This is a genomic window from Paenibacillus sp. GCM10027626 (genome assembly GCF_042676285.1).
In the GTDB taxonomy this organism is placed as follows: domain Bacteria; phylum Bacillota; class Bacilli; order Paenibacillales; family Paenibacillaceae; genus Paenibacillus_Z.
Genome location: NZ_JBHTHC010000022.1, coordinates 35,965 through 93,635, shown reverse-complemented (window position 1 = coordinate 93,635; position 57,671 = coordinate 35,965). Strand labels below are relative to the sequence as shown.

At 46.3% G+C, this 57,671-nt stretch carries 39 protein-coding genes and 3 pseudogenes (1 of these 42 running past the window's edge); 37 read left to right on the top strand and 5 right to left on the bottom strand.

The window, feature by feature from the left end:
• The 14 genes from ACFQ0N_RS30520 to ACFQ0N_RS30455 form a co-directional block, all read left to right on the top strand.
• Positions 1–819, top strand: the 3' portion of a protein-coding gene (locus ACFQ0N_RS30520; protein WP_379333617.1) for a carbohydrate ABC transporter permease. Its footprint begins 96 nt before the window's first position; only the last 819 of its 915 coding nucleotides appear in the window; its start codon lies beyond the left edge, outside the window; it ends in the stop codon at positions 817–819.
• 2 nt (positions 820–821) lie between these two features.
• Positions 822–1,682, top strand: a complete 861-nt coding sequence (locus tag ACFQ0N_RS30515) for a carbohydrate ABC transporter permease (RefSeq protein WP_379333615.1) — start codon at positions 822–824, stop codon at positions 1,680–1,682.
• Positions 1,679–3,760, top strand: coding sequence for a YIP1 family protein (locus ACFQ0N_RS30510; RefSeq protein WP_379333613.1), 2,082 nt, complete (start codon positions 1,679–1,681; stop codon positions 3,758–3,760). Before ACFQ0N_RS30515 ends, ACFQ0N_RS30510 begins: the two co-directional genes overlap by 4 nt.
• On the top strand, positions 3,747–5,972 hold the full coding sequence (locus ACFQ0N_RS30505; protein WP_379333611.1) for a DUF5696 domain-containing protein: 2,226 nt from the start codon (positions 3,747–3,749) through the stop codon (positions 5,970–5,972). Before ACFQ0N_RS30510 ends, ACFQ0N_RS30505 begins: the two co-directional genes overlap by 14 nt.
• A complete protein-coding gene (locus ACFQ0N_RS30500; RefSeq protein ID WP_379333609.1) occupies positions 5,969–6,862 on the top strand; it encodes a carbohydrate ABC transporter permease in 894 nt (297 codons plus the stop codon). The genes ACFQ0N_RS30505 and ACFQ0N_RS30500 overlap by 4 nt, the downstream gene beginning before the upstream one ends.
• 2 nt (positions 6,863–6,864) lie before the next feature.
• Positions 6,865–7,836: a carbohydrate ABC transporter permease gene (locus tag ACFQ0N_RS30495; protein ID WP_379333607.1), complete on the top strand. Its 972-nt coding sequence runs from the start codon at positions 6,865–6,867 to the stop codon at positions 7,834–7,836.
• Positions 7,837–7,884: 48 nt separating this feature from the next.
• Complete coding sequence (locus ACFQ0N_RS30490) at positions 7,885–10,617, top strand: glucosidase family protein (protein ID WP_379333605.1); 2,733 nt, start codon at positions 7,885–7,887, stop codon at positions 10,615–10,617.
• Between the two features lie 99 nt (positions 10,618–10,716).
• Positions 10,717–12,267, top strand: a complete 1,551-nt coding sequence (locus ACFQ0N_RS30485) for a glycosyl hydrolase family 28-related protein (protein ID WP_379333603.1) — start codon at positions 10,717–10,719, stop codon at positions 12,265–12,267.
• A gap of 393 nt (positions 12,268–12,660) precedes the next feature.
• The gene (locus ACFQ0N_RS30480) at positions 12,661–13,590 is read left to right on the top strand and encodes a carbohydrate ABC transporter permease (protein ID WP_379333601.1); all 930 of its coding nucleotides are present in this window, start codon (positions 12,661–12,663) and stop codon (positions 13,588–13,590) included.
• 42 nt (positions 13,591–13,632) lie between these two features.
• Entirely contained in the window at positions 13,633–14,460 is an 828-nt protein-coding gene (locus ACFQ0N_RS30475) for a carbohydrate ABC transporter permease (RefSeq protein ID WP_379333599.1), read from the top strand.
• Positions 14,461–14,528: 68 nt separating this feature from the next.
• Positions 14,529–16,313: a histidine kinase gene (locus tag ACFQ0N_RS30470; RefSeq protein WP_379333597.1), complete on the top strand. Its 1,785-nt coding sequence runs from the start codon at positions 14,529–14,531 to the stop codon at positions 16,311–16,313.
• Positions 16,310–17,914, top strand: coding sequence for a response regulator (locus tag ACFQ0N_RS30465; protein WP_379333595.1), 1,605 nt, complete (start codon positions 16,310–16,312; stop codon positions 17,912–17,914). Before ACFQ0N_RS30470 ends, ACFQ0N_RS30465 begins: the two co-directional genes overlap by 4 nt.
• A 121-nt stretch (positions 17,915–18,035) precedes the next feature.
• Positions 18,036–19,418, top strand: a complete 1,383-nt coding sequence (locus ACFQ0N_RS30460; protein ID WP_379333593.1) for an ABC transporter substrate-binding protein — start codon at positions 18,036–18,038, stop codon at positions 19,416–19,418.
• A gap of 81 nt (positions 19,419–19,499) precedes the next feature.
• Positions 19,500–20,522, top strand: a complete 1,023-nt coding sequence (locus tag ACFQ0N_RS30455; protein WP_379333591.1) for a Gfo/Idh/MocA family protein — start codon at positions 19,500–19,502, stop codon at positions 20,520–20,522.
• Positions 20,523–20,637: 115 nt separating this feature from the next.
• Here ACFQ0N_RS30455 and ACFQ0N_RS30450 read toward each other — a convergent pair whose 3' ends face one another.
• A complete protein-coding gene (locus tag ACFQ0N_RS30450) occupies positions 20,638–21,180 on the bottom strand; it encodes a hypothetical protein (protein ID WP_379333589.1) in 543 nt (180 codons plus the stop codon).
• A 530-nt stretch (positions 21,181–21,710) separates the two neighbouring features.
• Between ACFQ0N_RS30450 and ACFQ0N_RS30445 the strand changes: the two genes are divergently transcribed.
• From ACFQ0N_RS30445 to ACFQ0N_RS30395, 11 genes and pseudogenes are all read left to right on the top strand, one after another.
• Complete coding sequence (locus tag ACFQ0N_RS30445; RefSeq protein WP_379333587.1) at positions 21,711–22,409, top strand: uracil-DNA glycosylase family protein; 699 nt, start codon at positions 21,711–21,713, stop codon at positions 22,407–22,409.
• A 406-nt stretch (positions 22,410–22,815) separates the two neighbouring features.
• Positions 22,816–23,064: a DUF554 family protein gene (locus ACFQ0N_RS30440; RefSeq protein ID WP_379333698.1), complete on the top strand. Its 249-nt coding sequence runs from the start codon at positions 22,816–22,818 to the stop codon at positions 23,062–23,064.
• 1,087 nt (positions 23,065–24,151) lie between these two features.
• On the top strand, positions 24,152–25,783 hold the full coding sequence (locus ACFQ0N_RS30435) for a site-specific DNA-methyltransferase (protein WP_379333585.1): 1,632 nt from the start codon (positions 24,152–24,154) through the stop codon (positions 25,781–25,783).
• Between the two features lie 5 nt (positions 25,784–25,788).
• A pseudogene (locus ACFQ0N_RS30430) lies at positions 25,789–26,289 on the top strand (DEAD/DEAH box helicase family protein); the annotation flags it as partial.
• Positions 26,290–27,989: 1,700 nt separating this feature from the next.
• Positions 27,990–28,679: a hypothetical protein gene (locus ACFQ0N_RS30425; RefSeq protein ID WP_379333583.1), complete on the top strand. Its 690-nt coding sequence runs from the start codon at positions 27,990–27,992 to the stop codon at positions 28,677–28,679.
• Entirely contained in the window at positions 28,676–31,018 is a 2,343-nt protein-coding gene (locus ACFQ0N_RS30420; RefSeq protein ID WP_379333581.1) for a DEAD/DEAH box helicase, read from the top strand. The genes ACFQ0N_RS30425 and ACFQ0N_RS30420 overlap by 4 nt, the downstream gene beginning before the upstream one ends.
• A 1,720-nt stretch (positions 31,019–32,738) precedes the next feature.
• Positions 32,739–33,083: a hypothetical protein gene (locus ACFQ0N_RS30415; protein ID WP_379333579.1), complete on the top strand. Its 345-nt coding sequence runs from the start codon at positions 32,739–32,741 to the stop codon at positions 33,081–33,083.
• A gap of 264 nt (positions 33,084–33,347) precedes the next feature.
• A complete protein-coding gene (locus ACFQ0N_RS30410) occupies positions 33,348–36,500 on the top strand; it encodes a DUF3427 domain-containing protein (RefSeq protein ID WP_379333577.1) in 3,153 nt (1,050 codons plus the stop codon).
• Between the two features lie 3 nt (positions 36,501–36,503).
• Positions 36,504–36,902 carry a (deoxy)nucleoside triphosphate pyrophosphohydrolase gene (locus ACFQ0N_RS30405; RefSeq protein WP_379333575.1) on the top strand — a complete coding sequence of 133 codons (399 nt, stop codon included), beginning with the start codon at positions 36,504–36,506 and terminating at the stop codon, positions 36,900–36,902.
• Positions 36,903–37,410: 508 nt separating this feature from the next.
• Positions 37,411–39,480 carry a HelD family protein gene (locus ACFQ0N_RS30400; protein WP_379333573.1) on the top strand — a complete coding sequence of 690 codons (2,070 nt, stop codon included), beginning with the start codon at positions 37,411–37,413 and terminating at the stop codon, positions 39,478–39,480.
• Between the two features lie 4 nt (positions 39,481–39,484).
• Entirely contained in the window at positions 39,485–40,891 is a 1,407-nt protein-coding gene (locus ACFQ0N_RS30395; RefSeq protein ID WP_379333571.1) for an MDR family MFS transporter, read from the top strand.
• Between the two features lie 1,217 nt (positions 40,892–42,108).
• On the opposite strand, the gene ACFQ0N_RS30390 is transcribed toward ACFQ0N_RS30395, so the two are convergent.
• Both ACFQ0N_RS30390 and ACFQ0N_RS30385 read right to left on the bottom strand, forming a co-directional pair.
• Positions 42,109–43,662, bottom strand: a complete 1,554-nt coding sequence (locus tag ACFQ0N_RS30390; protein WP_379333569.1) for a recombinase family protein — start codon at positions 43,660–43,662, stop codon at positions 42,109–42,111.
• A gap of 1 nt (position 43,663) precedes the next feature.
• The gene (locus tag ACFQ0N_RS30385; RefSeq protein ID WP_379333567.1) at positions 43,664–43,819 is read right to left on the bottom strand and encodes a hypothetical protein; all 156 of its coding nucleotides are present in this window, start codon (positions 43,817–43,819) and stop codon (positions 43,664–43,666) included.
• A 346-nt stretch (positions 43,820–44,165) separates the two neighbouring features.
• On the opposite strand from ACFQ0N_RS30385, the gene ACFQ0N_RS30380 reads away from it, so the two are divergent.
• The 6 genes from ACFQ0N_RS30380 (at position 44,166) to ACFQ0N_RS30355 (ending at position 48,667) form a co-directional block, all read left to right on the top strand.
• A complete protein-coding gene (locus ACFQ0N_RS30380) occupies positions 44,166–44,342 on the top strand; it encodes a helix-turn-helix domain-containing protein (protein WP_379333565.1) in 177 nt (58 codons plus the stop codon).
• 1 nt (position 44,343) lies between these two features.
• Entirely contained in the window at positions 44,344–44,547 is a 204-nt protein-coding gene (locus ACFQ0N_RS30375; protein WP_379333563.1) for a helix-turn-helix domain-containing protein, read from the top strand.
• Between the two features lie 439 nt (positions 44,548–44,986).
• Entirely contained in the window at positions 44,987–45,169 is a 183-nt protein-coding gene (locus ACFQ0N_RS30370) for a helix-turn-helix domain-containing protein (RefSeq protein ID WP_379333561.1), read from the top strand.
• Positions 45,169–45,876, top strand: a complete 708-nt coding sequence (locus ACFQ0N_RS30365) for a hypothetical protein (RefSeq protein WP_379333559.1) — start codon at positions 45,169–45,171, stop codon at positions 45,874–45,876. Before ACFQ0N_RS30370 ends, ACFQ0N_RS30365 begins: the two co-directional genes overlap by 1 nt.
• 531 nt (positions 45,877–46,407) lie before the next feature.
• Complete coding sequence (locus ACFQ0N_RS30360; protein ID WP_379333557.1) at positions 46,408–46,989, top strand: recombinase family protein; 582 nt, start codon at positions 46,408–46,410, stop codon at positions 46,987–46,989.
• A gap of 301 nt (positions 46,990–47,290) precedes the next feature.
• Positions 47,291–48,667: a UDP-N-acetylmuramoyl-tripeptide--D-alanyl-D-alanine ligase gene (locus ACFQ0N_RS30355; protein WP_379333555.1), complete on the top strand. Its 1,377-nt coding sequence runs from the start codon at positions 47,291–47,293 to the stop codon at positions 48,665–48,667.
• Between the two features lie 194 nt (positions 48,668–48,861).
• On the opposite strand, the gene ACFQ0N_RS30350 is transcribed toward ACFQ0N_RS30355, so the two are convergent.
• A complete protein-coding gene (locus tag ACFQ0N_RS30350; RefSeq protein WP_379333553.1) occupies positions 48,862–49,437 on the bottom strand; it encodes a transposase in 576 nt (191 codons plus the stop codon).
• 558 nt (positions 49,438–49,995) lie between these two features.
• On the opposite strand from ACFQ0N_RS30350, the gene ACFQ0N_RS30345 reads away from it, so the two are divergent.
• Positions 49,996–50,190 carry a tautomerase family protein gene (locus ACFQ0N_RS30345; RefSeq protein WP_007430441.1) on the top strand — a complete coding sequence of 65 codons (195 nt, stop codon included), beginning with the start codon at positions 49,996–49,998 and terminating at the stop codon, positions 50,188–50,190.
• Positions 50,191–50,444: 254 nt separating this feature from the next.
• On the opposite strand, the pseudogene ACFQ0N_RS30340 reads toward ACFQ0N_RS30345, so the two are convergent.
• A pseudogene (locus tag ACFQ0N_RS30340) lies at positions 50,445–50,841 on the bottom strand (transposase); the annotation flags it as partial.
• A gap of 416 nt (positions 50,842–51,257) precedes the next feature.
• Between ACFQ0N_RS30340 and ACFQ0N_RS30335 the strand changes: the two are divergent.
• The 5 genes and pseudogenes from ACFQ0N_RS30335 to ACFQ0N_RS30315 all read left to right on the top strand — a co-directional run.
• Positions 51,258–52,037: a helix-turn-helix transcriptional regulator gene (locus ACFQ0N_RS30335; protein WP_379333550.1), complete on the top strand. Its 780-nt coding sequence runs from the start codon at positions 51,258–51,260 to the stop codon at positions 52,035–52,037.
• Between the two features lie 820 nt (positions 52,038–52,857).
• Positions 52,858–53,337, top strand: coding sequence for a DUF1579 family protein (locus tag ACFQ0N_RS30330; protein WP_379333548.1), 480 nt, complete (start codon positions 52,858–52,860; stop codon positions 53,335–53,337).
• 349 nt (positions 53,338–53,686) lie between these two features.
• Positions 53,687–54,432 (top strand): annotated as a pseudogene (locus ACFQ0N_RS30325) (DUF3427 domain-containing protein); the annotation flags it as partial.
• 3 nt (positions 54,433–54,435) lie between these two features.
• Complete coding sequence (locus tag ACFQ0N_RS30320; RefSeq protein ID WP_379333546.1) at positions 54,436–54,834, top strand: (deoxy)nucleoside triphosphate pyrophosphohydrolase; 399 nt, start codon at positions 54,436–54,438, stop codon at positions 54,832–54,834.
• Positions 54,835–55,816: 982 nt separating this feature from the next.
• The coding region (locus tag ACFQ0N_RS30315; protein ID WP_379333544.1) for an RCC1 domain-containing protein at positions 55,817–57,671 on the top strand (1,855 nt) is incomplete at its 3' end.

Genomic DNA, 57,671 nt, shown 5'->3' with positions numbered 1-57,671 from the left:
CTGTTTCCTGTCGTCATGGCCGTCTTTTTAAGCGTAACCTCTTATGACGGATTTACGTTTCCGCGCTTTGTCGGGCTGCGCAATTTCATTGCGCTGTTTACGCAGGATCTCGTGTTTATACAGCATGCGCTGCCCAATACGTTCCGGTTCGCGCTGATCGTAGGTCCCGGCGGCTACGTGCTGACGTTCCTGGTGGCGTGGCTGATCCATCAAATCCCGTCCCGAATCAGAGACTGGTTCACGCTTGCGTTCTACGCGCCTGCGATGGCCGGACCGGTCGCCTTGAACGTCGTGTGGATGGTCGCTTTCAGCGGCGACCGCGTCGGTTACGTGAACGATGCGCTGATCCGTCTCGGGATTATCCGGACGCCGCAGCTCTGGCTGCAGGATCCGAAATATTTGCTTATGATCCTGATTGCCGTTTCCATCTGGATGAGCTTCGGGGTAGGCTTCCTGGCCATGCTGGCCGGGCTCCAGACCGTCAATCCCGAATTGTACGAAGCCGGCCGGATCGACGGGATACGAGGCAGGTTGCAGGAGGTGTTCTACATTACCGTTCCGTCGATGAAACCGCAAATGCTGTTCAGCGCGGTGATGGCGATCGTCGGCACGCTTCGGGCAGGCCAGCTGTCCGTGCAGTTGACCGGGCAGCTCATAACGCCGCAATATTCGGCTCATTTAATTATCAATCATGTCGACGATTTCGCTTATGCCCGATATGAGCTCGGTTACGCCTCGGCCGTATCGGTCGTCCTCCTGCTTATTTCCTACGGGATGATGCGCTTAAGCTACCGGTTGTTCGCGCCGAAGGAGGAGTAATTTTGATTCGATATTGGAAGCGATTTTCATGGTCGAATGCCGCCTTCACAGCAGCGATGAGCGGATTTGCCTTGTTCATGCTGCTGCCGATCGTGTTCATTCTGAATCATGCTTTCAAGCCGTTGAACGAGCTATTCCAGTTTCCGCCTTCTTTTGTGGTGAAAACGCCGACCTTCATGAATTTTCAAAACCTGTTTATGGCGACGTCGGGGGACATCGTGCCGTTCACACGATACTTGTTCAACAGCGTCGTCGTTACGGGGCTGACGCTCCTGTCCGTCATTCTCGCAAGCTCGATGGCCGGTTATGCGCTGGCGAAGCACCGGTTCCGGTTCAAAACGACGATCCTGGCATTCATTATGCTCGCCCTGATGTTTGCGCCGGAAACGGTCGCGATTCCGCGCTACTTGGCCGTAAGCGGCTTGGGAATAACCGACACTTACCTGGGGCATATCCTGCCCTTCATCGCCAATCCGGTTGCGGTGTTTCTGATGATCCAATTCATCGGCCAAATTCCGGAGGCGCTCATCGAAGCGGCCAAGCTGGAAGGGGCTTCAGAACTTCGCTTGTTCGTCAGCGTCATCCTGCCCTTGGCCGCGCCCGCCGTGGCAACCGTGGCAATTCTTACCTTCCAGGCCGTGTGGATGGATATTGAAGGCTCAACATTTTACATGCAGGATGAAACGATGAAAACGCTGGCTTATTACGTAACGACGCTGACCGGAGGGGTACAGAATCAAGTGGCGGGGCAAGGGATCGCGGCTGCTGCCGGACTGCTCGTTTTTCTGCCAAATCTGCTCATGTTTCTGGCGTTTCAGAAATATGTGATCCAAACGATGGTCCATTCGGGGGTTAAAGGATGAGACATAATGCGAAACGGAGCATGGCGGCGCGGATCAAAAGAACCGGCATGGCGATGCTGCTCCTGGGGCTTGTGCTTGCAGCTCCCATTCAAGCGCATGCCCGGGCCGTGAACGATAACGTGCCGCTAAAGACGATGTACCACGATCCGTATACGAACGACAAGGTGCGAATGCAGAACGTGTACCGCGTCAGCCGGGTCGTGACCGGCCAGGAGACGACGGGCATCGCCTTCAACCGGCCCAACGACCTCTTTGTCGGGGAGAACGATCAACTGTTCATAGCGGATACGGGCAACAATCGGATCGTGGAACTGGACGCATCAGGCCAGTGGGTTCGCACGTACGGAGCAGATGAGGGGGACGGGAAGCTGAATGCCCCCGAAGGGGTGTTCGCCGATAGCCAAGGCACCGTATATGTTGCCGATACGGGCAACAAACGAGTCGCGGTATTCGGACCGAACGGCCATTTCCTGAGAGCCTACGGCAAGCCGGAATCGGAGCTGCTGCCGGAGCGTTATTACTTCGTGCCGAAAAAGCTGGTCGTCGATGCGCGCGGAGGACTGTATGTCGTCATCGAAAACTCGTACCAGGGGTTGCTGCGCATGGACCGGGAAGGCCGGTTCAAAGGCTTCTTCGGCGCGAACAAGGCGGAGCTGGATTTGATGTCCGGACTGAAGCAGAAATTTTATACGCAGGAGCAGCTCGACAAGGAGACGGCCAACCGGCCTCCGGCGGCGACGAATCTGGCGATGGATGCCTCAGGTTTTTTCGTGACGATTACCGGCGGGGGAGCGACAAGCCGTTTGAAACTGCTCGATGCTGCGGGGATCGACAGGCTGGGGGGCAAGGAACTGGATGCCGAGCTGGTCGACGCCGCCGTCGACCGAAACGATTTTTTGTATGCGCTGGACCGCAGGAAAGGCAATATTACCGTCTATGATCCCGAAGGCCGCGATCTGGTTGACTTCGCCCAATTGACCCAGGATACCTGGCAGAGAGGAATGCTGCGCTATCCGACAAGCCTTGCGGTGAACGCCAAAGCGGAACTATGGGTGGCGGACAGCCAAATGAACGTCATTCAGCTGTTTACGCGCACCGAATTCGGTGAAAACTTCTTTGCCGGAATTTCACACTATGTAAGCGGCGATTACGAGAAGAGCAAGCCGAACTGGGAGGCGGTGAAACAATCGAACGACATGATCCATATTTCTTACCAGGCGCTCGGGAAAATCGCCTTGTCCGAAGGGCGCTATGCCGACGCCATGCGCGATTATCGGCTGGCCTATGACGCCAAAGGGTATTCGGAAGGGTTCTGGAACGTCCGGCAGGACTGGATTCAATCTCGCATGCCCGCTGTGGCCGGCGTGCTGGCCGTTGTTCTCGTGGCGTTCCGTCTCACCCGGTCATGGAGGGCGGCGGCATGGCGAAAGATTCGCTGGCCGGGGGCCATGCGGCAAACCGGATCGGATCTGCGCGATGCGTTAAGGCTGATGATTCATCCGTACGAAGGCTTTTACCGGTTAAAAGAGCGGCGCGTTCCGCTGCTGTCGCTTGCCGTTCTGGTTGCGGCGGTCGTCGCGGCCAAGCTCGGTTCGCTGTACATGACCGGCTTTATCGCCCGTCCCGCCGACCGCGGCCATATCGACCTCACGCGCGAGCTGCTGCTGTTCCTGCTGCCTTGGCTGACCTGGGTTGTCGCCAACTATTTGGTCAGCACGGTCAAGGATGGCGAAGGGCGGTTTCGCGAAGTGGCGCAGGCAAGCGCGTTCTCCCTCGTCCCCTATGTCGTGTTTACCGTTCCTGTCGTTCTCGCGTCGAACGTGTTGGCCTTGGAAGAACAGGTCTTGCTGAATTGGCTGACAAGCATCATGTGGATTTGGATCGCGGTGCTGTTTTTTGTCATGACGCAAGTGATTCATCAATTCGATTTCATGGAATCGGCCAAGAACGCCATGACGACGGTGGTCACCATTGCGCTCATCTGGGTTTTCGGGGCGGTGATGTCCGGGCTGGCCTTTAATCTGTATAACTTCTTTTATCAAATCTACCGGGAGGTGCTGTTCCGTGGCTGGATCTAGCAGGCGCTTGATCCGATTGGGGTCGTGGTTCACCGCTGCCGCGCTGATCGCGGCTGCCGCGATAATTGCCGTCTCGAGCCGGGACTCCGCGCCGGATGATGCGGATCGGCAGGTGAAGCAGTCCGTCCCGGCGTTTCAGCGTGTGTACGATACAAGCTCGTGGACGCCGAACCCGGGTGCCGCCGATGCAGAAGGATTCGTGCCTGTACTGAAAGAAGGCGGGTTGTCGCTGTCGATTCATCCGGAAACGACGCAAATTACCGTACGGGACCAGTCAAACGGCTACGTATGGCGCAGCAACCCCGCTGCGGAGGCCGTAGCGCGGGAAACGGTAAAAGGGGCGCCGCTGGCCAACCTGCAGTCTCCTTTCATTCTGGAGTATGCCGAAGCGGACAAAACGCAGAGGCAAATTGCCAACGCGTTAAGGCCGAAGATACGCAAGAGCTTCGTCCGTTACGATCAAGGGCTGCAAGTGAATTATGAGTTTCCCGATTTGCAGATCGGGTTGTCCGTGCAGTACGAGTTGACAAAAGACGGCATGAAGGTGTCCGTTCCGGCCGACAGTCTTCAAGAAATGGGCGCATTTCGTATTTTGGCTATTGGTCTGCTGCCTTATTTCGGGGCCGCGGACCAGGCGGCGACGGACGGCTATCTGTTCGTTCCGGACGGTCCCGGCGGCATTATCGCCTTTAACGACAAGCGACCGTTTATCGGCGATAGCTACAACTACCCTATCTACGGAAACGACCGGGCCAATTTGCGGGAGGATCTGTCCGACATGCCGCGCGAGCCGATCCGCTACCCAGTGTTCGGATTGAAAGATGGCGGCAGGGGTTTCGTCTCGATCGTCACGGCAGGGGAGGCCGCATGCTGGGTGCGGGCTGTTCCGGCCGGGATGACGACGCTTCAGCATGCGATATACGCCAACTTCGTGTATCGCGTCGAATACGCGCAGCGTCTAAGCAAGCTGGCGGAGCCGGTGAAGGCGTTCCAGAAGCGAATGGCACGGCAGGATCTTGCCGTGGAATACCGCTTCCTGTATGGGCGGGATGCCGGTTATCCCGGCATGGCGCGCGAATATCAGCAATACTTGCTGGACACGAAGCAGCTGGCCGGGCCTTTGGAGCTGGCAGGGAAAATGCCGCTCGACTTGACGCTGTACGCCGGCGATGCATCACGGCGGTACGGCGGCACGTCCTATGTGCCGCTGACAACGTTCGAGCAGGCGGGCAGGATCGTCGACGATTTGGCGCAAAGCGGAATAAGCCATTTGCGGGTGAACGTCGCAGGCTGGCAAAACGGGGGGAGTTATGATCGCTTGAACCGATTTCCGGTCGAAGCCGAGCTGGGCGGCGAGCGGGAGGCAGCTAAATTCATCGACCGGGTGCACCGGCTGGGCGGGAAAGTGCTGTTCGAGGACGATATGGTTTGGGCCGACCAGGAACGGGGCGGAATGACGGAGAAAGGCAGCGGCATTCGGGGCGTGGACGGTACCGTGTATTCGGCCGACGGGGAGTTTGCGCTTTCCCCGATGCTGGCATACAGCTTGGCCAGGGAAACCTTGACCCGATTAAAGGAATTGGGTGTAGACGGCATTGTGCATGAAACTGCGGGCGACGATCTGTTCAGCGACTACAACCCGGAGCGCGAGTTCCGGCGCAATGATACGGCTGCCGTATTTCTCGGCATGCTCGCCGATACGCGTGAACAGCTCGGCATGACCGCAGTATACGGCGGCAATGCGTACGCGCTTCCGGCCGTGGATGCGATTCGCGGGTTGGCGCTGGATACGAATCAAGACTTTCTGGTCGACGAGGCGGTGCCTTTCTACCCGATGGTTCTGCACGGTTATGTATCCTACTCCGGCACTCCGGGCAATTTGCGGATTAACGATGCGGACGACGAGCGGCTGCGGGCGATCGAATACGGCGCCATTCCCTCGTTCGAGCTGACGCATGATTCGCCGCGCAAATTGGAGGAGGTCACCGCCGAATTTTTGTTCAGCAGCCAGTACGATATTTGGAAGAGCCGGATTGTTGAGGAATATCAGGCGTTCGACCGTCTTGCGCCGCTGCAGCACCTCCGAATTGTCGACCATGAGAAAGCGGCAGCGGACGTATTCGTGACGACATACGAAGACGGCACGCAAGTCCGCGTCGATTACAGGACACATACGTTCGAGGTCATTCAGGGGGAGGCGCCCGCATCATGAAGCGAAAAGACCGGAAAGCACGTTGGCTATATATTTGGAAGGAATACGGAACGGGCTATTTGTTCATGCTTCCCTGGCTGCTTGGATTCGCCGTCTTTATGGCGTTTCCGCTAGGCTGGTCGCTTTATTTGAGCTTCAACAAAGTGACGCTGACCGGGGAAGGCTTCCATTACGTCAGAGTCGGGTTCGGCAACTTTGCCGACGCGCTGCTGAAGGACAACGAATACCCGGCGGAGCTGTTCGCCTTCTTCATACAGGTGATCCTGATGATTCCGATCATCGTCATCTTCGCCTTGTTCGTCTCCCTGTTTTTGAACCAGAGGTTTGTCGGACGTTTTCTCTACAGAAGCATCTTTTTCCTGCCGGTCATCTTCGCAACAGGCCAAGTTCTGCTGGAGCTGTTCCGGCAAGGAGCCGGGGAAATGCCGTTCCTGAAGCAATACGGTATCGATCAGCTGCTCTATCCTTACGTCGGCAAGCAGCTTGCCGAGCCGATTCAAAGCGTGCTGGGGTCGATCGTGCTCATTCTCTGGTATTCCGGCGTACAGATTCTGATATTCATCGCGGCGTTCCAGACGGTTCCGCGGTCGGTTTACGAAGCGCTGCACATCGACGGAGCCACGCCTTGGGAGAGCTTCTGGAAAATTACGCTGCCATCCATTATGCCGTTCATCGCACTAAATACCTTGTATACAGTTGTGGACCTGTTCACGTTCCCGTCCAATCCGGTGATGAGGCAGATCTCGGCGAATATGTTCAAAATGGACACGGGCTACGGGTACGCCAGCGCGCTGGCCTGGCTGTATTTCGCCCTCGTCCTGCTGCTGCTCGGCGGCTGTATGCGGTTCATCGGGCGCATGCAATCGAATGCGTTCAAAGGAGGAGGATGAGCATGGCGCTTAAAGTTGCGATCCGCCGCAGCGTCAATGTCGCAAGAAGCTCTCTGCGCGGCAAGACGCCGCAGCTATGGAAGAAACGGATCGTCGGTACGCGGGGCAATGACGGATGGATCGCAAAGCTGTGCATCTATGCCGTTCTGTCATGCATTGCGTTTTTATATTTACAGCCTGTTCTGTATATGATCTCCACGATGCTCAAAAATTTGGTTGATCTGCTCGATCCGACGGTGCAGTGGTTTCCGCGCGTGCTTGAATTCGAAAACGTGCAAAAAGCGTGGAAGGGGCTCCGGTATCCCGAAGCGTTCTTCAACACGCTGGTCATCGCGCTGTTCGGCTCGATCTTTCAGGTGCTCTCCTGCGCCGTAACCGGCTATGCGCTGGCCCGGCTCAAGTTTCCGGGGAAGAAGATTATCTTCGCTCTTGTTATCTTGACGTTTCTAGTGCCGCCGCAAATCATTATCATTCCGCTGTTTATCATTTTCAGCAAGCTTGGCTGGTTGAATACGCCGCTGGTTTTCCTCGTTCCCGCCTTGTTTGGGCAAGGGATCAAAAGCGCGTTGTTCATTCTGATCTTCCGCCAATTTTTCAAATCGCTGCCGGCCGCACTCGAGGAAGCGGCGAAAATCGACGGCGCATCGACGTTCCGCCTGTTCGCGCGGATCATGCTCCCGCTTGCGCGGTCGGGCTGCCTGGTCGTCTTTCTGTTCTCGTTCATCTGGTACTGGAACCAATATTACCAGCCTACCATGTTTCTGACGGACTCGTTCATTCCGTTATCGATTCGGTTGAACGGACTGGAGCAGGAGCTGCTCGGCGTCCGATCCTATTCGGAATCGGCCAAGGCGCTGACGGAAGGCGTGAAGATGGCCGGCGCATTCCTTATCATTCTTCCGCCCTTGCTGCTGTATCTTGTGGCACAGCGCTGGTTTGTCGAAGGGATCGAGAAAACGGGGCTTGTGGAATGATGGTGACGGAACGAGTGTAGGTGGTGAACGAGAGACGGCAGTGAACGAATGAAGGCGGCAGAACGAACGCATGAAGGCGGAGGAGCGCTGGAGGATTATGCATTTATGCACCGCAAAGAAAACGAGAATGGGATTGGAGGAACGAAAGTGAACAAAAAGATTGCAGTGAAATGGAAGACAGGGCCCGTCAAGGGCGAGATCAGCGTAACCAGGGGCCGTTTGGCCGGGGAAGGGACACCTGGGGGAGCGGGTACAGAGGACGGGAAAAGCCTGCAGTTTGCCTTTGAGAACGACAGCGCCTGTCAATGGGAAATCGCAGTCCAAGAAGCCGACGTCCAAAGCGGGAAGGCGGCGATCGTGTTCGTGAACGAGGAGCGGCATCCGTTCAGTTTCATCCTGGACGACGTATCCCGCGATTACCCGATCTATATTCCTTCCTGCGGCGTCGTCGTCACGGAAGGGGACGATACACGGTCCTACGAGCAAATCGAACGCGATATCCGCGGCAGGGGACTTGTGACGAATCTGCAAAAAATGAATCTCGAACCGCAGGAATCGTATGAGGAAGCGGCCAAGCGAACGATAAGCATGCCCAGTCAAACCTGGCTCGGGTTATCCCGGGATATGCGGATTTTCAGTCTTGGTTTTCGCAAGGAGGACCTGACGAACGTCATTTGGGACTGGGTGGACATTCGATTGCACGGTTACGAAGCCGCCCTTCCGGAGAACCAAGACCGGCCGATACGGTATCAATATATGATTGGCCGCGGCATCGGCTGCAAGCATGAAGTGCATCGCAGGCTGGAGGAAGGCTGTCTGCCGATTCTGCACACAGAAATCGTCGATGAGGATATCCGCTATCAGTGCACGTCTTTCGTATCGCTTGAAAGCAGCCCGCTACAGGAGAGCACGGTCAGGGGAACGCATTATTTGGCAGCGGACAATTACGGCCGCGGAAGCATGTTTACGGACGCGCAGCGGGAGGCGCGCGATCAGGTATTGGAAGAGGAACGGGAACGCGAAGAGGAGACCGTACTGTACTTCCGGATCGAAGCGGTCAATACCGCTGCGGTTCCGCGATATGCTTGGTTTAAAAGCATCGAGCCCGGCGACGATTTCGCGGATAAGGCAGGGTGCTCGTTCGATAGCGAAACGGGCTTTGCGGCTTACGGGGCCGACCGGATCTTTTGCATGACGAAGGTGAACGGACGTCCGCTGGCCAATCCGGAGACGGCGGTTCTCATCAAACCGGGAGAGAGCGCGACGATCGAGTTCTATATGCCGCACCAGCCGCTGTCGCGGGCGCGCGCCGAGCAGCTCAGCCAGCAGCGCTTCGACGATCGTCTGGAAGAATGCCGGCAGTATTGGCGGGGGAAACTGGCGCGGGGGGCATCGATCAAGGTGCCGGAGCCGCGCATCGACGAGATGATCCGGGCAGGGCTGCTCCACTTGGATCTGATCTCTTACGGACTGGAGCCAGAGGGAACGATCGTACCGGCGATCGGCGTATATACGGCGATCGGCTCGGAGAGCTCGCCCATCATCCAGTTCATGGACTCGATGGGACGTGAAGACGTGGCCAAACGCTCGCTGATGTTTTTCATGGACAAACAGCATGATGACGGCTTTATCCAAAATTTCGGCGGCTACATGCTCGAGACAGGCGCCGCTCTATGGTCGGTCGGGGAGCACTACCGCTATACGCGGGATGAAGTGTGGCTGGCGGAAGTCAAGTCGAAGCTGCTCAAATCATTTCACTATTTGAAAGCGTGGCGAGAGCGCAATCTGAAGGAAGAATTGCGCGGAATGGGTTATGGCATGCTGGAAGGGAAAACAGCGGACCCGGACGATCCCTTCCGCTCGTTCATGCTGAACGGCTACGCTTATCTCGGCCTTAGCCGGCTGGCAGAGATGCTGGAGACGGGGGAGCCGGCGGCGGCAGAAGAAATAAGGACGTTGGCGGAGGAATTGAAACGGGATATTCGCACCGCTTTTGACGAGGCCGCCGCCCGATCGCCGGTCGTGCCGCTAGGAGACGGGAGCTGGGTTCCCACCTGCCCGCCCTGGGTGGGTCACAAAGGCCCCGTCAGTCTGTACGCAGAAGGAGGAAAGTGGTACACGCACGGCTCCTTTGTCGCGCGCGATTCGATTCTCGGTCCGCTGTATCTCCTCTTTCAGGAAGTGATTCGGCCGGATGATCCGGCTGCGGATTGGCTGTTGAATTATCATGTCGAGCTGATGCATGCGAGCAATGTCGCGTTCAGCCAGCCCTATTACAGCATTCATCCCTGGGTGCATCTCAAGCGCAACGAGGTCAAGGCGTTTTTGAAATCCTATTACAATACCTTCTCCGGCCTGGCTGACCGCGAAACGTACTCGTTCTGGGAGCACTTCTATTACGCCAGTCCGCACAAGACGCACGAGGAGGCATGGTTCCTCATGCAAACCCGCTGGATGCTCTACATGGAGGAGAGGGACACCCTGCGGCTGCTGCCCGGAATTCCGGACAATTGGATGGAGGACGGCAAGAAGATCGAGCTTACGGATGCAGCCAGCTATTTCGGCCCGATCTCACTGGACGTGCGCTCGCGCCTTGAGTCCGGCATCATTACCGCCCGGATCAGCTGCAGTTCGGACAGAAGGCCGAAGCGAATCGAACTGCGAATCCCTCATCCTTCGGGAAGGATTCCCGCGGAAATCGAGGGCGGAGCTTTGTCGGGCCATGAGACGGTAATCATCGAACCGTTCCAAGGAGAAGCGGCGGTTACTCTGCGTTATTAAGGAGGTGGTGAGGAAGGAGAAGTCGTTCGTACTACAAGCAATTGTCTTCAGGTCGCTGCAAGGAAAGTCCGCAAGGCAATCAAAAGGAGGCGAGTGAACATGAACGAGAGCAATAGAGACGATATGAACGGCAAGGAAGGCGAAAACGAAAAGGTGATCAGCAGAAGGGCGCTACTCGGTACGATCGGGACCCTGGGGGTTGCGGCGGCAATGGGCGGCATGATTTTCAATACGAGATTTCCTAGCCATACCGCCAGCGCCAGCGGCGCCACGACCACGACGACCGCAACAACCGATCACGTCTGCACTACTACGGGCGTCATCAACATGGCGGAATACGGCGCCAGCGGGGACGGCTCCGACGTGACGCTGCTGATCCAGAGCGCGATCGACGATCTGGAAAGCGCCGGCGGCGGCGTGATCTATTTCCCTAAGGGTACCTACGGGATCAGCGCCACCCTGGCGATTTCCAAAGCGATCAGTCTGTATGGCGACGGAACGGCCGGCGACAATCTGGACGCGACCGGGGGCGACCCGCTGCATATGCCGGTCAGTGTCATCAAGTGGGTCGGTTCCGCCGGCACACAAAACATGATCAAGTATAGTCCGGGTACGGATTACAGCTCGCCGAACCAAATCAGGGGCGCGCGCATTCAGAACATAGCCTTGGACGGCGATTTCAAGGCAGCCATAGGCTTGTATTTAGAACGCTTTTGCATGGGATCCGTCGACCATATCCGCATCATGCGAACGACCCAAACCAGCCTTCGCCTCTGGACGACATCGACCTTCCCGCACGACAACGTCATGTTCAATCTATTCCAGAACGTCATTCTGGAGCGGTCGCCGAACTGTTTGACGATCGGTTCCGATACGGCGGGCAGCAATGTGTGCCACAATACCTTTATTAACTTCGTAATCGATCATAACGGCTCCGACGGCTTTGTGCTGGGGGAGTCGGACAATAATACCTTTATCAATTTTTATTGCATCAACCGGCAGTACCCTTCGCATTATTCCCTTGTCGTCAAGGGAACAGATGCGCAGCTTGTGCCGACGTCGAACTGGTTTTATCACTTCCAAGGCTCGACATTAGTAAAAGCGGGGAACGAAGGCACCGGGTTCATCGGTTACGACAAATCGAACGGACAGCCCGATCCCGTTATTGAGGCCGGGGCGAAGGTGCTTATGTTTCAAATCGGCACGAATGCGTCCCATCACTTGCTGAACAACGTTCCGATGCGGAGACTCGGGGTGAAGCTCGACGGAACTGCGGTCGTCACCAACAACGGCCTTCCGGAAGAGAGTAATTTCAAGATCGACGCCGATTACGGGCATATGATGTCAATCACGCTGGACAACAGCACGAGAATGGGCGGGTTTCATCATAACCCGGACGGCAGCGGATTCGTCCAATGGGCCCAATTCAATAACCGCGGATTCGACTGGGTGAAGATTGGCAACAAAAAAATCGGGAACGGAGTGGGAGCGCCCGCCAGCGGTTCCTGGGCTCAAGGGGATCGAATCCTGAATACCGCCCCCTCCGAACAGGGAACGGCCGGCTCAAAATACATCATCGACGGCTGGGTGTGCGTCGCGTCAGGAACTCCGGGTACGTGGGTGGAACAACGGACGTTGACGGGTAATTAGTTGAGGAGAAACGGGGATCGGCTTGAAGAATTGAAGAACGATGCCTTGGAAAGGTCCGGATATCCGTTTGCACGTACTCTGTGCGCCTGGTTTTTCGAAGGTAGTGATGATCAGCTCTCCCGCATTCGGGGAGAGCTTTTTGTGCTGCTGGTTTACCGTTCCAGCTGTCCAAGATGCACGCCTGCAGTGTTGAATAGACCGCGGCTTTAGTCATAACGATTATCAAACAAAATTCGGTAAGAATTCAACTTTATTTTTAGCATCTTTTACAGTCAACTTCGTATATATCCGTTACAAATTATAGATTTCTGCTATTTAGCCGAGTCGGCCGGCTGGATAAAATGAACTTATTCGATGAAGGGACATGGACAGAAGAAAGGAAGTGCGTGCGCTATGGCTGTAAAATGGGAGCCGGTTATAAGGCCTAAAGTCAAAGAAGGCCACAAGCTGAGCAAGTATACGGAATCCGTATGGGGATACGTATTTATCTCGCCGTGGCTGATTGGATTGTTCGCCTTGGCGCTTTGGCCAATGCTTCAATCGCTGTATTATTCCTTAAACCACTACAATTTGCTCGAATCGCCCAAATGGGCAGGGCTGGCGAACTACCGCGAAATCTTTATGGAAGATCAAACGTTCGTGCAAGCGATCAAAGTCACTTTTTCCTACGTGGTGCTATCGGTTCCGCTTAAGCTGGTCTTCGCTCTTCTGGTGGCTATGCTCCTTTACAAGGCGATCCGCGGAATGTCTCTGTTCCGGGCGATATTTTACTTGCCGTCTCTTATCGGCGGAAGCGTGGCCATTGCAGCGATCTGGCGGAATTTGTTCGGCATCGACGGCATCGTGAACAAGACTCTCTCGCTGATCGGTATTCCGGCGACGGATTGGATCAATTTGCCCAGTACCTCCTTGTACACGCTCATCATGCTGGCGGTATGGCAGTTCGGTTCTTCCATGGTTATCTTCCTGGCGGGACTTAAGCAAATTCCGAAGGATCTGTACGAATCCGCCTCGGTGGACGGGGCTTCAAGGATACGAACTTTTTTGAAGATTACGCTGCCAATGCTGACGCCGATTATTTTGTTCAATCTCGTCATGCAAACGATCGGAAGCTTCCAAATGTTTACGCAAGCGTTCGTCGTCACTCAAGGCGGACCGATCAACTCGACTCTGGTTTACGCTCTCTACTTGTATCAGAAAGCTTTTGCCTATTTCGATATGGGATATGCCAGCGCGTTGGCGTGGGTGCTGCTCATTATGATCGCATTGTCGACACTGGTCATATTCGGAAGCTCCCGGAGATGGGTTCATTATGAAAATTAACTCGCAACAGTCAGGAAAATAACCGGAAGGAGAGAACCTCCGATGACTTACAAGCTCGTCTCCCGATACGCGGTGCTGATTGCCGGCAGCTTTCTGATGATATACCCCATAATGTGGCTGCTCGGCAGCTCGCTCAAAACGAACGAGGAAATTCCCAAATCGAATTTGATTCCATCTGTACTGCACTGGGAAAATTTTGCTGAGGGGTGGACAGCGATTTCAGGCTTCTCATTCGGCCACTTTTTTTACAATTCGTTTTTTGTCGCATGTCTGTCGGTCATCGGAACGGTGCTATCGAGCGCAGTCGTTGCGTTCGGCTTTGCAAGGCTTAACTTTCCGTTAAAAAACCTATGGTTCGGTATTTTAATGCTGACGCTTATGCTGCCGACACAGGTTACGCTGGTGCCGCAATATGTTCTGTTCAAAAGCTTTGACTGGGTCGGCACGACGCTGCCTCTGATCGTCCCGCATTTTTTGGCGGTCAGCCCGTTTTTCGTCTTTCTGATCATTCAATTTATTCGCGGAATTCCGAAGGATCTGGATGAATCGGCCAAAATCGACGGCTGCTCGATGCTCGGGATCGCATTTCGAATCGTTCTGCCGCTTTGCGTGCCTGCGCTCATAACGACGGCGCTATTCAGCTTCATTTGGACGTGGGACGATTTTCTTGGGCAATTGATATATTTGACAGACACGGCTAAATATACGGTTCCGCTGGCGCTCCGCCTGTTCCTCGATAATTCTTCGGCTGTTACATGGGGGCCGATGTACGCCATGTCGGTGCTGTCCATCGTGCCGAGCTTCCTTCTTTTCCTGGTGTCGCAGAAGTATTTTGTAGAAGGGATTGCTACAACAGGGATAAAAGGATAATTTGCCGCTTGTACAACTTGCAACGGCGGCTTATGCTAAGGTTAATAACAGCCGGGGCAGGTGTCAACATGAGAAATCCTTTTAAGACCATCCCGTTTTCCATTACCTTTTTCACCTCATTTCTGTTCATATCCGCTGTGCTCATTGCGCTTCTTGGCAGTACGGGCTACTATATCACCAACCAAGAGGTCGTTGACAAGACGATCTCTTCGCGTCGTCTGCTCCTGAACGAAATCAACAAGCAGATCGAGCTGCAACTGAACACGGTAGAGAACGACTCCTTAGTCATTTCCAGCAATCCGGTTGTCATTCAATATTTGCAAAAGAGCGAGTCTTCATTTGAGCGGATTGAGCAGAACGCCGAGGTCATTGATCTGCTTAGCCGTCACAGCTATGTGGACGAGGCGGTTCACTCCGTCCAGCTTTATGCCAAAAATACGACTGTCAGCACGCATATCGGAGCCAATGGCGTGTTTGCTTACGACATTCTGAAGAACAGTCCGTCCTACGAAACAATTCGAAATGCCGATTCGGCCTGGTTCGGCGCCCGCCCGCTGGAGGTCGAGGGCTACCTTGCCGGGAAAGAAGGCGTCGTCAGCTTTATGCGCAAGGTGCTCTCGACCAAGGGGGAGGAGATCGGCATTCTCTCCTTCAACCTGAAGTTGTCCTACATCCGGCAGCTTATGTCCGGCCAGACGGCGGACGGGGCAAGGTACGTACTGGATTCGAATATGCGGCTGATGGTGGAGTCCGATCCCGAAGCGGAGTATGCCATTCCACACAGCGAATTGGCCGGCCGGCTTCCGGGAATAATTGACCGGGCTTCAGAAGGGGCCAGTTATGCTGTCGCCGAGCTCGGCAAAAAACGGCTGCTTATCTGGAGCAAGCAGCAGCGTACCGGCTGGATCGCGATGGATATCATTCCGTGGGACCAAATTACGCAGGGCAGCCGGCGAATTCAACAGACGATCGGTCTCGCGGCAGCAATATGCGTCATTCTCGCCGTCACGATGGCGTTTTTTCTTTCAAGGCAGTTCGTTCGGCCGATCCGGCGTCTTATTCAGGCGATGAACCGGATGAAGCAGGGGCATCTTGATTTGAGAGTCGAGAACGATTATGAGAATGAGTTCGGCTACTTGAACAAAAACTTCAATCAAATGACCCAAAACATGGCTCGATTGCTCGAGGAGGTCAACGAGCAGAATCGGCGGAAGCGGGAAGCGGAAATGCGGGTGCTTCAGGAGCAGATCAATCCGCACTTCCTCTACAATACGCTGGATACGATGAATTGGCATGCGATCGAATCAGGCGCGGACGAGATCAGCCGGATGCTGTCGCTTCTTGGAAGAATGCTGCGGATCGGCCTGTCTAGCGGAGCCGCTTTTATTACGGTTGCCAAAGAGCTGGAGCATCTTCAATGTTACGCCGAGCTTCAGAAGATTCGCTACCGCAACCATATCCGTTTTGAATTTGATCTGCCGGATTCGCTGAACGATTATTACATCCCGAAGCTGACGCTGCAGCCGTTCGTCGAGAACGCTCTCATTCACGGCTTTCATTCCGGAAGGCGGGGAATGATTCGCGTGGCAGGCTGGCTGGAGGACAACAAGCTGATCTTTTCGGTGGAGGACGACGGGCACGGAATGGATCCCGCCGCGCTCTCGGTTTCCCGGGAGCATACTGGCTTTAGAAACGTAAGAGAGCGAATCGAGCTTTATTTCGGGTTTGAATACGGGATCAAGGTAGACAGCCGGCCGGGGGCAGGGACCAAGGTCATCGTTTGCTTGCCGAAGCTCGACCAGGAGCCGTCGGAAGCTGCCGGGATATTGGCGGAAGGAGAAGTGGGAGCATGATACGGGCGGTTATTGTCGACGACGATATGACAACGCTTCACGGGCTGCAGAAGTCGGTTCCGTGGGGGGAATTCGGCATCGATCTGGTCGGTGTTGCGATGAATGGGCAGGAAGGCTTGGAGCAGATCGAACTTCATCGTCCCGATCTGATTTTGACGGATGTTTATATGCCGGTTATGAACGGCATTCAAATGCTGGAGTCGATGCGGGAGAGGGGGATTACGGCCGTGGCGGTCATCTTGAGCGGCTATGAAGATTTCAAGGTGGCGCAGGCCGCGCTTCAGCTTCAAGTTTTCAATTTTTTGTCCAAGCCCGCCACGTTGACGGATATTAGCCATGTGCTTCGAGGGGCAGCCGAGCAAATTCGGAGTAGGCGCCGCAGTGAGCAGGAGGACCGGGAGCTGCGCGAGCTGCTTGAAATCCATTTGCCCGAAACGAGAAAACAGTTGTTCAAAGGGTTGCTGGAGCCGAATTTTTGCGAAACGGCTTTTTTCAAGAAGGTGTCTCAGCGGTTAAAGCTTAATTTTGCCCGCCAATATTTTGCCGTCGTGATGCTCGAATATGCCGTTACTTGGGAGCGGGCCGATTATAAGACGAGCGATCTGCCTACATTTGCGTATGGGGTTAAAAATATCGTCGAAGAGATGAACCGGACAAGACCCGGCGTTCAAGCGGCGGACATCCAGTCCCGTGTTATCGTTCTGCTTGTTTCGGTACCTGCGGATGTCCGCAAGGAATTCGTCATGTCCCGGGTCAAGCTGACGGCCCGGGAATATGCCGACAACATCCGGAGCTTCCTTAAGCTGCATGTATGGGCGGCCGTCGGGAAGCCGGTTGATTCGGTGCAGCAAATCCCCGCCTCTTACCAGGAGGCAAGCCGCCTGCTGGCGGAAAAAGATTCCATGGGCGATGCTTGGCTGCTCAGCGAGGATGAGCTGCAGGGCAGAGAAAGCAGGGCGATTCGCCATCCGCTGGAAATTTATCATAAATTAGTTGAAGCGGTTGTGGAGGGGCAGGTCGACCTGATCGCCGGACGCATACGGGAATTGACAGGGCTGCTGCTGGAGCAAGGTGCTCCCGGCATCGGAAAGCTGCGTGATATTGCCATCGAGTTGATGGGAATGCTGGCGATCTCTTTATACGAGAGCGGAATTCAAATGGAGACAATCCATCCCGGTATGCGTTTGTACAAGGACATCGAGCGGCTGACGAGCATTCGGGATTTCGAAGCCTGGCTGAAGGAGATTATGCTGCCGGCCGCCGAGGCCATGAGCAGCCGGGGAACGCACAAGCACCGGAAAACGGTCGATTTTATCAAGCGCTATGTGCAGGAGCATTATGCTGAGGATTTGACGCTCGATGTCATTGCCGACAAGGTGTATTTGACGAGAAATTACTTGAGTCAAATTTTCAAGCAGGTGACGGGAGAAAATTACAACCAATACTTGACGCAAATTCGAATGGAAAAGGCAAAGGAGCTCATGGCGTCCGGCAAGTACAAATTATATGAAATTGCACTATTAGTAGGCTACAAGAACAATGCGTACTTCAGTCAGCAGTTTAAAAGGTATTGGGGCTGCAACCCGTCCGAGTTTGGCTAGAAGCCGGAATTATACTCTGTATATTTACGGTACATTTTATAGATTTCTATTATTTTTATAAAAATAGAGATTCCTATAATGAGGGTAGAGCCAGTCATTCAAACTTAAGGGGTGTTAGCGAATGATGAACAGAAGGACCAAGCTGTCCAAATGGTGTTCCCTCGCTCTGCCGTTGGCCCTGGTGACAGGATTAATAGCCGGGTGCGGGTCGGGAAACAGAGATGCGTCCCCTTCGAACTCGGCCGTCGCGGGAGCGAACGAGAGCAGTTCGAGCGGTGCGGGAGCGGAATCCGGCGGAGAAAAGGTAGAGCTTCGCTTTTCCTGGTGGGGAAGCCAAGGGCGGCATGATCGGACATTGCAAGCGATTGAGCAGTTTGAGAAACTGCATCCGAATATTACGATTAAGCCGGAGTATTCATCTTGGGACGGATATTGGGAGAAGCTGTCCACGCAGGTGGCGGCGAACAACGCACCGGATGTTATGCAAATGAGCGTTTTGTATATTAAAGAATATGCCGAACGCGGCATTCTCGCCGACCTGAAACCGCATGCCGGCAAAGAGCTGGGCGTGGCGGATTTGAACGCCGATATCTTGGCGAATCAAGGCACGGTCGACGGCAAGCTGGCCGGCATCCCGATGGCGGACAACGCTTCCGTTCTGCTTATCAACAAGGGCATCTTCCAGCAAGCGGGGGTAGAGGTGCCGAAGCTCGACTCGACCTGGGAAGAAATTTTCGAATCCGCACGCCAACTGAAGACGAAGCTTGGGGGCAGCGTTTACGGCGTGTTCGATTCGGCTCCCTCATTGGAAGCCTTCATGTACTACTTGTTCGCGGAAGGCGACAAGATGTATGACGGGAACAAGCTCGGCTATCAGGACGACAACTTGAAGAAGTGGCTGCAAATGTGGGAGGACGCCCGCAAGGAAGAGCTTGCTCCTCCCGCTAACCTGACGGCTTCGTTCCTGCCGCTCAGCAACGCGGATCCGAATAAGGATGCCCTGCTTAAAGGCAGTGTAGCCATTATGGGACCGACCTGGATCGCGACTTTGCCCGCTTACGAGAACATCATGAAGAATAACGTGGATATGATCTCTTATCCTCGCGGACAGAAGACGGGCAGCGTGCTGCAAACGGCGATGTTCCTGTCCGCTTCGGCGAAGTCCAAGCATCCGAAGGAAGCGGCTATGTTTATCGACTTTTTAGTGAATACCGAGGAAGCGGCCGATATTCTCGAGACAGAGCGCGGTCTTCCGGAGAACAAGAAAATTCGGGAGTACTTAAATCCGAAGTTTACGGATAGAGACAAGAAAATGATCACAATGCTTGAACACGTCTCCAGCATTGAACCGGCTTGGTATGATCCAGGCCCTAAAGGTGCCGGAGAAGTGACGAAGCTGTTCGAGCAAATCGTGCAGAAGCAGCAATTCGGCCAAGTGACCATTGACCAGGCGGTTTCTGAATTCCGTGTCCAAGCGGATAAAGTGTTTGAGAAAAACAATTAATTTCATAGAGAGGTGCATAGAAGACCGCCGCGAGCGGCTTTCTATGCTGCCGGGGGCCGTTTCCCTGGGAGGAGCCGCGGAATGAACACAACAATGTATGCTATTATCGGCTGTCAGCACGGGCATATTGAAATTTTTATTCAGGAGATGCAGGAGCTCGGCTTCGCGTGCGCGGGCTTATATGAGCGGGAGAACCGCGCGCTCGCCGAGGCGATTGCCGGCAAATACGGCATCACGCTTGTCGATGATTGCGAGCAGTTGCTTGATGATGCGGTCGGCATCATCGGCTGTGCGTCCATTAATAGCGAGAAGATAGACGTTATCGAGTTGTGCGAACGCCATGGCAAGCATGTTATGGTGGACAAGCCGGCGGTCGTCGATGAAGCGGGGCTTGAGCGGCTGAAGCGGGTAGTGGAGAGAGGGCGGATTCAAGTAGGCATGCTGCTGACGGAAAGGTTTCGTCCGTCGATTTATACGGTTAAGAAGCATATCGATCAAGGCAAGCTTGGCGACATTGTCGGAATCAGTACACGCAAGCCGCATCGGTTAAACCCCTCTGCGCGTCCGGACTGGTTTTTTGTCAAAGAACAGTGCGGGGGCATCCTGATCGATTTGCTTGTTCATGATTTCGACCTGCTGCGCTGGCTTACCGGAAAGGAAATTAAGCAGATGGACGGCGTCGTTGGCAAAAATATTTTGCCTCAGTATCCGACCTTCTACAATACGGTTAATTTGCAGGTCGTCATGGAGGATGGAATCGTCATGCAGCTTTATGCCGATTGGCATACGCCGGAGAGAAGCTGGACCTGGGGGGACGGCCGTATTTTTGTGACGGGAACGAAAGGTTTTGCGGAGCTGCGGCTGGAAGGAGATCCGCTGATGGGGAAGGAGCCGCTGCTGCTGGAAGTGACGAACGAAGACGAATGGGCAAAGGTTCCGCTGTCAGCACCTCCATGCACGATCTCAGAAGATTTCGTTCGCAGGATTGCAGGCGAATCGTCGATATTGACGCACGAAAGCATAATCAAGGCCAGCGAGGCCGCCATTGCCGCTGACAGACGGGCCGTGTATACGATCAGCGAAATGAAGGGGGTTAACAGATGAACGCGATAAATCGGGTTCTCATCTACCGATAAAAAAACCGCGTATGTTGCGATTTCACACGCAAAACATACGCGGTTTTTCCCGTTAGAGCCGCAAGGCAACGGGCGATGAAGAATCAATAGCTTGCCGTGATCGGACCGATGAGGTTCGAATCGCTGCTTTCCGCTCCTAGGCTGTCCAGTGCCGTAACGACATAGTAATAGGATTTGCTTTTCAACGCGTAATTGTCGACGAAGGTAGTATCGCCGCTAACCGTTCCGATTGGGGTGAACGGCCCGCCAACCGTTTCCGACCGTTTGACCCTGTACGCGTTCGCGTTGTTTGCGGCCGTCCAGCTTAATCGTACGCTTTGCGATCCCGCCGGTGACGCGGCGGCAAGACCGGATGGGGCGTCCGGTACGGCTCCCGAGAGCCGTACGTTTTTAAAGGAAGAACTGTTATTGAACGTGATAAGGCTGAAGTATCCCGAACTCCAGGCAGAATCCGTGACGGTGATTAGCAAGTTGCCGTTAACGTAACCCCTTAACGTATTTGTGTCCGCGACAACCGTGAGCGTGACGAATTCAGCCTTTGGATTCAGACCGCTGTTCACCGTCGGTCCTACGGCAGCTCCTTGCTTCGTGAATGCCACGTTGCCGCCTGGCGAAATGGTAAACATATACCCGCTGCTCCAAGGTGAATCCGACGCATTCGTTCAATAGGTGTTATACATTTTTTAGCCGCGGCGAGCCTAAACATCATTTACAAAATGTAGTAACAGCAAGGCAGTGCGCATTTAATGATGAAGCACTGGGGCGGGATATAATTCCACCAACACATCTGAAGCGTTTGTCTGTTGAACGCATAATGCCGGTAACGAATCGCTTTCGGATTTTCGTTATTTGCGCCTGATGATTAAGCTTATAACCAAGACAACAAGGGCAATAAAAAGTAGAATGACAACGAGCCCGACAGGGCTAATAAGACCCATTTTACGAATCCCTCCTCAAACCCCAATCTACCACGACCAACCTCTCGTAAATCAGGCAGCCGGTCAAAAATGGCTTCTGGCGATTTACCAGTATGCCAGAATTCGACTGGAAATCCCAATATTTTTATGGATGATTATAGCATATAGTCGAAATATGTCCAGTTGTAACTGTATAATTAGGTTGAGAGTTTAACGAATCATTATTCAGGAGTGAGTACATGGACAGCCAAATGAAACAACTCGCCTACGGGGTCTTGGTCAAGCAACGAAAGGCATGTACCTTATGCGATTCCCAACAGTGCGAGCTTCAAAATCCGAGCATTGCTTTTAGTGGAAAGTACGATACCAACGAAATTGGGCATTGGACCGACTGGCAAGGCAGTCTGAATGCAAAGATAATGGTCATCGGTCAAGACTGGGGGGATATTGGAACACTAGAGAAACAAGGCGGTGAATGCAATGTTGACAACAGTGCAACTAATCGTGCATTAATGAAATTGATTCAAATCGCTGGCGTGGACGTCAACGAGAACAACTTTAGAAATCAACATCCGGATTTATTTTTTACGAATGCTATTCTTTGTATGAAATCCGATGGAGGATTGGCTGGGAAGGTGAAGGGACCGTGGTTTCGAAATTGCGTCAACTCATTTCTAAAGCCACTCTTAGAACTTATACAACCAAAAATTGCAGTTACACTGGGAGAGAAAGCGACCAAATCGTTGCTTCGTGAATATGGCCATAAAGGTATCAGCTTCAGGAACCTGGTTGAACAAGAATCTCCGATTATTGTCGGGGCAAACACAGCCGTTTTTCCGGTTTTCCATTGTGGTAGTTTAGGACAACGAAACCGATCTTTCGAACTACAGAAAGGGGACTGGCTGAGAATTCGTCGCTACTTGGAGCTAGATGACTGAGGGAAGCTTATCTACGAGCAGCGGAATCCCTGAAAAACCATCTAGCATTGGATAATTTGGAGTTTTTTCGTGAGTTTATGGGGGAAGGAACTGGATCATGTTTGGGTGGGGTGAATGGTACCATCATGGGTTCTCAACACGGGGAAAGAATATTTGGCATCGGCTTTGGAAGGCCTCCTGTGTTGGTTCAAGAGTTCGTGCAACTTGCCAATTTCATTGATCATAATGGAGGGAGCCGTTATAATTTTCCGTTAACGACGACTTTGCCCTACTATATATTACCGGATTGATTCTCCATTCGACAGAAAAATATGTAAATCTGTTTTTGAAAATGAGCGTATGGACATAACAAGATGACCAATCGAAAGGGATGCTTCGTCTTTTATCTAGATAATTCCATTTCCTCCTGTTTTTATCTATCAAGCTTGCTCTTATCAGCGTTTCCTGGATTATTACATTACTCAGCCCGTCTCGGCTCAAGGTGATCAGTCTGCATATTACAGCAGTCGGGGGGATGTTAATCTTTGTGATCGGCTGCAATTTGTTGAACATTACGAGCATTCAGGTTGTTAATTTGATGCCCGCTTTGTCTTGGCGGCCGTTGTGGCGGTGTGTGTCTCGTAGGGGATCTAGAGACAAATGGTGCGTTCCGTGATCTTGGGCATGTTAACGATTCACTACCCAGTCATTCTAAACTCGCTGTCGTTCTTCTCAGTTACATCAATCCAAACTAAATTTAATCGTTGCATCAATAATGTACTTACGACGATAATAATAAACCGCGGCAGCAAGGGGTAACTGTAACACGGTGACTCTGGAAACCCACACAAGATAAGTTTTTTGTAAAATCATAGCTTATTGTAAACACAGCGCCGACTATTTTGGTCCAGAGGATCACGATAATTCATTTGGGGGTCGGGTTGGGGACAAAAAAATACCAAACAAACAAAACCAATACTTTATCTGAAAATAGCCTTAAGTTGGACTATCTTTCTCCTTCTGCTGGTGCTTCGTTAGTGGAATGGGGGTCTAATAGAAAAACTTATAAATCAAAGCTTTAGCGTGCCGCGGCGGATAGGAACCGAATAGCCTATGTTCCCACATATTATTATGGATGTTCGCGTGAGCATTGTGCAAATAGCTGTTTTAGTTCTTCTTGACTATACGTGTGCATTTGAATTGCCTCCCTGAATTGGAAATGAAATAGTCGAACACGTGGTGTGTCCAGCTCATCAGAGGGATAATATAGTTTTATAGGAGAGAATAATACTAATAGATAGTGTTAATGATATGCTGTATTGGAATCCATAAAAGGAAAATCGAGGATTATGTCGAATTTAGTTGCTTAGACGCTTGCTAATTAATAATTAGTTATTATATTTGTGTTCATCCTAAACTACGAAAGCTAGTAAAACCAAACACTTTGAACTAAAGAGAAAGGAAATTACAACCATTATGAATATAGTGTTATAGAAAGTGATATAAAAAATTCAGAACAGTAGGCAACAGTTTGAGCAAAAGCATCGTGTAAAGACTAGTATATTGTTGAGCATTAGCAAAAGATGCAGTATGATAAAGTTTAGGAAATTATTCCTAGTTGGATAATGCCCATGAATAAACAAAATGGCCAAAAATTTGACACAATACAGCGCAATTTTTAATATTTGAGAAGCAGCCTCTTGCCGACAGTATCGGAGTAGAACTAATTCAGATATTTGCAGAAATGGATTGGAGAGAACGAAATGAGTACAAATGTATCAAAACAGAATCGAGATGATTTGCTTGGTAAAATCGGGCAAATTCGTACCTTTATCTCCATAGCGCCACAAGATGAGAATACGGGCAATTTGCTCTCCTATCTAACCGAACTAGAAAAGGATGTGCAGGGAAAAAAATACGGGCTGGTATTTGAGGAACACCGCGAAGGTATTGATGCGCTGTTGGCTACCCACTCGCCGGTGTTGACCGAAGAAAAAGATTTGTTTATCAATAATGATGAACAGCCAAACTTCCTTATTGAAGGGGATAATCTGGCAAGCCTTAAAGTGTTGGAGAAAACGCATAAGGAAAAAATTGACCTTATCTACATCGATCCACCATACAACACAAATAACAAAGATTTTGTATATGACGATACATTCATTGATTCAACAGATGGATTTCGTCATAGTAAATGGCTTTCATTCATGAATCAGAGGCTAAGATCAGCAAAAATTTTATTAAAAAACTCTGGTGTGATTTTCATATCGATTGATGATAATGAAGTTGCACAGCTCAGAATGTTATGTGACGAAGTATTTGGGGAAAACAATTTTGTTGGAATGATACTGTGGAAGAAAAAGACAAATGGAAATAATATGGGCTGGCTTCCCCCAGTTCATGATTACATTATTTGTTTCTCTAAATCTATTGATAATATATTTGATTTAGGCTTTGAAATTTCTGAAGAAGATATTTTAAAAAATTACAGTAATCCAGATAATGACCCGCGTGGCCCTTGGAAGACAAGCGATTTATCTGCTAATCACAAGGGGCCTCATTTCCCCATAACAAATCCTACAACAGGTGACACATACTATCCACCGGAAGGTAGATACTGGGTGTTTAACGAACAAGAGGTGTTGAAACGCATTAAAGATGGCAGAATCATATTTGGAAAAAGTGGTAAGGCGCGTCCGGTACAACGAGTTTTTATAAAAGACAGAGTTTTTTCAAAGAGGAAAGCCGAATCGTGGTGGGATAATCATGGTCTAAACGCTGATGCAACACAAGAGTTAAAAGAAGCTTTCGGAATGTCAAAAGTATTTACTCATCCTAAACCAACGAAACTAATTCAGAACATTGTCAATATTTCATGCCCGAAAGATGGAATAATTCTTGATTTTTTTGCTGGATCTGGCACCACAGGTCACGCTGTAATGAATTTAAATGCTATGGATGGTGGGAGACGTCGCTTTGTTCTCTGCACCAATAATGAAAATAACATATGCCGCGATATAACTTATGAGCGCCTTAAGCGTGTTATCGAGAAGAATAAATACACTGCCAGTCTGAAATATTACAAAGTGGACTATATACCAATTTCAGAACGACTGTATTACGAATATGCTGATGAACTGCTCCGTCACATCCGTGAACTGGTAGAGCTAGAGAATGGTGTTAATTTTACGAATAATGCTGAAATTGGTATTGTTCTCACTGAAGAAGAACTGAACGCTTATACTGCAAGTACTGATAATTTATCCAAATGTCGCAAACTGTATATGGGACACGACCTCTTACCCACCTCTGAGCAGGAAGGCTTGTTCAAAGAGCGAAATATTGAAATAAGTATTATCCCTGATTACTACTATCGAGATTTGCAGGAGAGGTGAGTAAAATGGAGTTAAAAAGGTTTCAATTAAAAGCTGTCAAAGATTTATTTGAAGCAATGGAAAAGCCGGTACGGGATATTATTCTGAAAAGCCCAACTGGCAGCGGTAAAACCATCATACTGACTTATTTTATGCACCAATACATACAGTCTTATCCAAACACGGTGTTTGTATGGCTCACTCCAGGTAAGGGATCTCTGGAGGAACAGAGCAAAGCAAAGATGGATAAATATATCCATGCGTCGCAGACCAAACTGCTTGCTGATGTAATGACAGGCGGATTCATGGAAAATGACTCCTGCTTTATTAATTGGGAGAAACTGACGAAAAAAGGGAACAATGCTCTCAAGGACAGCGAGCGAACTAACTTTATTGAGCATATCGAACATGCTCTGAATGATGGCCTTCGTTTTGTAGTCATCGTGGATGAAAGTCATCAGAATAATACCGTCAAGGCGGATGAAATCATCCAATATTTTCAAACAGACAAGATTATCCGGTGCTCCGCTACGCCCAAAGGTATTGCACGCGCAGAAATAATAAATATACCTGAAGAAGACGTTATTGCGGCGGGTCTTATCAAGAAAATGCTCATTATCAATGAAAATTTTGAACAGGTAGTGCAAACAGAAAACCAAACGGAATATTTGCTTGAAAAAGCCTACGATAAGCAAAGGGAAATTCGTTCCACCTTTTTACAGCACAATAAAGATTTCAATCCTCTTCTTGTCGTGCAAATACCCAATAATTCTGAAACTTTACAGGATATAGTTGAGCACTGGTTTGAAAAGAAGGGATTGACCTATGAAAATGGTCAGCTTGCAGTATGGCTTGCCAATCAGCATGAGAATTTAGAGGGGATTGAAGAAATTAATGCACCTTCCTCCGCTATCATCATCAAGCAAGCGGTAGCTACGGGTTGGGACTGCCCACGAGCACAAATTCTTGTTAAGCTCCGTGACAATATGGACGAAACCTTTGAAATACAGACAATCGGACGAATCCGTCGTATGCCAGAAGCGGAACATTACGAAAATCAATTACTGGACAGTTGCTATCTTTATACTTTCGATGAAAAGTTCACCGCAGGTGTCAAGACGAGTATGGGGAGAGGTGCATTAGATGCCTGCACACTGTTTCTCAAAAACGAGTATAAAGATATTTCCCTCACTTCCGAACAGCGGACAATGGTAACAGACAACCGAGACCCTCAAAAAGCATTGCTTGCCATTGCAAAGTATTTTGAACAGACTATAAACACTGGAAACATTAAAACTGAAAATACCACTCGACTTAAAACTGCTGGCTTTAATTTGAGTGAAGACATTTACCGATACACCTATTCAGGGGAGACTGCTACTATAAGCAATGTGGCAATATCAGACATGAATGTTATTGCCGTAACAGAAAAACTTAACACCCACACACATGGTCGAGAGTACCACCAAAAGGTCGGTAGAATCGGCATGGAGATTGGTATGGAATACAGCTATATGAATACAATTATTCGGAAGCTGTTTGACAAAAATTTTAACTACACAAGAAAAATCCTTGCTTTGGAGCCAAGGGTGGTCTATGCCTTTGTTATCAATAATGCGGACAGGCTTCGCCAACTTGTTCGTGAAGCAATGGCAGTGGAAATAGCACAGTTGCAATTTAATATAGACAAGGTGTCCAAGACCTCTTTCCACATTCCGCAAGCCTGTTTGTTCACCTACGACGGATTAGCCAAAACTCAGCTTGAAATGACAAAGAATGTGTATAGTGGCTATCTCTCTTCGGCAGAACCACGGTCATCTGGTGAGCGGAAGTTTGAAAAATTCTGTGAACATTCTGATAGTGTAGAATGGGTATATAAAAATGGCGATAAAGGTAGTGAATATCTTTCTGTTGTGTATCACGATAATTCTGGCAAGCAAAGGAACTTTTTCCCTGATTATATTATCAGCGTGAACGGCGAAATATGGATTATCGAAACCAAAGGCGGTTTTGATCGAAGAGGAAACAGTCAGGATATTGATATTTTTTCACCAAAAAAGTTTGAGGTGTTAAAAGATTACCTGAAGCGTTACAACCTCAAGGGTGGTTTTGTGCGTAATGATGACAAGAGCGATGAACTGTGTATATGCATGGAAAAATATAGCGACGACATTGAGGGCACTGATTGGCAACTTCTTAGCGACGTAATTCCGTGAGGTGGTGTCAGGTGAGAATTGTTGAGATCAAACAAATACCCAATACAGGAAAAGCAAACGTGCAGTTTATACGGATTGACCCAGAGGATTTACAGGTAACTTTGGCGAGTATTTTGCGCACTTTGATGGATATGTCCTGGCTCAAAAAATTTGATGAAGATTTTATGCAGTCGAGTTTTGAACATCGAGCTAACAAGACGATTGAGGATATTCAGAAGAAATTTGAAAACTCAGAGGAAGACAAAATAGCAAGCGACGCCGGAGAATATGTAATTTCAGAACTTGCTAGAGAATCTTTAGTGAGCCAATTAAAATATCTTAACATTCCACTTGCAGAGCTGCTTGGAAAAAAAATCTCTGGCAATCCTGGATTCGACTTTCATAGTCAAAATAGTATTACTGATACCGTAATCTTTGGTGAAGCGAAATATGTAGCTCGACAAAGTGCCTATTCAAGTGCATTATCACAAGTTGTTCAATTCGTTAAGGATGGTAAAGATATAGATGATGTCGGCGATTTAAAACATTTCTGTACACCGAATGCACTACAAAGAGTTATCAAGGGTAATAAAGGATTTGCCGTAGCTTTTTCAGCAAAACAAACAACAACAGATACTTTAATCAAGACCATAACAAAACGCCAGGATTTTCTCGATTTGCTATGTCATGATGAAGTTATTTTAATAGCGGTGAATTTATGAATGATATAATTGAACGTGGTAATTTAATAATAAGAATTCGTAATGGCGAGGATTTAGATGAAATCTCTGCTTATGCAAGAAAATGTCTCTTTGAAGAGGGACCTACTGATACTGTCGTTCTTGAGATTTTGTCGTATCTCAAGCTGTTTCAGTCTAAGTATTTCGGTGCTTTTGAAAATGAAATTATAGAGACAATGGGACTATTTTTCAAGCAACCCGAGCCCGACACATTGCGCGGCGCAATTTTTGACTTGTATAGTCAGTATATAAAAGATCAATTTGGTGAAAGCTACACTCCGATGCAAGCGAATATTATTAAACAAATACGTTCCAAACAATTCTTTAGCTTTTCTGCGCCAACAAGCACAGGAAAGTCATTTGTATTTCGTAACCTGATTAAAAATTCTACTCGTGATGTAGTAGTTATTGTCCCATCACGGGCACTGATCAACGAATACTATGATCGAGTACACGAGATTATCACTACAAAAACGGTGAATATTTTAACCTTTGTAGATAGAATCAATACGAAGCACTCGTCACGGAATGTTTTTATTCTTACGCCAGAGCGTGCGCGTGATTTATTTAAGAATAAAGGCTGGTTGAATATCGAATTTGTTCTTTTTGATGAGGCTCAGCTTAGCGACGAAGAATCTGTTCGAGGGCTATATTTTGATAGCATTGTTCGTCGCGTTTTGAAAACTTTTCCACACGCCAAGTGTATTTTTGCTCACCCGTTTATAACAAATCCCCAAGCACAATTGAAGAAAAATGAAATTGACTTGGATGAGGCATCTTTCGCGCAACAGTACCAGCAAAAGAATGTTGGACAATTATTTTATATTCACGATACAAAAATAAACAAATTTTACCACTTTGGCACAGATAAAGATATTATGGGGAAGCAGAAAGTCGAAGCTGCCTTTGATCCAATTGAACGTGCAATTGAAAGCGGCGGAAGTGTGCTTATCTATGTACCAAAAAAACACATCTATGATAAGACTATTTATACGCAGTTTGAAAAATATATTAAAATGTGCTTACCGCTTCAGGATGTAGGAGCTCTAAAGATGGTAGAAACCTTGCGGAATTACATAGGTGCGTCCAAGGACGATAAACAATTTTATAATTCAGAGATGTTGGAAAAACTTTCTTGCGGCATTGTAACTCATCATGGGTCAATGCCACTAGCTGCACGTCTTATTTTAGAGCATTTTACACAGAATAGATTTTGTCGAATCTGTTTTGCTACTTCAACATTGGAACAAGGCATTAACATGCCGTTTGATGTTGTCTATCTTGACAGATTTGAGGCAAGTGCTTCGCTTTCTGTTAAGAATCTTATAGGACGTGCCGGACGTTCTACCTCTGATAAAGTTTTTGATTATGGTGGCGTTATTGTTCGAAAATCAGCGATGGGTGCATTAAGAAAGACAATAAAAAAGGAAGAACCACTTTCCGAAGTATCACATCTGGATATAATTGAGGATAAATTCGACGAGAAATACAGCGAATTTAAAGAAGCAATAAAAAATGGCAGTTTTTCTGACGATTATAATCTCACAAATGCAGATGTAGATAAACTGAGGTCTGAGGATGTTACCATATTGATTCCTACTCTGCTTGATATGATGTTTCAAAATGACCATATTGCAGACCCACGTGCTGAACACGAGGCAGATTTAAAAGAAGTTTATGCTGATTTTCATAAACTCTATGAATATTATTTAGGGCGCGATTTAGAGATTGGCGAAAAATCCGTACTTAGTAATGCCATTAAAATAATGCTATGGAAAGTATATGGCCGAACATTTAAGAGCATATGTCAGTTCCGTTATGATTATGCTTCCCGTTCAAAAGAGAGGAAGGACTTTTATAAAAAAGGAGATGATAAATCGGCAGAAGAATTGATTGTAAAATATTTGCGAGGCTATCATGACATACCCGACAAAAATCTGAATAACTACCCACTTTTCGACAAAAATCTAAAAGCTAACGATGTTGATTATGATCTCATTGTTTATGATACATACGATTATTTAGATAAACTGATAGGATTTAAGCTAAGTGATATTTATTATGCTATTTTTCATCAATACTATACAGAAAGCCACGACGATCGTGCACTACGTCTTGCTAAATATTTTAAGTATGGGACGGACAATAGTGATGAGATATGGATGCTCCGTTATGGATTGACATTTGAAGATATTGAATGGGCAAAACCATGTATCGACTTTATTGATGAGTCTGAAATCGTATTTAATGATAAAATTAGTGGCTTAGACAAGGAACAACTGAAAAAGCTTGAACAGTTTATCCATACAGATATAGAATAGTGTTATTATCAGTATAAATACAATATCTGAATTAAGTAAGTCAGGATAGATTGAAGAAAGATGATCAGCGGATTAGCTTGCCTGGCAGGTCAAAAATAGTTTCAAAAAAAACGGGGCTGTCCAGAAAGTCAGTGGAAATTGACTACTGGACACCCCGTTTTGTTGAATGTCAAAAATAAGCCAAAAACCCGTCTTTTCCTGTAGAATGAAAGCTACCACACCAACAATCTACAAAAGGACGGTTTTTATACGTAATCAAATGACTTGTATGGAAAAAATCGACGCTTCGCTTCGAGGAGAAACTCAACGAAAAGGTTCAGGCGACCCGCGCGCACCTTCATACGCTCACGCAGCAGCCCCGGACTAGCTACCGAACAGATCGCTCAGGCAAGCGACAGCGAGAAACGGAAGAGTTTACGCAGAGAGGGCAATACTTGGAAGAAGCCGTTGAAACAGATTCGGGAGGATTTTCTTCCTCGCTTGTCTAAGTATGAGCAGCAGAAAGCCTGCTTTGGCGATCGCAACCGTTATTCCAAAACAGCCCCGGACGCCACGTGGAGTAATAAAGATTTAATTGATCGCCAGGGTTATGTTTTTAGAATGTATTTACATTAATTATATTCGAGAATGGAACAAAAGGATACGGCCGCAGCGTAAAGAACCGCTATTATCGTTGCCAATCATGTGCTAAAAACGTTCAGTAACCCTAACAAAGTAACGTGTATGAATCACGGAAACTCTTGCTGCTTACTTCGGGGAAACATGTGGGGGACAAATTCAGGAAAATACAGTAAATGGTTTTAATGGTTCGCGAGACTACCACTTGACCACATTTTCATTGGTAGCAGCATTTCATCAGCACGCAATGAACTCATTTAACTTGATTTCCAGGCGCAAAAGAGCACAACTAGCAAGAATCTGATAAAACTACCTTAATGTTATGGGCGGCATGATGTAAATGCTTAAACAGTGGGGCATGTGTTCTAATTAACGATTGAAATTTCATCAGCAAGTTTTAGGGGACGGATTGGGGACGAAAAGCTGTCATTTTGATCTAGAGGGCATCCAAACAGAACGTGAAAGTGTAGAAGATCCTATTAAACAAAGATTTAGCCCGTTGAGACAGAGGGGAACCAAATGTGGTGTACATTATTGCTAGAATGGTGGATAGACAAAATTGCTACCTGATAAAATCAAACGAAAGCCTTGATAAGCCAAGGAAATGACCATATACAATGTCAGATTATACTGAAAGCTTCACATCCGCAGCCACGGCATCGGAAAAGTAATACATCACTATAAGAGGGCTCATAAAAATTAAAAGCTCTCTTATAATTTACACTTATGCTGACGCAGACAATCAAATAGGAATACACTAAGATTTTAGATCTTGCTATCGAACCACACGAAGAAGCAACTTTTAACAGGGCATAGGCATCCTTATGTTGTTTTTCTATATCTTGATTAAGAGCGGCGGCGAGTGATTTAATTCTGTCCTCATAAGGCTTGATCTAGGCCGAATCTCGTTAATCAGACCGCCCTGTCTCTTATCTGGTCTGCTCAAATCGGGACACTAAAAAAATACCTTTAAAACTATTAAAATAATACGCTTAAAACTCATTAAAGTCAGTTATAAACTCATATACAATAGAAACTAATAATGTTCATTGTGAGGCAATTTTTAGGGGAGAACATATACACTCGCGGAGGAGGTTTAAATATGGAATTCCCGCCATGGTTTCGAGCTTCCATTCAGCGGCGGTTAGATCAAGTTTCGGCTCTGATTGAACGTCATTCCGAACTGCATAAATTTCGTGACGAGGAGAATTTGGCCTTTGATGCCATGTTTCCTGGCATGGATAAAACGCGGTGGTCGGCGTTTATGGACTGGGAGGACAAGCATCATTTCAATCGGGCTCTGGAAAATGAGCGATTGTATCTGCAAGGTATGAGGGATGGCGTTCAGCTTGTATTTTCCTTGCTAGCCGATCCCATTTCGTGCGGTGATGAGGCGGTGGTAAGGTCAAAAACAGAGTCAAATCCAGTTAAACCGAATGATGGCTAAAGGTACAGCATCGCATCGGCCCTCTTATACCCATCAGGTTTCATCAAATACCATCAAGAGTCACGCAGCATCTATTGCTCTCCATATGGGGAGGAAATAGGTGCTTTTATTATTTACGCCGAAGTTATTCTACCTAAACTTGTTCCAGAAGCGGGGAATATGTCAATTGAGCTCGAAATAACAACCCCGCCTACTATATTATGGTATTATAACGGTAATTGAGCTTATTCAAATCGATGGACTTCAAGAAAACAGAGGTGTTCTATGAAGCTCGGACTTTACGAACAAATCATCAATAACCTGACGAGAAAACAATTATCGGATTTAAATCCTTCATTATACGAAATCGGCACAGAATCGCTTGATCCGGAGGAAGGAAGGAAACAGCTTTCCAACTACTTAGCCGCGGTGACGCGAAGGGCCCTCAAGATGATCCGGGAACAAAATAGTGATGATGAGGAAGCACTGCTTTTGCAGGTACGGACGTGTAATGACATTATTGCAACGCTAAAAAATACGTTGGGGCAAGAGGAATTGGAAGAATGGCAGCTCGATGAACAAGGCGAGGTTTTGACTTACGTCTATTCCAAGCTAAATCATATTCGGGGGATTAAAGACGATAAGGTTATTCGTCCTGTAACACCACTTTCTCAAAGCTCGTTATTTACGGGCGCTCATTCGGAGCCCAATATGTTAAGTGAACTGAAGCATGAGATTGTGACTTCGGATCGGGTTGATCTGTTAGTTTCATTTATCAAATGGAGCGGTTTGCGTTTCCTTATGGAGCCATTGCAGCAGTTTACTGCAAATGGCGGGCGTCTACGGGTCATCACGACTACCTATATGGAGGCAACGGATTATAAGGCGGTTGTGGAGCTCGGCAAGCTGGTGAATACGGAAATCAAAATATCGTATGATACCAGTCGAACGCGGCTGCATGCCAAAGCTTATCTTTTCAAAAGGGATACCGGCTTTACGACAGCCTATGTTGGTTCGTCCAATCTGTCGAATCCTGCGCTTACAAGCGGTTTGGAATGGAATTTGAAGGTGACGGAGAAGGATGCCTACGATGTCTTGAAGAAAATTGAGGCTACCTTTGAAAGCTATTGGAATGATCGTGAGTTTAAAAGCTTTTCCTCATCAAATAAGGAGGATCTGCTGCTGCTTAAGCAAGCACTTGGCAAGAAGAAGGATCAAGATCGCAATCTGTTATCTTTTCATTTCAACCTTACTCCTTATGATTACCAGAAGGAAATTCTCGAAAAGCTTGAAGCGCAGCGAGTGATTTTCGGGAGAACGAGAAATTTGTTGGTGGCCGCAACCGGGGTTGGGAAAACGGTTGTTTCGGCCTTCGACTATAAGCGATTTGCGGGGCGGAATGCTCGGGCAAGGCTGCTTTTTGTGGCTCATCGGAAGGAAATCTTGAAGCAAAGCCTGGATACTTTTCGCTTTATTATGAAGGATCTGAATTTTGGCGAACTGCATGTTGGCAATAATCAGGCGGATTCCATTGATCACTTGTTTATTAGCATCCAGAGTTTCAATACGTTAAAGCTTGCCGAAATAACGACCGCGGATTTTTACGATTATATGGTTGTAGACGAGTTTCATCATGCCGCGGCGCCTTCCTATCAAAAGCTTTTGTCCCACTATCAGCCCAAAATCCTGCTAGGATTAACGGCGACTCCAGAACGAATGGATGGAAGGGATATTTTGCACTATTTTGACGATACAATAGCGGCTGAAATCCGTTTAACGGATGCGATCGACCGGAAGCTGCTTTGCCCGTTCCATTATTTTGGGGTGACGGATAGTGTGGATTTGTCGCAAGTCAAATGGTCCAGACGCGGTTACGATCTGAATGAGCTTGAGCATTTGTATACGCATAATAAAGTTCGGGCTAATCAAATTATGAATAGCTTAAAGAAATATGTTACAGATTTGGAAGACGTCAAAGCGCTCGGCTTTTGTGTGAGTGTAGAGCATGCGCTGTATATGGCTAAAGTGTTCAATGAAGCGGGAATTGCCGCAGCGGCCTTGCATGGAAAGTCCAGCTATGAGGAGCGCAGCGGTGCCAAAGGAAGGCTAGTTTCGGGTGAACTAAAGGTTATTTTCGTTGTTGATCTGTATAATGAAGGGGTAGATATCCCGGAGATCAACACGATTTTATTTTTGCGTCCTACGGAGAGTTTGACTGTGTTCTTGCAGCAGTTGGGCCGCGGACTGCGCTTGGCGGAAGGAAAGGAATGCTTAACAGTTTTGGACTTCATTGGACAAGCCCATAAAGAGTATAGTTTTCAGGACAAATTTCGAGCCTTGCTTGGCAAAACGAAGCATTCGGTTCAGCATTATGTTGAGCATGGCTTTTCCAGCTTGCCGAGAGGGAGCTTCATTCAGCTTGAGAAACAGACGAAGGAATACATTCTGAAAAGCTTGAAACAAACGACGATTAACCGCAAAAGCTTGGTCAGCAAGCTAAAATATTTTCAGGAGGATACGGGGTTAAGTCTGACTCTCGAAAATTTCACACGGTATTATGGCATGAGCCTTTATGATTTTTATGGTGGGCGCAATGGGAACCGGACGTTGCGGGGACTGATGGTGGAAGCGGGAATAATGGACCCGTTCGAGTTCGATAATAGTGAGTTTTTAATCAAACGGATTCCGGCGCTATTAAGCATGAACTCCCGGAGGATATTAAGCTTCTTGATCGCTTATCTTGAAGAAGACAAAGCGGTCCAGACGGAAGAAGAGCAACTGATGCTGAATCTGTTTTACTATACGTTTTACCGGGCGGAACCGAAAAAACTTGGCTTTGCAGACATTGGACAGGGCGTCCAGTCTATCGTTGCATGCGAGATGTTCCGGGAGGAGATCATAGAGATATTAAAATATAATTACGCCCATATCGATTTTGTCGATAAGAAGAATGAGTTTCCTTATGCGTGTCCATTAGATCTGCATTGTCATTATTCAACGGATCAGGTGTTGGCGGCGTTTGGGGTTTGGAATGAGGAGAAAGCGCCAAGCTTTCGTGAAGGGGTCAAGTATCTTGAGGATAAGGGGACGGATATTTTCTTTATCACTTTAAACAAATCCGACAAGGATTTTTCCCCGTCTACGCTGTATGAAGATTATGCGATCAATGAGCGGTTGTTTCATTGGCAGACGCAAAGCCGAATTTCGGAAGAAACGGATACCGCGCAGCGATATATTCACCACAAAAAGCTGGGGAACAGAATTGCTTTATTTGTCCGTGAATATAAAAGCGAGAACCAATACACAGCCTCGTTTATTTTTTTAGGTGAAGCGGAGTATGTAAGACATGAAGGAAATAAGCCGATGAGCTTTGTATGGCGGCTGAAGGAAGAAATGCCTGCACAATTTGTGCCTGCAGCAAATAAAGCGATTGGATAGGAGATGATCGATATTATTGAGGTAGCGGCAGCCGTCATCGAAAATAATCTGGGGCAGATTTTAATTGCCAGACGCAAGAAGGGGAAAGCCCAGGAAGGCTTGTGGGAGTTTCCCGGCGGCAAGATCGAGCATGAGGAGACGGTGGAGGAAGGTCTCAGGAGAGAACTGCTGGAAGAAATGAATATTCGAATTCGTCCGTATGCATCGTTTGGCGTCAATGATCACTATTATGGATCAACGCATATTCGCTTGATTGCCCATAAGGCGGCTTTTTTAGGTGGCGAGATTGTCCTAGTCGATCATGATGAATATCGATGGGTGTACCCGCGGGAGCTGGGGGAATATGAGTTTGCTCCAGCTGACATTAAGTTTGTGGAGATGCTGGTGCAAGGGTGCAACTAGGCAGAATCATACTCCAATTGTGAAAACTCTAAAACTCTTAAAAATCAGGGTTTTGGTGCGCCGCGGCGGATGTGAACCCAGTAGCCTATGTTTCCGCATACTGGGCATGTGGAGTCGGTCATATTGATGGTTCGTAAATGAGATGTGGTAGGTACCGCTTAAATGGAGTATTGAAGAAATCTTAGGACAAATAGCTTAAACTTGGAGAGTACATCGCCAGTAATAATGAGGACAGGTTCGTCCACATGCAGGAGGCCAAGGTGGACGAGAACGGCATTGAATTCTACCGCTAAGTAACATGAATAACAAGGTAATACCAGAAAAACCAAGCCCTGATGCTCAGGAACTTGGTTTTTTTATGCAATATCAAGTGTAAAACAATATACTTCGTATGCCGTTTTTTGGACCCACGATAAAAATATAATACTACAAAGAGAAATATAAGTCTATATTTTTTTTCGAATTTCTCTATACTTATGAGTGATCTCAAGGGAAAAGAGGGAAAAAGATGACCATAAATCAAACGGAAGTGGAAGAAAGGAAATATCTCGGCACGATGGTATCAAGGCTGCAAAAAGCGATTCAACTATTGGAAAACAAAATAAGCGCGACACATCATGAAGTCATCGAAGCCAAGAAATACGTCTGGGATAACATGGCCGGGCTCGATCCGGCGGAGAGAGCGGCCAACCGGGTTGAAATCTCGCTCGCCATCGATCATGGGGAAAAGGCTGTCGACAAACATAGAAGACTCCTTAAATTAGTGGAAGCCCCTTATTTCGGCAGAGTGGATTTCGTTCCCAACGGACGTGCGGAGGGAGACGCTTACTATATTGGGGTACACGCATTCAACGAAGAAGACAGCCAGGAGAACCTGATTTATGATTGGCGCGCCCCAATCGCTAGCATGTTTTACGATTATAATGTCGGGGAAGCTTCTTATTCGGCACCCGCAGGAATGATCGAAGGGGAGATCGGTTTAAAGAGACAGTTCAAGATTAAAGACCAGCTTATGGAATACATGATTGAAAGCTCCATGAACATCAATGACGAGGTACTGCAAAAAGAACTGAGCCAAACGTCGGACGAGAAAATGCGAAATATTGTCGCCACCATTCAGAAGGAACAAAACGTCATTATTCGAAACGAACATTCCCACGAGTTGATTATTCAAGGCGTAGCCGGCTCCGGAAAAACCTCGGTCGCGTTGCACCGTATCGCTTTTTTACTGTACAGGTTCAAAGGCACGTTAACGTCTGATAACATTTTGATCATTTCTCCGAACAAAGTTTTTGCCAACTATATTTCCAACGTGCTGCCGGAACTAGGGGAAGAAAACATAGTACAATTCGGCTTTGAGGAGTTGGCTGCCAGGGAACTGGAGGGTGTATTCGAATTCCAGACCTTTAACGAACAGGTGACGGAGCTTACCGATTTGAGTAACGAATTCTTGATTGAGCGCATCAAGTACAAAGCGACCATGGACTTCGTGCATGAATTGGATCGCTTTGTCGCGCATATTCGCGAGAACGATTTTGTACCTGTCGAACTGATGATCGAAGACGTCAGAATTGGCAAAGCGGATATTATAAGAGCATACCAAGCTGCCGGAAACGTGCCGATCAAACAAAAACTGGAGAAAACAGCTACGGCCATTGCAGGAAGCGCAAGGGATGAGAATGGCGAAAGGTTAAGGCCTGCCGCGGTCAATAAAATCAAAACGGCCATTAAAAGGATGTTTAAATCCCTGAATCTGCTTGCGATTTATAAAGATTTTTATCATTTTATTGGCAAACCGGAATTGTTCAAGCTGAAAAAAGCGAGGATGCTGGAGTTTTCCGACGTTTTCCCACTCGTATATCTGAAGATTCTTGTTGAAGGTGCGAAAAGTTTCGATTCCGTAAAACATTTATTGGTGGATGAAATGCAGGACTATACCCCCGTTCAATACGCCGTAATCTCCCGTTTGTTCACCTGCAAGAAGACGGTTTTGGGAGACAGCAACCAATCCGTCAATCCTTACTCCTCATCATCGATAACCGAGATCCAAAAGGTTTTTCCCGAAGCGGATACGGTTGAACTATTAAAGAGCTACCGCTCGACGATTGAAATCATCAACTTTGCCCGGCAAATCAACCCGAACAGCAAGATCGTTCCGATTGAACGCCACGGCTCTCTCCCCCGGATCAACAAATCCGAAAGTTGGGCCGGCGAATTGACGGACGTGAAACAAGCGATAACGGAATTTCTGAGTTCCGATCATCGATCGTTAGGCATCGTTTGCAAAACGCAAGCTCAAGCCGAGCGGTTTTATGAAGAAATCGCGGATATGCATAAGGATGTCTATTTACTCAATTTCAGCAGCGACCAATTTCATGAGGGGATTATGGTAACTTCGTGCCATATGGCAAAAGGCTTGGAGTTCGACCATGTGATCGTGCCGTTTGTTGACGTATCGAATTATAAGACGGATATGGACAGAAGCCTGCTGTATATTGCGTGCACGAGAGCCATGCACGCATTGACGTTAACCTTCCATGGAGAACAATCCTCGTTTATTTCGAATATCGGAGCGTGAAAAAATGTCAATGACTAAACCGAATATAGGCTTGATCTCGACTGGACTGTTAATGGGACTGATTTTATCATCGATTGATCAGACCATCGTTTCTACTGCCATGCCAACGATAACAAAACAATTGCAGGGAATGTCGTTATATAGCTGGGTGTTCTCCATTTATATGTTGACCTCTACAGTGACAATGCCGATTTACGGTAAACTGGCGGATATATTTGGCCGCAGAAAGATGTATTTGATCGGTTTGTTTCTCTTCTTGGCGGCTTCAGTTTTATGCGGAAATGCAGGCAGTATAAACGAGTTGATTCTATATCGAGGTATACAGGGCTTGGGCGCAGGAGCCTTAATGCCGATTACCTTTACGATTGTTGGAGATATTTATCCTCCTGAAATACGTGGGAAGTTTATGGGGTTGTTCGGTACGGTATTTGCAATTTCCAGTATTGTTGGACCTGCTCTCGGGGGATTTATTGTAGGAAATATGGAGTGGGGTTGGATTTTTTTTATAAACCTACCGATTGGAGCACTTGTTTTCTTCATTATAGTTACAACATTGAAAGAGAATTTAGGTCATGAAAAACACTCCATCGATTGGTTAGGTGCCGTTACTTTTATTGTGGCGATTGTTACCATTTTGCTTGCGCTTGTGCTTGTTGGTAATGATCAGGGGACCGGAATACATTATTCATGGGATTCTCCGCAAATCATAGGATTATCGAGCATTGGAAGTGTACTTCTTGCTTTGTTTCTATGGATAGAAATGAAGGCTAAGGAACCGATCATTCCGCTCAGTATCTTCAAAATTCGAATTATTGCATTCGGCAACTTAGCCGGTTTTTTTATGAGTGCAGGGATGTTTGGCGCGATCGTGTACATTCCGTTGTTCGTACAGGACGTAATCGGCGTAAATCCTTCAGTTACCGGTTATATACTAACACCCCTCATGCTTTCTGTGGTTGTCAGTACAACGATCGGTGGACGCCTGATGAGCAAAGTTTCTTATCGCATGATTCTCGTGCCAAGCATGACTCTGATGGCAGTAGGCTTTTTTCTACTCAGTCAAATGTCCGCTGATACGACGAAGTTTCAAATTATTTTATATATGATTATTACCGGGTTAGGGATGGGAGCGGTGTATCCTACTCTTGGTACAGCTGCGCAAAGCGCGGTAGATTTAAAGACACGTGGAGTCGCTACCTCTACTTCCCAATTTTTTCGATCTATTGGGGGAACAATCGGAGTAAGTGTACTAGGCAGCCTATTGACACAGCGAATGGCATCGGGAAACGAGTTGAGCTATTCTTTAGACAGCGTATTCTTTGTAGGCTTTATATTTGTTTGTATCGGTCTAATAGGATGTGTCTGTATGGGAAATGCTCGGCTGGTCGCCAAAAAACGGAATTCCTCTTGAGAAAATTCTTAGCTTCATGATATTGCAAAATACTACTATATCAAAATAGTATCAACAATACTTTTCGATTGTAGGATTTGTTGATGCTTACTTTGCTTGAAAAAGAACCGCTGTCTCTCTGCGAGACGGCTGTCACAAGCCGTCGCCTATTAACCGGAAGCGAACTAGATGATATACAAACAAGGTGTTGAAACCCTCAAAATCAAATTGGCTGGAAATCAGGATAGCGCATTTTATAATGTAACGCTTGCGGGAATGGAGTAAATGCTATGCGGCTCTCTACGGGGAGCCGTATTTGATTTTCACTGGGATAGTGGATTAAATCACTCGGGAAGTGGTATCCGTTATTCGTTTAAAATACGGGCGGAGCGCCACATTTCCTTGCTTTGTTATGTCGCTAATAAAATAAATAGGTATACCTATAAAAAGGCAAATTGGATTCTCCTTAAATTGGTTCGATAAGAAAGGGTCGATAAATCCATAATTGACTTCATGACTGAGGATGTACGGATTGCATTTGCGCATGACAGTATAAAGTAACGCATCAGCAGGCACATCGCGCCAGAAGTATCCCGACAATCAGGAAGCCTTGACGCATAAGGGTTTCACGGTTTCCGAGCCGCAGTTGTTCAGTAGCAGTTCCACTAAAACTTCGATTTTCTCTCCTCTTGCCTCAAGCCGTTGGGTATATATCATGTGTTGAATTTTCGCATTTTCTGTCATACAGTTTTATCAGTCCGATAAGGTATAGAGTCAGGAGTATCAAGGATTTATCGGCATTATGGCGCATATTTTGATGTGTGGCATATGGCGGTTGTGAGCCGAAGTCAGAAAATACAAGCTAAACGAACCCGATAGGATCGTAAATGAGCTTGATACACATCAGTCGCTGTTTGCAGGGCAAAAACATGCAAACGTCTCATTTTTTCATAGAGTGGGCTTCAAACAGCCAGTTCAGAAGCCGGATTTGCCTATGAAAACAGCCTTCCCCAACGGGTATTTTTTGGCGCAAAAATCGCTCTCGATTCGGAACAAATTGTATCGTCAGACAGTTGCCCTATGCGGGGGTAGCAAGCTTTCCGCGCAGTTATTATCCACTATAATTTTGGTAATCCGTTGTCTGCGGGGGCGTAATTCGCCCCCTGTATTTACGTCAATATTAAGCACTCCACACATGTGGAGTGTACAGTGTTACTTAAATTAAGAGGGGCTAACGATTAAGCCCCTTGAGGTAAATCACCCAATCCCTGAGGGTGGGCGATGTTGTAATGGATTCTTCTGATAGTACCATCTTGATTGACTTCTATCTTTTGAATGACCTGATGAAGCAACTGCTTTAATATCTGCTCATCATCAATGTCAAGTCGTGCAAATGACGCAATTTGTTTCTGAAAGGCACGGAACTGCTCTTCCGTGTCTTTTTGTGCTTCGAGAATGGATTCCAGTTCTACCTTACGTTTGGCAATCGCTTGTTGCTCTGTCTGAATCCGCTCATTTTGGGCGGTAAATAATTCAAGAGTTACAGCTTGATTAGAGAATAAGGTTATAAGTCCTTGCACATCTCTCTCTAGTTGTTCTAGTTTCTTGTTCAGCTTGTGTAACTCTTTGATAAGAGTAGATTGTTTAAGACCAACATTCCCTTTAACAGCATCGAATAGCCTGTCCAATTTGACGTTACTGCTAATCAGTTCCTTTAGGTCATTCTTCACCGCCGCGAGTAGCGTATCATAGCCCATGATGTGAGAGGAACAAAACGACTTGCCACGTTTTACGTACCCACAACAAACATAAGCCCCGTTTTGCTTTTTTAGCCTATCCTTATGGAACGTCATACCATGACCGCAATCAGGGCACATCATAAGATGTGCAAATAGGCTTTCCTGACCGTTACTGTGGCTCTTTCCTTTTGATTTCATAAGTTCCTGTACAGCTTCGTAATCTTCCTTAGAAATCAGGGAAGGATGGGCGTTCTCAAAGATAATCTGTTTATCTTTGGGGATTTTGACCCGTTCCTTAGACATGAGGCTTACTACTTCTTCACGATGTTGGCATAGGGTTCCGGTGTAAGTCTCGTTGGTCAAAATACACTTAATGCTTGACTGATGCCATACTGTCCCTTGATTACCTGTATTGGACACTGTTCTTGGAGTAGGGTATCCATGCTCAGTCAAGTAGTTACTGATTTTTTGCATCCCCCACCCGTCATGTAAATACCAGTGGAAAATGCTTTGCACAGTCGGGGCGGTCTCTTCATCAGGGACTAGATTTCCGTTCTCATCTCGTCTGTAACCATAAGCAGGTAATGAAGCCTGATACTTTCCCCGTTTGGCACTCCCTTGTCTCCCTAGCTTGATTCTACGTGAGAAAGTAGCACTATCCTCTTCCGCTAATAAAGCCCGAATATTGAAGTTAAACTTACTTTGGCTTGTAACAGAATCGTAATTATCCTCAGGAAGAATCAAACGAACCTTAGAACTGACAATAATATCCGCAGTCTGTAAGTTTTCTACTAGGTTCCGCCCAAGACGTGAAGCAGATTTAGCAATTACCGCATCAAACTTCTTCTTTTTCGCATCAGCAAGTAGTCGTTGCATTTGGGCACGATTCTTAACCTTTAACCCACTAATACCATTATCGATGTAAGTACCTGACACAGTCCAACCGTTACGTGTAATCAAATCCATAGCATAAGCAATTTGATTATCAATACTGTCTTTCTGAGCATCCCTAGTCGTACTTACACGTGCATAAATCGCTACTTTCAAACTCATTTTAACTCGCCATCCCTTCAGTGTCCGTTGAAGGAATGGTGTTTGCTCTATTCTCATCGTAGACAGGCATATCTAGCTTGTCAACGTGGACTTTGATAAGTTGAAGTAGAATTTCCTCTAGGTCATTGTTACCGTTGAATGTGCGTTCGATATTCATGTTAGTTCCCCTCCCAATCTAACCATCGTTCTATGTATCCGAACTGTTGCGATGGAAGAAGACAACATTTATTTTTATACCCTAATGTACATTGCAAAAAGTGAGGTTATTGTTCATTTTGTAAAGATTGTATCTTGACATAACGCTGTCGAATATCTGCAATTTTATGCACTGAATCCCCAAAAAAGGTAAGCTTCGTTCTCTCTCCCCCTTCCCAAACTAAAATGACCCGTTCTTATCGAATAATTGAAGATTTTACGTTATTTCTACGTTCCTTTGTTAAATTTGCAAGCCGCCTCCTTATATTGAGACTGTAACTAATTCACAACTGAAAGGGGCGGTCTTCATGGAACGCTTATTCACCATCCGTGAGGTAATGGACATTCTACAGCTTTCATACACAACGGTTTATGCCATGTGTAATAACGGCACTCTGCCAAGCTGTAAAGTTGGCGGCAGTATCAGAATCCCCCAAGAGTCACTACGTAACTTCATTCTCAATAACACTACTGGAGGTCAGTAATATGGAAGACATGAAAACGTTCTTAGGTCAATTGTACTCAGCCGATGAAGTAGCCAAGATGCTGAATATTGAAATGGTCACTTGCTACAAATGGCTTAACGAAGGGCGAATTAAAGCAATGAAGTTGGGCGGCTCACTTTGGCGAATACGAGAAGCCGATTTAAGAGCCTTCGTTGAGCAATCAATCATTGAGGGGAGACGCTAATCATGGAGAGATACTACACCGTTTCTACAATCGCTCAACGGCTGTCCGTTCATAGTAGAAGCCGCATGGTCACAGAGGACACTGTTTACAGGTGGATTCGACAAGGAAAGCTACAGGTCGAACGAATTACGGGCAATAGTAGGGGCTATGGTAAATATCCCTATCAAGCTGAAGGTGAGCATTTGAAGTCCGTACTAAATGAAATGGGTTATGACGCTGATAGGCTCTTTCCTGACAACGAGTAACCGCCCGTCAGGTAATAGACACAACTAGCCCCTGCTGAGTCATGGCAGGGGCAATAAGAAAGGAACGTGTACCTTTATTATAAGCACGTTCCTTCGCAACTTAACCCCCACATGCAACGATGGTTAGCTTGGGAGGGTTATTTTTTTACTCTTTGCTGTCACAAACTTAGACCAACTCCAAGGGGGAACAGGAAATGAAGGAAATATTGAGTCGTAAAGAAGCCGCAAAAGCCATAGGGGTTAGCCCTAGAACGATTCTGAGAGCGATACAAGCCCGTCAGCTTGACGCTGTGAAGATAGGCGAGGGGAAGACCTGCTCTTATATGATAAGCCGCTCAGCCGTTTCAGAGTACATCCACAGAAGGGGGCGGAAATAATGAAAAAGTTCATCGAAGGCATTGTGTTTCATGGTGCTGAATTGGTAGAGACAGAGTTCAAAAAGCGTGGAGACGGTCATACAGTCATTACTCGAAGAAGCATTGTTCCAAACGAAGGTAAATACTTGACCTTACCTGAAAACGTCAAGAGGTGCTACTATCTTGATGCAAACGAGAAGCTAGTTCTATTTGAACTCTACTCGTGGGCTAGGGAAGACGGAAAATGTCAAGTAGCAATGGACTTGGTATCGTTGAAGTTAGGTATCACTGAAAGAACGGTTCGAACTTGCGTCAAGGAACTTGCAAAAAAGAAGTTCGTTCAGGTCAGTAAGCAAGGCAGGGCGAATATCTACAAGTTCGACAATCTAAAGGATAACCCCTATCTCGTTCTGTCTGAGTTCATCCATGAGTTCATTGCTGATTTCTACTATAAAGGAAGCCTACGCCATGATGATGAATGGGTTAAAAGTGTAGGAGATGAGGGGTTTCGGCTTTGGAGAGAAGCAGTTGTAGATACTTTGGCTAAACAAGCCAAGAAGGAGACGTTCTACGAGCCATATTTACAACGGTTGACTGAGACCCCCGACGACTATGAGAATATCCACTCTAGTTTTGTTGACGAATTATTGCAGTTCGTCAATGAAGCCGCCATTCAGAAGGCTATGAAGCTAGGGCTTATGTCAGAAGTTGTATCAGAAGCCGTATAGGGGAAAATAATTCCCCTTTTTTAGGGGAAAAGATTTCACTTCTACGCGGTAAACCTTTCCGCTGACGTTCTCAATAGGGGAAAGGATTTCCCCAATACTTAGACCTCAGCGGAAAAATATACCCCACTATTATTAACACTATAAAAGACATTAAAGACACTCAAAGAAAAAGATATTAAGAACACCCACAAACACGCCGCCTGCCGGCGACGGGGGGTTCGCTTCGCTCAGTTTTTGAATGATGTTCTTTAAGTCATTACTCTTAAATAAGTTCGAGAGTTGCGCCGCCGCCCCTCCTGCCCTCACCTTCAACCTCAACCAACCTCTTCACATGGTCATGATTGACTTGTAAAAGCTGTCTCCTGTATTGGTACGAAAACGATTGTTTATGGAACAGTCCACATTGTGTTTGTTATCATGGCAAAAATATAAGGATTTAAGTTACGAAACCCGTTTCAAAATCATATTTACGAAATGGTACGTTTATGGTACAATCTTATTAAAGATACATAGACGAGAGGAACAAGAACTATGAGAATAGCTTACGCAAGGGTATCTACCGCTGACCAGTCACTCGATTCGCAAATGGACGCATTGGCGAAGTTCGGTTATGACCGAATATTTACAGAGAAAGCAAGCGGCGGAAAAGATGACCGCCCCGAACTTGAAAAGGCTCTCGACATGCTACGTGAAGGTGACACTTTCATTGTTTACAAACTTGACCGCTTAGCACGTTCGACATTAAAGCTAATAGCAACACTAGACCTAATGAAGAAGAAAGGTGTGGAATTTGTAAGCATATCCGATAACATTGATACTTCTACGGCGGCAGGAAAAGCAATGTTCGGCATGATGGCTGTCTTTGCAGAGTTCGAGAAGTCAATTATTCATGAACGTACAGTAGCAGGGCTAGAAGCCGCTAGAGCACGTGGACGTAAGGGTGGTCGCCCTATGACGGATAAGAAGAAGCTAGACAAAGCAATCAAGCTACACGAGAGTGGAGACTTTACGGTAACACAAATTGAGGAAATGACAGGTGTAAGTAAGGGGTCACTTTACCGCGAACTCAATCGGAGAAAGCAAGAAGTAACACATGTATCTGAAAAAGTCTGAGCGCCGTTGTGGGGCTTTTTACGGTCAGAGTCACCAAGGGACAGGGCGGCTCTTTTCTTATGCTCAACGTAGCTTGTACGGCTTCTAATTTAGACCCCCTCCGGTGTCGATTGATTCACTTTTTGTTGTCGCGGCAGAGTTTAAGGTCGTCTGCTCTTTACCCAAATTTTCACAATTTTGTTGTGCGCACACAGTAACCTTCTCTTTTATAAAAATCCATTTTGCGGTAAATTAGAGGGATGAATTAATGAGAGATTGAATAAAATTGATTTATTGAATTAATCAGGGAGGGGAATTACTTTTGCTACAGAAAAACTTGAACGATATTGCAAAGATGGTATTAGGAGAAATATTACTTCCCGATTCTCAAACCATATCAATAAAAGGTGTGTCCATTGATTCTAGAACAACTAAACAAGGTAATCTTTTCATTCCTATTATAAGAAATGATGATGGTCATAAATATGTATTAAATGCGGTAGGTAATGGTGCAGTTGCTTCACTATGGCAAAAAAATCATCCTAACCCTCCGCTAAATATCCCCTTAATTATTGTTGAGGATACTTTTATTGCATTACATGCGTTAGCTAGAGCATATCGAACTGAATTGAACGCCATCATAATAGGAATAACTGGAAGCAACGGAAAAACAACAACTAAAGATATGATTAGTTCGATACTTAGCACTACTTTTAAAGTACATAAGACAAATGGTAACCTAAATGGACAATACGGATTACCGTTAACTTTACTTGAAACTAAGAAAGATATCGAAGTAGTTGTTTTAGAAATGGGAATAAGTTACCTTGGAGAAATGGAACGATTAGCGAGTATCGCTCAACCAAATGTTGCGGTTTTGACAATGATAGGTGAATCTCATATATCCAATTTTGGCTCAAGGGAGAACATTACGCAGGCGAAATTACAAATCACAAATGGATTACTCGAAAATAGTGCGATTGTCTTCAATGGTGATGAGGAGTTATTGGAAGAAGGCATAAAAAAACTTAACTTCAATGAATCTGTTAAGTTAATACGTTTTGGATTACGCAATCATAACGAATATTTTACAACTTCAATTTCCGCTTTATCTGACAGTACAACCTTCGTTTTAAATGGTCATTCATTTAGATTTCCTCTTATTGGTGCACATAATGTCAATAATGCACTTGCATCTATTGCAGTAGCTGAACATTTAGGAGTGACCAAAGAAAATATAACAAAGGGTTTAAATGAACTTGAAATAACTGGCATGAGAATGGAAAAGTCTAGAACAAAATCAGGCTTCATTATTATAAATGACGCATGGAATGCTAGTCCTACTTCAATGAAAAGTGCAATTGAAACATTTCAGAGACTTTCCGAATACAATCAAAAAATTTTAGTTCTAGGTGACATGTTTGAATTAGGGGAAAACGAAATTCAATTCCATCAAGAGATTGGACGGTTGTTAGACCCAAGATATATAAGTTACGTTTTCACAGTAGGAAAACTTGCTGAATACATAGCATCAGAGGCTAGAGGGGTTTTCCCACAAGGACGAGTAGTAGCATTCCATCAGAAAGAAGAAATCGTTAAAGCAGTAGAATCGATAATACAAACAAATTCTGTTGTATTAGTTAAGGGTTCTAGGGGAATGAAACTTGAGGAAGTAGTCGAACAGCTTAAGGAAATTTAAAGGCGAACATTAAACGACTTTTGTCCAACGCAGAAAAACCCCACACTCTAATATGTGGGGCTTCACGCTTTAATTTTTTATTATAGGTTTGAGACGATTCGACAGGAAAACAAGGCGTGCGTTTCCTTCAATCGCTCATAAGAGCAAACACCAATCTTTGGACACAATTTTGTTTTGTTTTCACTGTCTACTCGTCACATGTGGAGTGCTGTGTGTTGCTCATCAACGGCAAAAAGCTGATTGAACACGGCATTCATTGTTGTGCCAAACAAAACAGGTACATTTAGGTTCTGTTTTATCCATCTGAAGAAAACTTCAATACCCCAGCGTGCCTTGTAGGTATCAGCAATTTCTTCGGCTGATAGATGCACAAGATTGGTTGCGACCCGAATTTCATTGCCGTTGTTATCTTGAAAGATCACGACGCGATGTCGAAGCTCCGACTGGCACTGAGGTGTTCCGAGATAACAAGTAATATCCCGTATGACGTTCGAGGTTTCCACTTTCCTGTTCTTTAAGGAATGTGGGTTCACAAGCGTTACGTTCTCTTTGATACGGGTTACAAAATACTGCTTCTCCGCGACATATTGATCAAAACGCTTGATCTTCCCGTAAGCTCGGTCATTTACTAAGATGTAATCCTTGTCCGCAAGCTTCTCACCGATAGGGCCATCATGAACCGTACCGATCGATCGTTTCAATGACCTGAACGGGTTGCTCAGTAGCCGCAGCGAATGCGAAATGCAGCTTGATTTCTGCGCGTTCTCCATGAAACAGCGCCCAAGGCAGACGTGTTTTTCCTACCGTGATCGTTGTCGAGTCTACCAAATAACAGATCGTTGGGTAGGTGCAATTGGCGTTTGGTTGCACGATTACACCTTGAAATCAACAAATGAAACAGGCGCTTGAAAAGCTCATACGGTACTTCGCTAGCTTTGGATGAGAAGGAGAAAAGCAAACGGTTTGAAGTCCACAGATTTTGGCTTTAACGACACCGGATCGATAACCATCCCATTGTCCCAAAGCTGCGTGCATAAGGAATACAAGTAACTGATGTGCTGTAAATTTGCGTGCTGTATCTTTGTAGTTCAACTCTTTCAGTATGCTGATCACATCTTCTTCTTTAAGAAGAATTTGAACAAAGTTTGTAAACGTGGTAGACTTTTTTCATGAGGTCTCCTCTTTCAAATCGGGTTCTGTGGTGGAATCGATTTTATCGAAAGAGTGGCCTTTTTTCAACTTTTGGATACCTTATTTTGGTTAATCAACAGGCGTGATCAACTATATCTTTAAGTATCAACAGTAACCTATATATGGAGGGAAGAACTATGCCTTATATTAATCTTCAAATAACAAAGGGCGCTTCTCGTGATCAGAAAGCCCAAGTTGTTAAAGAGTTTACAGAGACTCTGGTTCGGGTTCTTGACAAAAAACCAGAACATATTCATATTGTCATCGAAGAAATTGAGGATGAAAACTGGGGGTTTTCAGGAATTTTGACTGATGATTTTAGAAAGCAATAAAAGCAAAAGAAGTAGATCTTGCCGCTCGAAATTACTTAGAGCAAGTTGGTTTGAAGGGAATTTTGTTGCATAGGACAAGTCATACATCTCCACGCCTGTTGATTAACCAGAAACTGGTTTTTTGAGATTTGACAAATAGACATGTTTTTCCAACACTTTGGTAGTGGCGATGATCCATTCAATTTGTAGTTGATTGTGCTGAATTTGTTCCGCGAAACGGATCAAGGGCATTCTCTTGCAAGGGATGACAAATGATTTTGAGTGATCATATAACCATTTCAAGATAACGTAAGTCATTAACGCGGCAAAAAGCTGATTGAACACGGCATTCATTGTTGTGCCAAACAAAACAGGTACATTTAGGTTCTGTTTTATCCATCTGAAGAAAACTTCAATACCCCAGCGTGCCTTGTAGGTATCAGCAATTTTTTCGGCTGATAGATGCACAAGATTGGTTGCGACCCGAATTTCATTGCCGTTGTTATCTTGAAAGATAACGACGCGATGTCGAAGCTCCGACTGGCACTGAGGTGTTCCGAGATAACAAGCAATATCCCGTATGACGTTTGAGGTTTCCACTTTCCTGTTCTTTAAGGAATGTGGGTTCACAAGCGTTACGTTCTCTTTGATACGGGTTACAAAATACTGCTTCTCCGCTGATACGTATCATATCCAATAACCGGCACCTCGTGCATGTGGAGTGTCTAATATTGATGGTGCGTAAAGAATGAGATGTGACAGTTTTGCTCAATTTTATGTTTGTGTATACTTAGGCTCTGTTTTTAAGCTAACTGACAGGTAAACGAGAAAAACATTTTGATGGGTTTTATAAAATCAAAACAACTTTATGTAATAGCAGGTCTGTCTGGAATGTGATTCTCTCCACAATCGGGCGCTTATCTGGAATATAGATCATCACTCTTTTTCATTAAAAGGCCATTTTGCGAGAGAGTGGCGAGATGAAAGAACGTGTTGTTCAATCAATGAGAATAACAAGTGGCAGTTTTACATTTATTGTAGTATTCTGAAATTATGTTTCATGACCAAATTTTACGAGGTGTGTAAGGGTGGAGAGAAAGTATTTAGAAATCGATAAAGTAATTGAATACATCAAACAACATATTTACGAACCCATTTCTCTTACCGAATTGGCTCGTTATGCAGCCTACAGCCCTTACCATTTCATTCGCATTTTCAAGGAAAGAATGGGTGTTCCACCTCAGTATTATGTTTCTACCCTTCGATTACAACATGCAAAGGATTTATTAATACATACGAATCTGAGTGTTCGCGATATTTCATTGGAAGTTGGACAAAGCAGTCTTGGAACCTTCACAACACGATTTACTGAACGAGTGGGGATGACACCATCAGAATTTCGAAATTCACTAGTGATGTCAGAACATTATTTACATTCTTTACATCAAATTAATAATTGGGAAGTATCCATTAATAAACGATCTCAATATGCTAAATTAGAGGGTAACATTAAAGCAGAGATTCCTTTTGATGGTATCGTACTTGTTGGATTATTTCCCAAACCAATTCCAGAAGGTCTACCTTTATATGGAACATTACTGCGGAAGCTAGGTGACTTTTGCTTCACAGATGTCAAACCGGGGTCGTATTATCTTATGGCTACATCCGTTTCTTGGGGGTCACAGACCGTAGACTTCATACTCCCACACAGCACATTGCGAACTAGAACAAAAGATCCTATCATAATCGAATCAGATAAACCCGTACCTTTTCAGAAAGTTATGCTCTATACTCCGCGTTTGGACGATCCTCCAATTCTAATTTCACTCCCACTATTGATGGGAAGGTTTCTCAATCGAGTAACTTAACAAGTACCTGTAAGCTACTGTTTTAAAATGTTTGAGAGAATTTGCAGCATCACTTTAGGGTTGGGCATATGGTCTTCACCCGCAAGCTTATTGTATTCAGCGTTTAGAATTGCTCCGCTCAACTGACTTGCGACCTCTTGCATTGCTGAAACATTCCGCGAATCACTTCTTTAGAAATACTGATACCTTCCACGAAATGGATCAACCCTTCTTCGTTTTTATCATGCTCAAGCAATTCGAGTAACTCTTGACTCAGCTCTTTGAATTCATTTAGACTTGTCTCGTTTTTGGCATAAGCTGAATCGTACAAGTCTAGCTTGCTTATTTTACTGCCCAACTGAATGGCAGGTTTAAGCGCAAGAATAGCACCTGGAGAATGTCAGTATAAATAAATATGATTTTAAACAGCAATCCATGAGAAATGATGCATGGACATTTTTGCTATAATAGGCCTGTACAATTAAAAACACTATTCTGGGGGTGAAAATACAGCTTGCAGAATTATTTCTTGTGCATAGTGAATTATGATAAATAAGACATAGGCAAAATCAAATCATTAGTCGAGGAGAGAATGAAATATGACTTCTGAAAGCCATATCCTTACGAAAAACATATAGCAAAATCATTTTCTAACGGTAATTTCGAGCCCGTTTTTCCATACTTAGCAACAAAAATTGAATGGAATATCGTTGGTGAGTAGGTAATGAAGCAGTTATAGAAAATTGTAAGCGAACTGCTAGTAAATTTTTAGCAATCGAGAAGAAGCTGATAGTAATTCTGTGAGATAAACTTATGAAAACAAAGAAAAGAGGATAATTTCATGACAATGATTGACAAAACCCAAGATCTACAGCATCTACCCGTTCCTAGTCCCGAGCACAGACTTCTAGAGATATTTGTCGGTAAGTGGAATACGGAAGGGGAAATTAAGGCTACTTCATCCAGACCTGCAGCCAGACTAATTGCAGTGGACACTTACGAATGGCTACCTGGGGGGTTTTTCCTTCTTCACAAAGTGGATGGACACATGGGTAATGAAGTAGTCAAAACAACGGAGATCATCGGCTATGATTCTTCGAAAAAGACGTATTTCACTCGTTCTTTCGACAATCAAGGAAACGCAGGTGCTTACCTAGCAAATCTACGAGATCGTTTCTGGACGATTAATGGTGAATTGGAACGCTTTACGGGCGAATTCAGCAGTGATGGTAACACCTTAAAGGGAAAGTGGGAATTATTAAGTGACGGTTCTAATTGGCAACCTTGGATGGATATCAAGTTGACTAAAGAAAAATTGTAAAAATCAAAACCTTAATAGAGATCTCTGCAAAAGTCTTGATTTTGAAAAATGGGTACTCCGAAATGGTAAAGTGAATGGAAAACTAAAAAAAGCAGCTCGTTCCTCGTCAGAGAATGGGCTGCTTTTAAGAACGCTGAGATAAAGAGGTTCCATGGCTACAACCAAATACTGGGGGCTCTTTCGTCTACGAATACAGGCCTATCTCCCTCAGAAAAAGTTCTTAACTTTTACGGGCTTCCCTTTGACAATGAGGCTCGCTTTCTTTATAACAACATCTGTCGAGAAGCTAGGGAATGTCGCATCTACTTCAATAACAACTTGTCCACTATCTTGTGCCGCCGATGGATTTTTATCAAGCATGAACTCCCGGGGGCTGTTATGTTTCTTGATTGCTTATCTTGAAGAAGGCAAAACGGTACAAACGGAAGAAGATCGGCTTATGCTGAATCTGTTTTACTATACGTTTTACCGGTCGGAACCGAAAAAACAAGGATTTGCTGATATCAGACAGGGAGTTCAGTCTATCGTTGCATGCGAGATGTTCCGTGAGGATATCATAGAGATATTAAAATATACTACGCTCATATCGAGTTTATTGATAAAAAGAATGAGTTTCCCTACGCGTGTCCATTAGATGTACACTGTCATTATTCAACGGACCAGGTGTTGGCGGTGTTTGGGGTTTGGAATGAGGAGAAGGCGCCGAGCTTTCGTGAAGGGGTCAAGTATTTTGAGGATAAGGGGACGGATATTTTCTTTATTACTTTAAACAAATCCGACAAGGATTTTTCCCCGTCTACGCTGTATGAAGATTATGCGATCAATGAGCGGTTGTTTCATTGGCAGACGCAAAGCCGAATTTCGGAAGAAACGAATACCGCGCAGCGATATATTCACCACAAAAAGCTGGGGAAAAGAATTGCCTTATTTGTCCGTGAATATAAAAGCGAGAACCAATACACAGCCCCGTTTATTTTTTTGGGTGAAGCGGAGTATGTAAGTCATGAAGGCAATAAGCCGATGAGCTTTGTATGGCGGCTGAAGGAAGAGATGCCTGCACAATTTGTGCCTGCAGCCAATAAAGCGATTGGATAGGAGATGAGCGATATCATTAAGGTTGCGGCAGCCGTCATTGAAAATGATCTTGGGCAGATTTTAATTGCCAGACGCAAAAAGGGGAAAGCCCAGGAAGGCTTGTGGGAGTTTCCCGGCGGCAAGGTTGAGCATGAGGAGACGGTGGAGGAATGTCTCAGGAGAGAATTGCAGGAAGAAATGAATATTCAGATCCGTCCGTATGCATCGTTTGGTATCAATGATCACTATTATGGATCAACGCATATTCGCTTGATTGCCCGTAAGGCGACTTTTCTAGGTGGTGAGATTGGCCTTGCCGATCACGATGAATATCGATGGGTGTACCCGCGGGAGCTGGGGGAATATGAGTTTGCGCAGGCGGACATCAAGTTTGTGGAGATGTTGATGGGAGAAGGCAACTAGAAAGGGACCATCGATTGAGAGATCTCTTAAAAATCAGGGTTTTGGTGTGCCGCGGCGGATGGGGTCCAACATCCTATGCAGCTCGATGAACGAGGCGAGGTTTTGACTTATATGTTTTCGAAGCTAAAACATATCTGGTGGATCAAAGACGATAAGGCTAATCGTCCTGTAACACCTCTTTCCCAAAGCTCGTTTTTTACGGGTGCTCATTCGGAATCCAATATGTTAAGGGAATTGAAAATCTCATACTTTTGATTTGACCAGTGAGATGAAGAACTTGAGACTAAGAACTCGGAAGAAGAGGTTAAGGCGCTGAGCGAGCTTAAGCAGCAATTATCGAGGTGTTGACGTATAGCCCCTTTGCCACTGTATGCAAGCAAGCGTAATATTTGCGACTCCCGCTATTCTTGGCGGGGGTCGTTTATTATTCAGTCGACAAACTTTTCCACATATAGCCAAAACAGTGCTTGAGTAGTATAATGGAGTCATTCACAATGAGTCAATACACCTACCAAGATAGGACTTCAAGAACAACTCCGTGATTGAGCCCTTGCATTCGTTCGAAATTCCGCCAGGAAATCAGGTTTCCGTAGATGAAAGATCCGTCTCAGCACTTACAAAAACGCAACAAGCATGACCTTCGGATAATCTAATGGATTCCAAGGGGAACCTGTTGGTGTTGGTCACCAGCCTCTTTGATCTGACGCGCGATGAAAGTGGAGATATATACCGCAGTCGCTGGGCAATCGAAACGTTTTTCAATGACTATCTTATGGGATTTTTTTAATAGGTTCAGCCCACAGCAACCGACAAAACTATAAATTTCGCCAAAATATATTACATTTAATGAATACTTTATAAATAACGATTGGAAAATACAGTATTCAACATAATATCCTATTGATAGAAATAGTTTGTGTAATATATAATTTGTGCATTCGGTTTTAAAAACTATTTTGTATCAGATAAGAGGGGGAAAGTGATGAAGGGGTTACGATTCAATAAAGTTTTAACCATTGTTATTATGAATATTTTAGTGTTTTTACTATTGTTATGTCCCATTAGTGTTTACGCAGATAGTTTGTATCAGTATGAATATGACGATTCAAACAGATTAATATCTATCACACAATCTGATGGAACGAAAATTCGTTTTGAATATGATGAAAATGGAAATCTAGTAAAGCAAAAAGTTGGGGGGATAGTTGTAACAGCAGGAAGCAGCCACGGTCTGCAACTTAAAGGGAACGGAACAGTCTGGGCATGGGGGGCGAATACATACGGCCAAATAGGAGATGGAACCACAAAGGCAAAGAGTACAGCGGTACAAGTGAATGGATTAAGTGGTATTACCAGGACAGCAGCCGGAGGAAACCACAGCTTGGCATTAAAAAATGACGGAACGGTTTGGGCATGGGGATTAAACACTGACGGAGAACTCGGTGATGGCACAACAACGAACCGAACAAGTCCCGTACAAATACCAAACTTAACTTCGGTTATCGCAATAACGGCAGGAAGTAATTACAGTATGGCGGTAAAAGATGACGGAACGGTCTGGGCATGGGGAAATAATAGTAACGGGAAACTCGGAGATGGAACGACAGCGAGACGGACAAGCCCAGTCCAAGTCAAAAGTTTGAACTCGATTATTGAGATATCAGCAGGTGAGTCACATACCCTTGCACTAAGAAATGATGGGACCATCTGGGCGTGGGGATTAAACTCTAACGGTCAACTGGGTAATGGAAAGAATGGATCGAATAGTTCCGTGAACACGGCTATACAAGTGCCGGGCATGAGTGGAGTGGCAGAAGTTGCGGCAGGTAGATATTACAGTATGGCTTTGAAAAAGGATGGGACGGTATGGACGTGGGGACATAATGTTTATGGGCAATTAGGTGATGGAACATCGACATCCACGAATATTCCTGCTCCAGTACAGGGGCTTACGGGGGTAAAGCATATATCGGCTTCAGTTAACGAACATGCCCTGAGTCTCGTCGTCAAACAGGATGGAACCGTTTGGTCATGGGGAGCTAACACTTATGGCCAAATCGGAGATGGAACGATGATGTTGAGATGGAATCCGGTACAGGTAATTGGATTGAGCGGGGTAGAACGCATTGCAACAGGAGATTACTATAACTTGGCTATGAAAGCAGACGGAAGTGTATGGGCGTGGGGACTCAACAGTAGCGGGCAATTGGGGAATGGGAGCACAATTAATTCTTCTGTCCCTATAGCAACCGTAATGAATACGGCACCAATTGTTACCTTAACGACGCCATCTGGAAGTCAAACGAATCCAACGCCAACACGGGTGACAAGGCCAACGATTGTATGGAATCAAGAGGATGCAGCACTAACCACCTTCTCCGCCATCCAAGTGCAGTTATTTGATGAAACCACAACCCTAATCTATGACTCTGGGATTGTTGAGCAAAATGTAACCGGTTCGGTTGGGGATTTTACAGTGCCTGTGGATTTGCCGGAGGGTAAATTACAAGTGCGGGTAAAAGTGAGCGACGGGACTAAATGGTCGGAGTGGTCAGACAGCAGGTGGATGCTGATCGATACCATGATCGACATCACGCCAATGGTAGCGGCAGGAAGCAGCCACAGTCTGGAATTAAAAAGTGACGGAACGGTATGGGCATGGGGGGCGAATACATACGGCCAAATCGGGGATGGAAGCACAACGACGAAGAGTACAGCGGTACAAGTGAATGGATTAAGTGGTATTACCAGGACAGCAGCCGGAGGAAACCACAGCTTGGCATTAAAAAATGACGGAACGGTTTGGGCATGGGGATTAAACACTGACGGAGAACTCG

What these genes read in the sequence shown, in the direction of transcription:
- ACFQ0N_RS30510 (WP_379333613.1), top strand. Translation starts at nt 1,679, where the DNA reads ATGAGACATAATGCGAAACGGAGCATGGCGGCGCGGATCAAAAGAACC.
- ACFQ0N_RS30500 (WP_379333609.1), top strand. Translation starts at nt 5,969, where the DNA reads ATGAAGCGAAAAGACCGGAAAGCACGTTGGCTATATATTTGGAAGGAA.
- ACFQ0N_RS30495 (WP_379333607.1), top strand. Translation starts at nt 6,865, where the DNA reads ATGGCGCTTAAAGTTGCGATCCGCCGCAGCGTCAATGTCGCAAGAAGC.
- ACFQ0N_RS30490 (WP_379333605.1), top strand. Translation starts at nt 7,885, where the DNA reads ATGAAGGCGGCAGAACGAACGCATGAAGGCGGAGGAGCGCTGGAGGAT.
- ACFQ0N_RS30485 (WP_379333603.1), top strand. Translation starts at nt 10,717, where the DNA reads ATGAACGAGAGCAATAGAGACGATATGAACGGCAAGGAAGGCGAAAAC.
- ACFQ0N_RS30480 (WP_379333601.1), top strand. Translation starts at nt 12,661, where the DNA reads ATGGCTGTAAAATGGGAGCCGGTTATAAGGCCTAAAGTCAAAGAAGGC.
- ACFQ0N_RS30475 (WP_379333599.1), top strand. Translation starts at nt 13,633, where the DNA reads ATGACTTACAAGCTCGTCTCCCGATACGCGGTGCTGATTGCCGGCAGC.
- ACFQ0N_RS30470 (WP_379333597.1), top strand. Translation starts at nt 14,529, where the DNA reads ATGAGAAATCCTTTTAAGACCATCCCGTTTTCCATTACCTTTTTCACC.
- ACFQ0N_RS30465 (WP_379333595.1), top strand. Translation starts at nt 16,310, where the DNA reads ATGATACGGGCGGTTATTGTCGACGACGATATGACAACGCTTCACGGG.
- ACFQ0N_RS30460 (WP_379333593.1), top strand. Translation starts at nt 18,036, where the DNA reads ATGATGAACAGAAGGACCAAGCTGTCCAAATGGTGTTCCCTCGCTCTG.
- ACFQ0N_RS30455 (WP_379333591.1), top strand. Translation starts at nt 19,500, where the DNA reads ATGAACACAACAATGTATGCTATTATCGGCTGTCAGCACGGGCATATT.
- ACFQ0N_RS30450 (WP_379333589.1), bottom strand. Translation starts at nt 21,180, where the DNA reads ATGTTTACCATTTCGCCAGGCGGCAACGTGGCATTCACGAAGCAAGGA.
- ACFQ0N_RS30445 (WP_379333587.1), top strand. Translation starts at nt 21,711, where the DNA reads ATGGACAGCCAAATGAAACAACTCGCCTACGGGGTCTTGGTCAAGCAA.
- ACFQ0N_RS30435 (WP_379333585.1), top strand. Translation starts at nt 24,152, where the DNA reads ATGAGTACAAATGTATCAAAACAGAATCGAGATGATTTGCTTGGTAAA.
- ACFQ0N_RS30420 (WP_379333581.1), top strand. Translation starts at nt 28,676, where the DNA reads ATGAATGATATAATTGAACGTGGTAATTTAATAATAAGAATTCGTAAT.
- ACFQ0N_RS30415 (WP_379333579.1), top strand. Translation starts at nt 32,739, where the DNA reads ATGGAATTCCCGCCATGGTTTCGAGCTTCCATTCAGCGGCGGTTAGAT.
- ACFQ0N_RS30410 (WP_379333577.1), top strand. Translation starts at nt 33,348, where the DNA reads ATGAAGCTCGGACTTTACGAACAAATCATCAATAACCTGACGAGAAAA.
- ACFQ0N_RS30405 (WP_379333575.1), top strand. Translation starts at nt 36,504, where the DNA reads ATGATCGATATTATTGAGGTAGCGGCAGCCGTCATCGAAAATAATCTG.
- ACFQ0N_RS30400 (WP_379333573.1), top strand. Translation starts at nt 37,411, where the DNA reads ATGACCATAAATCAAACGGAAGTGGAAGAAAGGAAATATCTCGGCACG.
- ACFQ0N_RS30395 (WP_379333571.1), top strand. Translation starts at nt 39,485, where the DNA reads ATGTCAATGACTAAACCGAATATAGGCTTGATCTCGACTGGACTGTTA.
- ACFQ0N_RS30390 (WP_379333569.1), bottom strand. Translation starts at nt 43,662, where the DNA reads ATGAGTTTGAAAGTAGCGATTTATGCACGTGTAAGTACGACTAGGGAT.
- ACFQ0N_RS30385 (WP_379333567.1), bottom strand. Translation starts at nt 43,819, where the DNA reads ATGAATATCGAACGCACATTCAACGGTAACAATGACCTAGAGGAAATT.
- ACFQ0N_RS30380 (WP_379333565.1), top strand. Translation starts at nt 44,166, where the DNA reads ATGGAACGCTTATTCACCATCCGTGAGGTAATGGACATTCTACAGCTT.
- ACFQ0N_RS30375 (WP_379333563.1), top strand. Translation starts at nt 44,344, where the DNA reads ATGGAAGACATGAAAACGTTCTTAGGTCAATTGTACTCAGCCGATGAA.
- ACFQ0N_RS30370 (WP_379333561.1), top strand. Translation starts at nt 44,987, where the DNA reads ATGAAGGAAATATTGAGTCGTAAAGAAGCCGCAAAAGCCATAGGGGTT.
- ACFQ0N_RS30365 (WP_379333559.1), top strand. Translation starts at nt 45,169, where the DNA reads ATGAAAAAGTTCATCGAAGGCATTGTGTTTCATGGTGCTGAATTGGTA.
- ACFQ0N_RS30360 (WP_379333557.1), top strand. Translation starts at nt 46,408, where the DNA reads ATGAGAATAGCTTACGCAAGGGTATCTACCGCTGACCAGTCACTCGAT.
- ACFQ0N_RS30350 (WP_379333553.1), bottom strand. Translation starts at nt 49,437, where the DNA reads ATGGAGAACGCGCAGAAATCAAGCTGCATTTCGCATTCGCTGCGGCTA.
- ACFQ0N_RS30345 (WP_007430441.1), top strand. Translation starts at nt 49,996, where the DNA reads ATGCCTTATATTAATCTTCAAATAACAAAGGGCGCTTCTCGTGATCAG.
- ACFQ0N_RS30330 (WP_379333548.1), top strand. Translation starts at nt 52,858, where the DNA reads ATGACAATGATTGACAAAACCCAAGATCTACAGCATCTACCCGTTCCT.
- ACFQ0N_RS30320 (WP_379333546.1), top strand. Translation starts at nt 54,436, where the DNA reads ATGAGCGATATCATTAAGGTTGCGGCAGCCGTCATTGAAAATGATCTT.